General features: G+C 60.7%; 46 protein-coding genes, 1 tRNA gene, 1 other RNA gene and 2 pseudogenes (1 of these 50 cut by a window edge). 36 read left to right on the forward strand and 14 right to left on the reverse strand.

Annotated features, from left to right (window positions below):
- Positions 1-189 precede the first annotated feature (189 nt).
- On the reverse strand, positions 190-657 hold the full coding sequence (locus ACEXKH_RS03765; RefSeq protein ID WP_373573135.1) for a hypothetical protein: 468 nt from the start codon (positions 655-657) through the stop codon (positions 190-192).
- 277 nt (positions 658-934) lie between these two features.
- On the opposite strand from ACEXKH_RS03765, the gene ACEXKH_RS03770 reads away from it, so the two are divergent.
- On the forward strand, positions 935-1366 hold the full coding sequence (locus tag ACEXKH_RS03770) for an Hsp20/alpha crystallin family protein (protein WP_195192729.1): 432 nt from the start codon (positions 935-937) through the stop codon (positions 1364-1366).
- Between the two features lie 82 nt (positions 1367-1448).
- Here ACEXKH_RS03770 and ACEXKH_RS03775 read toward each other — a convergent pair whose 3' ends face one another.
- Complete coding sequence (locus ACEXKH_RS03775; RefSeq protein ID WP_373573136.1) at positions 1449-2258, reverse strand: MBL fold metallo-hydrolase; 810 nt, start codon at positions 2256-2258, stop codon at positions 1449-1451.
- A 48-nt stretch (positions 2259-2306) separates the two neighbouring features.
- On the opposite strand from ACEXKH_RS03775, the gene tilS reads away from it, so the two are divergent.
- The 5 genes from tilS to ACEXKH_RS03800 all read left to right on the forward strand — a co-directional run bounded on the left by tilS (position 2307) and on the right by ACEXKH_RS03800 (position 9030).
- Positions 2307-3848, forward strand: a complete 1542-nt coding sequence (gene tilS, locus ACEXKH_RS03780; protein WP_373573137.1) for a tRNA lysidine(34) synthetase TilS — start codon at positions 2307-2309, stop codon at positions 3846-3848.
- A 147-nt stretch (positions 3849-3995) separates the two neighbouring features.
- A complete protein-coding gene (hpt, locus tag ACEXKH_RS03785; protein ID WP_117774133.1) occupies positions 3996-4544 on the forward strand; it encodes a hypoxanthine phosphoribosyltransferase in 549 nt (182 codons plus the stop codon).
- Position 4545: 1 nt separating this feature from the next.
- A complete protein-coding gene (gene ftsH, locus ACEXKH_RS03790) occupies positions 4546-6669 on the forward strand; it encodes an ATP-dependent zinc metalloprotease FtsH (RefSeq protein WP_373573138.1) in 2124 nt (707 codons plus the stop codon).
- Between the two features lie 189 nt (positions 6670-6858).
- A complete protein-coding gene (locus tag ACEXKH_RS03795) occupies positions 6859-8049 on the forward strand; it encodes a pyridoxal phosphate-dependent aminotransferase (protein ID WP_373573139.1) in 1191 nt (396 codons plus the stop codon).
- 159 nt (positions 8050-8208) lie between these two features.
- Positions 8209-9030: a phosphatase gene (locus ACEXKH_RS03800; RefSeq protein WP_373573140.1), complete on the forward strand. Its 822-nt coding sequence runs from the start codon at positions 8209-8211 to the stop codon at positions 9028-9030.
- 65 nt (positions 9031-9095) lie between these two features.
- Here the strand turns inward: ACEXKH_RS03800 and rlmD are convergent, their stop codons facing one another.
- On the reverse strand, positions 9096-10544 hold the full coding sequence (gene rlmD / locus ACEXKH_RS03805) for a 23S rRNA (uracil(1939)-C(5))-methyltransferase RlmD (RefSeq protein WP_373573141.1): 1449 nt from the start codon (positions 10542-10544) through the stop codon (positions 9096-9098).
- A 340-nt stretch (positions 10545-10884) separates the two neighbouring features.
- Here rlmD and ACEXKH_RS03810 point away from each other — a divergent pair, with 340 nt between their 5' ends.
- From ACEXKH_RS03810 to ACEXKH_RS03825, 4 genes are all read left to right on the forward strand, one after another.
- Complete coding sequence (locus tag ACEXKH_RS03810) at positions 10885-11745, forward strand: transporter substrate-binding domain-containing protein (RefSeq protein ID WP_373573142.1); 861 nt, start codon at positions 10885-10887, stop codon at positions 11743-11745.
- A complete protein-coding gene (locus tag ACEXKH_RS03815; protein WP_117806870.1) occupies positions 11745-12398 on the forward strand; it encodes an amino acid ABC transporter permease in 654 nt (217 codons plus the stop codon). The genes ACEXKH_RS03810 and ACEXKH_RS03815 overlap by 1 nt, the downstream gene beginning before the upstream one ends.
- Positions 12391-13155: an amino acid ABC transporter ATP-binding protein gene (locus ACEXKH_RS03820; protein ID WP_118081730.1), complete on the forward strand. Its 765-nt coding sequence runs from the start codon at positions 12391-12393 to the stop codon at positions 13153-13155. Before ACEXKH_RS03815 ends, ACEXKH_RS03820 begins: the two co-directional genes overlap by 8 nt.
- 306 nt (positions 13156-13461) lie before the next feature.
- Positions 13462-15537: an elongation factor G gene (locus ACEXKH_RS03825; RefSeq protein WP_373573143.1), complete on the forward strand. Its 2076-nt coding sequence runs from the start codon at positions 13462-13464 to the stop codon at positions 15535-15537.
- Between the two features lie 130 nt (positions 15538-15667).
- Here the strand turns inward: ACEXKH_RS03825 and ACEXKH_RS03830 are convergent, their stop codons facing one another.
- Together ACEXKH_RS03830 and ACEXKH_RS03835 are read right to left on the reverse strand one after the other, a co-directional pair.
- Positions 15668-16651 (reverse strand): DNA/RNA non-specific endonuclease, encoded by a 984-nt coding sequence (locus tag ACEXKH_RS03830; RefSeq protein ID WP_373573144.1) that lies wholly within the window; start codon positions 16649-16651, stop codon positions 15668-15670.
- Positions 16652-17031: 380 nt separating this feature from the next.
- A complete protein-coding gene (locus ACEXKH_RS03835; protein WP_373573145.1) occupies positions 17032-17910 on the reverse strand; it encodes a hypothetical protein in 879 nt (292 codons plus the stop codon).
- A 173-nt stretch (positions 17911-18083) separates the two neighbouring features.
- Here ACEXKH_RS03835 and ACEXKH_RS03840 point away from each other — a divergent pair, with 173 nt between their 5' ends.
- Positions 18084-18734, forward strand: a complete 651-nt coding sequence (locus ACEXKH_RS03840) for an HAD family hydrolase (RefSeq protein WP_373573146.1) — start codon at positions 18084-18086, stop codon at positions 18732-18734.
- Between the two features lie 113 nt (positions 18735-18847).
- Here ACEXKH_RS03840 and ACEXKH_RS03845 read toward each other — a convergent pair whose 3' ends face one another.
- Positions 18848-19960 carry a LacI family DNA-binding transcriptional regulator gene (locus tag ACEXKH_RS03845; RefSeq protein WP_373573147.1) on the reverse strand — a complete coding sequence of 371 codons (1113 nt, stop codon included), beginning with the start codon at positions 19958-19960 and terminating at the stop codon, positions 18848-18850.
- A 549-nt stretch (positions 19961-20509) separates the two neighbouring features.
- Here ACEXKH_RS03845 and glmS point away from each other — a divergent pair.
- Positions 20510-22357, forward strand: a complete 1848-nt coding sequence (gene glmS / locus ACEXKH_RS03850; RefSeq protein WP_373573148.1) for a glutamine--fructose-6-phosphate transaminase (isomerizing) — start codon at positions 20510-20512, stop codon at positions 22355-22357.
- Between the two features lie 111 nt (positions 22358-22468).
- On the opposite strand, the gene ACEXKH_RS03855 is transcribed toward glmS, so the two are convergent.
- On the reverse strand, positions 22469-23170 hold the full coding sequence (locus ACEXKH_RS03855; RefSeq protein ID WP_343007642.1) for a GntR family transcriptional regulator: 702 nt from the start codon (positions 23168-23170) through the stop codon (positions 22469-22471).
- A gap of 193 nt (positions 23171-23363) precedes the next feature.
- On the opposite strand from ACEXKH_RS03855, the gene ACEXKH_RS03860 reads away from it, so the two are divergent.
- From ACEXKH_RS03860 to ACEXKH_RS03885, 6 genes are all read left to right on the forward strand, one after another.
- Positions 23364-24398 carry a YeiH family protein gene (locus ACEXKH_RS03860; RefSeq protein WP_373573149.1) on the forward strand — a complete coding sequence of 345 codons (1035 nt, stop codon included), beginning with the start codon at positions 23364-23366 and terminating at the stop codon, positions 24396-24398.
- 272 nt (positions 24399-24670) lie between these two features.
- Positions 24671-25888, forward strand: coding sequence for a helix-turn-helix domain-containing protein (locus ACEXKH_RS03865; RefSeq protein ID WP_373573150.1), 1218 nt, complete (start codon positions 24671-24673; stop codon positions 25886-25888).
- A 240-nt stretch (positions 25889-26128) separates the two neighbouring features.
- Entirely contained in the window at positions 26129-26548 is a 420-nt protein-coding gene (locus tag ACEXKH_RS03870) for a hypothetical protein (protein ID WP_373573151.1), read from the forward strand.
- 168 nt (positions 26549-26716) lie between these two features.
- Positions 26717-27280 carry a hypothetical protein gene (locus ACEXKH_RS03875; RefSeq protein ID WP_373573152.1) on the forward strand — a complete coding sequence of 188 codons (564 nt, stop codon included), beginning with the start codon at positions 26717-26719 and terminating at the stop codon, positions 27278-27280.
- 86 nt (positions 27281-27366) lie between these two features.
- Positions 27367-28185 (forward strand): class B sortase, encoded by an 819-nt coding sequence (locus ACEXKH_RS03880; RefSeq protein WP_373573153.1) that lies wholly within the window; start codon positions 27367-27369, stop codon positions 28183-28185.
- 2 nt (positions 28186-28187) lie between these two features.
- Positions 28188-29465, forward strand: coding sequence for an LCP family protein (locus ACEXKH_RS03885; RefSeq protein ID WP_373573154.1), 1278 nt, complete (start codon positions 28188-28190; stop codon positions 29463-29465).
- A gap of 34 nt (positions 29466-29499) precedes the next feature.
- On the opposite strand, the gene ACEXKH_RS03890 is transcribed toward ACEXKH_RS03885, so the two are convergent.
- Entirely contained in the window at positions 29500-30021 is a 522-nt protein-coding gene (locus ACEXKH_RS03890; RefSeq protein ID WP_373573155.1) for a nitroreductase family protein, read from the reverse strand.
- A 294-nt stretch (positions 30022-30315) separates the two neighbouring features.
- Here ACEXKH_RS03890 and ACEXKH_RS03895 point away from each other — a divergent pair, with 294 nt between their 5' ends.
- The 4 genes from ACEXKH_RS03895 to ACEXKH_RS03910 all read left to right on the forward strand — a co-directional run bounded on the left by ACEXKH_RS03895 (position 30316) and on the right by ACEXKH_RS03910 (position 35017).
- Positions 30316-30606 carry a CDP-alcohol phosphatidyltransferase gene (locus ACEXKH_RS03895; RefSeq protein ID WP_118260475.1) on the forward strand — a complete coding sequence of 97 codons (291 nt, stop codon included), beginning with the start codon at positions 30316-30318 and terminating at the stop codon, positions 30604-30606.
- A 178-nt stretch (positions 30607-30784) separates the two neighbouring features.
- Positions 30785-31285, forward strand: a complete 501-nt coding sequence (locus ACEXKH_RS03900; protein ID WP_373573156.1) for a MarR family winged helix-turn-helix transcriptional regulator — start codon at positions 30785-30787, stop codon at positions 31283-31285.
- Positions 31285-33009, forward strand: coding sequence for an ABC transporter ATP-binding protein (locus ACEXKH_RS03905; RefSeq protein ID WP_373573206.1), 1725 nt, complete (start codon positions 31285-31287; stop codon positions 33007-33009). The genes ACEXKH_RS03900 and ACEXKH_RS03905 overlap by 1 nt, the downstream gene beginning before the upstream one ends.
- A gap of 1 nt (position 33010) precedes the next feature.
- The gene (locus ACEXKH_RS03910) at positions 33011-35017 is read left to right on the forward strand and encodes an ABC transporter ATP-binding protein (protein ID WP_373573157.1); all 2007 of its coding nucleotides are present in this window, start codon (positions 33011-33013) and stop codon (positions 35015-35017) included.
- Positions 35018-35127: 110 nt separating this feature from the next.
- Here ACEXKH_RS03910 and cysE read toward each other — a convergent pair whose 3' ends face one another.
- Positions 35128-35832, reverse strand: coding sequence for a serine O-acetyltransferase (cysE, locus tag ACEXKH_RS03915; RefSeq protein WP_373573158.1), 705 nt, complete (start codon positions 35830-35832; stop codon positions 35128-35130).
- A 224-nt stretch (positions 35833-36056) separates the two neighbouring features.
- Between cysE and ACEXKH_RS03920 the strand changes: the two genes are divergently transcribed.
- A complete protein-coding gene (locus tag ACEXKH_RS03920) occupies positions 36057-36704 on the forward strand; it encodes a DedA family protein (protein WP_117746503.1) in 648 nt (215 codons plus the stop codon).
- Between the two features lie 290 nt (positions 36705-36994).
- A complete protein-coding gene (locus tag ACEXKH_RS03925; protein WP_373573159.1) occupies positions 36995-38047 on the forward strand; it encodes a branched-chain amino acid aminotransferase in 1053 nt (350 codons plus the stop codon).
- A 561-nt stretch (positions 38048-38608) separates the two neighbouring features.
- Here ACEXKH_RS03925 and ACEXKH_RS03930 read toward each other — a convergent pair.
- On the reverse strand, positions 38609-39160 hold the full coding sequence (locus ACEXKH_RS03930) for a LemA family protein (RefSeq protein WP_349090541.1): 552 nt from the start codon (positions 39158-39160) through the stop codon (positions 38609-38611).
- A 212-nt stretch (positions 39161-39372) separates the two neighbouring features.
- Here ACEXKH_RS03930 and ACEXKH_RS03935 point away from each other — a divergent pair, with 212 nt between their 5' ends.
- Complete coding sequence (locus ACEXKH_RS03935; RefSeq protein ID WP_117757518.1) at positions 39373-39957, forward strand: TetR/AcrR family transcriptional regulator; 585 nt, start codon at positions 39373-39375, stop codon at positions 39955-39957.
- A gap of 3 nt (positions 39958-39960) precedes the next feature.
- On the opposite strand, the gene ACEXKH_RS03940 is transcribed toward ACEXKH_RS03935, so the two are convergent.
- Positions 39961-40050: transfer RNA gene (locus ACEXKH_RS03940), tRNA-Ser, on the reverse strand.
- Positions 40051-40101: 51 nt separating this feature from the next.
- Between ACEXKH_RS03940 and tadA the strand changes: the two genes are divergently transcribed.
- The 6 genes from tadA (at position 40102) to ACEXKH_RS03970 (ending at position 48452) form a co-directional block, all read left to right on the forward strand.
- Positions 40102-41883: a tRNA adenosine(34) deaminase TadA gene (tadA, locus tag ACEXKH_RS03945; RefSeq protein ID WP_373573160.1), complete on the forward strand. Its 1782-nt coding sequence runs from the start codon at positions 40102-40104 to the stop codon at positions 41881-41883.
- 441 nt (positions 41884-42324) lie between these two features.
- An RNA gene (ffs, locus tag ACEXKH_RS03950) (signal recognition particle sRNA small type) lies at positions 42325-42420 on the forward strand.
- A 339-nt stretch (positions 42421-42759) separates the two neighbouring features.
- Positions 42760-44625: an ABC transporter ATP-binding protein gene (locus tag ACEXKH_RS03955; RefSeq protein WP_373573161.1), complete on the forward strand. Its 1866-nt coding sequence runs from the start codon at positions 42760-42762 to the stop codon at positions 44623-44625.
- Positions 44626-46485 (forward strand): ABC transporter ATP-binding protein, encoded by a 1860-nt coding sequence (locus ACEXKH_RS03960; RefSeq protein ID WP_373573162.1) that lies wholly within the window; start codon positions 44626-44628, stop codon positions 46483-46485.
- A gap of 127 nt (positions 46486-46612) precedes the next feature.
- The gene (gene bilS / locus ACEXKH_RS03965; protein WP_373573163.1) at positions 46613-47164 is read left to right on the forward strand and encodes a flavodoxin family protein BilS; all 552 of its coding nucleotides are present in this window, start codon (positions 46613-46615) and stop codon (positions 47162-47164) included.
- 319 nt (positions 47165-47483) lie between these two features.
- Positions 47484-48452, forward strand: coding sequence for an IS3 family transposase (locus ACEXKH_RS03970; RefSeq protein ID WP_373573164.1), 969 nt, complete (start codon positions 47484-47486; stop codon positions 48450-48452).
- A gap of 95 nt (positions 48453-48547) precedes the next feature.
- Here the strand turns inward: ACEXKH_RS03970 and istB are convergent, their stop codons facing one another.
- Together istB and ACEXKH_RS03980 are read right to left on the reverse strand one after the other, a co-directional pair.
- On the reverse strand, positions 48548-49321 hold the full coding sequence (istB, locus tag ACEXKH_RS03975; protein WP_373573165.1) for an IS21-like element helper ATPase IstB: 774 nt from the start codon (positions 49319-49321) through the stop codon (positions 48548-48550).
- On the reverse strand, positions 49321-50154 hold the full coding sequence (locus tag ACEXKH_RS03980; protein ID WP_373573166.1) for a Mu transposase domain-containing protein: 834 nt from the start codon (positions 50152-50154) through the stop codon (positions 49321-49323). The genes istB and ACEXKH_RS03980 overlap by 1 nt, the downstream gene beginning before the upstream one ends.
- Positions 50155-50687: 533 nt before the next feature.
- Between ACEXKH_RS03980 and ACEXKH_RS03985 the strand changes: the two are divergent.
- Positions 50688-50942 (forward strand): annotated as a pseudogene (locus tag ACEXKH_RS03985) (DDE-type integrase/transposase/recombinase); the annotation flags it as partial.
- A gap of 52 nt (positions 50943-50994) precedes the next feature.
- Positions 50995-51168 (forward strand): annotated as a pseudogene (locus tag ACEXKH_RS03990) (IS3 family transposase); the annotation flags it as partial.
- A gap of 275 nt (positions 51169-51443) precedes the next feature.
- Here the strand turns inward: ACEXKH_RS03990 and ACEXKH_RS03995 are convergent.
- Complete coding sequence (locus ACEXKH_RS03995) at positions 51444-53744, reverse strand: LTA synthase family protein (RefSeq protein ID WP_373573167.1); 2301 nt, start codon at positions 53742-53744, stop codon at positions 51444-51446.
- A 214-nt stretch (positions 53745-53958) separates the two neighbouring features.
- Here ACEXKH_RS03995 and ACEXKH_RS04000 point away from each other — a divergent pair, with 214 nt between their 5' ends.
- From ACEXKH_RS04000 to ACEXKH_RS04010, 3 genes are all read left to right on the forward strand, one after another.
- Positions 53959-54834 (forward strand): nitroreductase family protein, encoded by an 876-nt coding sequence (locus ACEXKH_RS04000; protein WP_373573168.1) that lies wholly within the window; start codon positions 53959-53961, stop codon positions 54832-54834.
- Positions 54835-54993: 159 nt separating this feature from the next.
- Positions 54994-57021, forward strand: a complete 2028-nt coding sequence (locus ACEXKH_RS04005) for a KUP/HAK/KT family potassium transporter (protein ID WP_373573169.1) — start codon at positions 54994-54996, stop codon at positions 57019-57021.
- A gap of 69 nt (positions 57022-57090) precedes the next feature.
- Positions 57091-57142, forward strand: partial view of a hypothetical protein gene (locus tag ACEXKH_RS04010; RefSeq protein WP_373573170.1) — the start only. Its footprint extends 143 nt past the window's final position; 52 of the gene's 195 nt are visible here — the first part of the coding sequence; its start codon is at positions 57091-57093; its stop codon lies beyond the right edge, outside the window.

The raw sequence follows: 57142 nt of genomic DNA on the forward strand, positions 1-57142 counted from the left end.
CCATCGCGCCGAGAGTACTGCGGGGTCAGCCCGTGGGAGGCCAGGGCGCCGCTGACCGGTGGACGGCACCGAGCCGTAGCATCGAACTTAGAAGGGGGAGGCCTCGCGGCCTCCCCCTTTTTTGCGTTAACACTTCACAATGTAGTTGCATTCACCTCTAGCCCGGTTGGGCTTATGGGTAATGAGCTTTTATTTTAAGACAATAAATCGAATCACAAGGGCAACTGCTATGACCACAATGATCAAAAGTAGCAATTGGAGTCGATGCTGCTTACGTCGTTTACTTGATGAAACGAAGATCGTTTTCCCTTGTTTTGGCGTCTCGAGATAACGAGCCGAATGCGTTAATGTTTGCTTAGGTCGAGGACCTCTTTGCTGCCGAGTTATGGGCGTTTTCGTCGTGTCGTCATTGATTGCGCTGTTTTTTGATAACGGTGCATCTTTCAGATATACGGGATCGCCCGATGCGACGCCCATATGCTTACGCCCCGTTTGGGCATCCTCGAGCGTTTGATATCGATTTCTCGTCACATACTCGGGCTCTGGATCATTAATGGGCTCTTGCGAGATGTGGGGGCGATGGAACCGTGGCGGCTGCGTGGAAGTATCTTCCCCCTGCGTCGGCATAAACATATTGTTCTGGTTTTGGTCGTCCATGATGCCCTTTAGCTCGTTACCAACAACGTGTATGCGCTCATTGTAAGCCCCTTGTTATTTGTAGCTATGGACATACTCGTTATTTAAACTCTGGTTCAAAGAACCTTAACCTTCCTAAAACCTGAGTCATACTCACTTAGATATGCTTATAGTACTTGACTCAAAAAACTTTATAGTCGATGTATATATAAGCACCGGGTGGGCATATATAAGAGCGTCAAAAGAAGTCCCAGTCACCTAGAAGATGACTCGGCAGTCCTATAAAGGAGTGGTAAACATGGCAAGCATGGTTCCTTATCGTTCGGTTTTTGGCGTTCGTCCCTCTGCAAGCTCGCTGTTCGATCTGTTTGATGATATGAGTGACCTAGCGAACGGCTCGATTGCCTCTAAGGCGTTCCCCGTTGACGTTGAGGATAAGGGCGATGGCTATGAGGTCAAGGCTTATCTTACCGGCGTCGCCAAGGACGATATCGATGTCGAGCTTAACGAGGGCCGTCTCTCCATTAGCGTGAATGTCGAGGAAGACGAGGAGAACGAGGGCAAGAACTTCCTGCAGAAGGAGTTCAGCTCGTACAGCGCGACGCGTGGCGTGTATCTCAAGGATGCTTCGAGCGAGGGTCTCTCGGCTAAGTACGCTGACGGCATCCTGACCGTTACGGTTCCCAAGATCGTTGAGAAGAAGAACGTCACGAAGATCTCCATCGACTAACTTTGTTGGTGTTCTGCGCTATTAAAAGACAACAGAAGGGGCTGGGAAGCGATTCCCGGCCCCTTTTGCTGTCTAGGACAGTCTATTGAATGGTTGCTGGCCGATACTGGCTTGCGGGGCGTATCGAGAGATTTCGCGATCCTTGGAGAAGGGTGGCGGAGCTGCCGACCTCGTCATCCAGGGTTGCGGCTAGAGCTTTGGCATAGCTTTTGACGGTAAGACTCGGGCGATTGTTATCTTGGCTGATATGCATGGCAATGAGCTGTTCGGTGCGATCGGTAACAAGTTCGCGCGCGGCTTCGGCGGCTTGGTCGTTGGAGAGGTGTCCCCTTGCAGACAGGATACGCTCCTGAAGAAAGCGGGGATATTCTCCCTCGCGCAGCATAGCCACATCGTGGTTGCTTTCGAGCGCGAGGACTCGACAATCTTTGAGGGTGTTCATGGCTTGGCTCGATAGCTCTCCGGTGTCGGTGGCAAAGCCGATGGAATCATCGAGAGCATTGAATCGATAGCCGACAGGATTGATGACATCGTGTGATGTTGAGTAGGTTTGCACGTGGATGCCGGCAATGGATAGGGTGTCACCGGGATCGAATTCCTCGACAGGCAGATGTGAAAGATTTTCTTTGTTCGAAAGTGTGCCCCTGCTGGCAAAGAGGGGGCCGTGCCAGTGCTTGCACCAGACATCGAGACCCTTGATGTGATCGCTATGCTCATGAGTAATGAGAAGAGCCGAGACGTTGTCTGCCGAGAGCCCCAGTTCTGCCATGCGCTTTAATGTCTCGCGGCGAGAAAGACCGTCGTCAATCATGATGAGCCCCCGGGGGCCTTCGATGAGCGCGCAGTTGCCTTTTGAGCCGCTGCCAAGGATATGAAGGTGCAGACGAGACATAAGATTCCAAAGGATACAATGGGTGCGAACGAATAGAGGAGGAAGCAAATGCCAACGGTATCTCAGCATTATGGACACCATGCTGCATCGCGGGCTGATGATAAAGCCCTGGCAACGCGGCAGACGGCTGCCCCCGTGGTGCTCATGGTATCAGGTGGTGCGGACTCGACGGCTTTGCTCCTTATGGCGTGCACATCAAAGTTGGATATTCTGGATGGGCGTGGTGTAGCCTCCATCGCGCGCGAGCGGCTGCACGTGCTGCATGTGAACCATCATCTACGCGGCGAGGCATCCGATGGCGACGAGGCCTTTGTACGCGGCCTATGCGCACAATATGGCTTGCCGCTGTGTGTTGAGCATGCCTATTTTGATGATGAATCGGGCAATATCGAGGCAGCTGCCCGCGAGGTGCGCTATGCCGCCGCGCGGAGGTATGTTCGCGAGCTCTGCGCCCAGACGGAGGCACCGCGAACGGCGGCTCGTATCTGCACCGCGCACACGTCTTCGGATCGCGCGGAAACGTTTTTGATGAACGCGATTAAGGGTTCGGGGCCCGCTGGTCTATCGAGCATTCCTCGCCGGAGGAATATCGTGGTGCGTCCCTTGCTCGATCTGACTCATGATGAGCTCGTGGGCTATCTGCAGGTGCATGGTCAGCCGTGGCGAGAGGACGAGAGCAACGAGGACGTGTCGTACTTGCGTAACTACGTGCGCCATCGGGTGATGCCGGTGGTGGCGCAGCGCAACGCGAGCGTCTGTAAGACGATTGGCGCCGCCTGCGAGATCTTAGGCGATGAGGACGCCTTTCTTTCCCAGCTTTCCGCGCAGGCGTTTCGAAGCTGCCTGCGTAAGGAGGCGGCGGGTGCACTGGTCCTTGACGCTCGCCGACTGGCCGCGGCCGAGGTGGTGATTGCTCGGCGCATGGTGCGACTGGCAATTAAGCGTATCGACCCCGACGCTCGCCCGGAGATGCGGCATGTGGAGCGCGTGCTCGCCTGTGTCGCCGAAGGCTCGGGTTCGGTCACGCTGCCGGCGGGAATCGATGCGCGCGTGGAGTTTGGCATACTGTCATTCAAGGCCCCGGCGGCGCGCGAGGGGTTGGTTGCCGATTGGGTCACCATTCCCGGTCGATTGCCGCTGGGGGCGGGCCGCATCCTGGTGGCAGAGACGATGGCCGTCGAGCCGGGGTGCGATATTGTGCGCCGTGCCCGTGAACTCGCGGGTGCCGGAGGGGTGGCCGCTATGGTGGATGCCGCGACGCTGGGCTTTGCCGATCGCGATAGCGAACGGATGCTCGCCGGCTCGCGCGGGGAGATTCCCGCCGAGGCGCGTTTGGCGCGTCTGTGGGTAGACGGTCCCGTGCCGGGGGATGTGATGTGTCCGTTGGGCATGAGTGGGCGAAGTAAGAAGATATCCGACCTGCTCAACGAGGCTCGTATTCCCGTTTCTGAGCGCGCAGGCGTTCCTGTGGTGAGAACGGCTCCGGGAGGTGCCGTGGTATGGGTCGCAGGCGTTCGCGCGGACGAGCGTTTTAAATGCACGGCCGCAACGCGCGTGGCGTATCTGCTTCGCGTGGTCGATGCGGAATAGCGTTCCACGTCAGCTATTCTGTGCGACGTTGACGGTATTCCCGCGCTGATGGCGTACGGGCTGGAAAATATACCCCGTGCGCTGCTAGAATGTGAAGTTCGCGTCCATACGGCGGTGTGTGGGCGATAAGCACAAGAAAGGGTTGTCATGGCTTCTCAACATCCGGATATCGAGAAGGTTCTGTTTACGCAGGAGGATATCGACGGTATCGTCTCTCGCCTAGGCGAGCAGATTACTCGCGACTACGCGGGTAAGGATCTGGTGCTGATTGCGGTCCTGCGCGGCGCCGTGGTCTTTATGGGCGACCTGATGCGCAAGATCGAGCTGCCGACCAACATCGATTTCATGGCTGTTTCGAGCTATGGCGACGGTGTGAAGTCCTCGGGTATCGTGCGTATCATTAAGGACCTGGATATCGACATCCGCGGTCGCGACGTGCTGATCGTCGAGGACATTCTGGACTCGGGCCTGACGCTCAAGTATCTGATGAAGAACCTCGAGAGCCGCAAGCCCGCTTCTCTGGAGGTCGCCGCCTTCCTGTGGAAGGACGTTGAGGACCGTACCTCGGCCATCACGCCCAAGTATGTTGGAACCCATTGCCCCGATGCCTTTGTGGTGGGCTACGGCCTCGACTATGCCGAGCGCTATCGTAACCTTCCGTATCTGGGCATTTTGAAACCGGAGGTTTATTCGTAAGATGCCCGACGACCGTAACGATAACAATTCCCAGACTCCCCGGGAGCCTAAGATCCCGGGGATGCCCGGAGGCAAGAAGCCCACGCGTACGGGCTGGCTGTATTTTATTTTGGCTTGCGCGCTCCTGGGCTACGCCTTCTTTAACATGGGCTCCGGCTTTGCCAATTCCAGCAATACCGTTAAGCTCGCGACGAGCGAGATGGTGAGTGCCATCAAGCAGGATCGCGTCGAAGATCTGACCTATACGGTTCAAGACGGAAGCGTGACGGGTCATTACTGGAAGACGAAGAAGGACAGGGGCGATACGAGCGAGCTCAAGAGCTTCTCCTCGACCTATGTCGGCTCCGATTCGCTTGCCGAGCTTATGGCGGAGCACCCCGATACCAAGTACATCGTCAACACCAACGATCCCGATTTTTGGGGCGACTTGGCGATGAGCGTGCTTCCGACGATCGCCCTGATCGCCATTATGTTCTACTTTATGCGCCAGATGATGGGCGCCAACAACAGGAACATGCAGTTTGGCAAGACCAACGCCAAGACCAACGAGGCCACGCGCCCCAAGGTCAAGTTTGAAGACGTTGCCGGCGTGGACGAGGCAGTCGAGGAGCTCGAGGAGATTCGTGACTTTTTGAGCGATCCGGACCGCTATCGCAAGCTGGGCGCCAAGATTCCGCGCGGCGTGTTGCTGGTGGGCCCTCCGGGCACCGGTAAAACGCTGCTGGCCAAGGCTGTAGCCGGCGAGGCGGGCGTGCCGTTCTTTAGCATCTCTGGTTCCGACTTTGTCGAGATGTTCGTGGGTGTCGGCGCCAGCCGTGTACGTGACCTCTTTAAGGAGGCCAAGTCCCAGGCTCCGTCGATCATCTTCATCGATGAGATCGATGCCGTGGGACGTCAGCGCGGAGCCGGCCTGGGCGGCGGCCACGACGAGCGCGAGCAGACGCTCAACCAGCTGCTGGTCGAGATGGACGGGTTTGAGGAGAGCGAGTCGGTCATTCTGATCGCTGCGACCAACCGTCCTGACATCCTGGATCCGGCATTGCTGCGTCCCGGTCGTTTTGACCGTCAGGTCACGGTCGACCGTCCGGATGTGAAGGGCCGCGAGCAGATCTTGCGCGTGCATGCCGAGAACAAGCCGATGGACGAGGACGTGAAGTTTGAGAAGCTCGCCCAGATGACCGTTGGCTTTACCGGCGCCGATCTGGCAAATCTGCTCAACGAGTCTGCGCTGCTGGCTGCCCGCCGCCATCGTTCCGTGATCTCGATGGACGAGGTCGAGGAATCGATGGAGCGCGTGATTGCCGGACCGCAACGCAAGGGTCGTGTGATGACCGAAGCCGAGCGCACCACGATTGCCTACCACGAGAGCGGCCATGCCCTGGTGGGTCACATCTTGGAGCATTCCGATCCGGTCCACAAGATCTCGATCGTCAGCCGCGGCCAGGCGCTGGGCTACACGCTGCAGCTTCCGCAGGAGGACCACTTCCTCAAGACCAAGAACGAGATGCTCGACGAGCTCGCCGTGTTCTTGGGCGGTCGCGTTGCCGAGGAACTCATGTGCGACGACATCACGTCGGGCGCAAGCAACGACCTGGAGCGCGCGACCAAGATGGCGCGCGAGATGGTCACGCGCCTGGGCATGAGCGAGGAACTCGGCACGCAAGTGTTTGGCGAGGCGCAGCATCAAGTGTTCCTTGGTCGCGATTACGCCGATCACCAGGATTACTCCGAGGAGACGGCGCGCCGCATCGATATCGAGGTCCAGCGCATTATGCGTGAGGCCCATCGCCGTGCGGTCGAGATTTTGGATGCCCGTCGCGATCAGCTCGACCTGATGGCCAAGGTGCTGCTTGAGCGCGAGACCGTCGAAGGCGACGCCGTGAACGCCCTGCTCGACAACGAGTGGGATGCCTACCTTGAGCGCGAGGGCGATGTCCTGGCAGCCAAGGAGGAGCGCAATGCCAAGGCGGCCGGCATGCCGACCAAGAAGCGTGCGCCTCGCATGAGCGAGGAGGAGCTGGCGGCTGATGCCGCAGCCTTTGCGCAGGCGGCCATGCAGGAGGATATCGAGGCCGAATCCGAGACTGCCGATGATGCCGGTGCCGACACCGACGCCGACAAATAGTCTTTGTGGTGAAAGCCTCCGCGGGGAAACCTGCGGAGGCTTTTTCTTTTGAGCGATATGGGGCCATCTGTTGATTGGGGACAGACTTAAATGAGTGTTTTCACGCATTTAAGTCTGTCCCCAATCAACATTGCTGCGGCACTTTGCTCAGCTAAAGCGTACAATAGCGCCTATGCGAAAGGGGTACAGATGATCAACGAAACCATGTATGCTCGCGGTGCAGAGAGCTCCATCATCCGCGAGATTTTTAGCTATGGCCTTGAGCGCAAGGCGCAGATTGGTGCGGAAAACGTATTCGATTTTTCGCTGGGTAACCCGAGCGTTCCGGCGCCCGCTGCCGTGGCGGAGTCCATTAAGAAGGCCTTGGAGCTTCCGAGTGACCAGCTGCACGGATACACGCCCGCACCGGGCCTGCCGCAGTGCCGTACCGCCGTGGCTGAGTCGCTCAACCGCCGCTTTGGTACGAGTTATGAGGACAAGGATGTCTTTATGACCGTGGGCGCCGCGGCTTCGCTCACCTGCACGCTCAACGCCGTTACGAACCCGGGCGATGAGGTTATCGTCATTGCACCATACTTCCCGGAGTATCGCGTGTGGATTGAGAAAGCCGGCTGTACGTGTGTCGAGGCGCTCGCCAATGAAGATACGTTCCAGCTGAGTGTGGACAACGTGCTCAAGGCGATTACCGATAAGACGACTGCCGTCATCATCGACTCGCCGAATAACCCGACCGGCGCCGTGTATACGCGCGACACGCTGACGCGACTGGCCAGTGTTTTACGCGAGGTCAACGCCAAGCGCGATTCCGAGAACCCGATTATGCTCATCTCGGATGAGCCGTATCGCGAGATTGTCTATGGCGCCGAGGTGCCTTGGGTGCCTTCGATCTACGAGCACACCATCGTGTGCTACTCGTATTCCAAGTCGCTGTCGCTACCGGGCGAGCGCGTGGGTTGGATTTTGGTTCCCAACACCAATCCGCAGGCTGCGCGTCTGATGCCGGCTGTTGCGGGTGCCGCCCGTACGCTGGGCTTCGTGTGCGCGCCGGCGCTCTTCCAGCGCGTAATTATCGACTGCATCGATGAGCCGAGTGACGTTGAGGCCTATGCGCGCAACCGCACCGCGCTTACCGATGCACTAGCGGAGTACGGCTACACGTATGTTGAGCCGGATGGTGCATTCTACCTGTGGGTGAAGGCGCTGGAGCCCGATGCGAACGCTTTCTGCGAGCGCGCGAAGAAGTATGAGCTGCTCGCGGTGCCCTCGGACAGTTTTGGCATGCCGGGCTGGTTCCGCTTGGGCTACTGTGTGAGCTACGAGACTATCGTCAACTCACTGCCCGCCTGGAAGCAGCTGGCCGACGAGTATCGTCAAAAGTAAAGCGCTCTGCTTACAATGTTTTACGTGAAACGGGGTTTGGTTTTAAGCCAGACCCCGTTGTCTATGCCGTTGTGTGATTGGGATGAAGCAGTTTTACGACTGCCGAAGGCTATGCGTACAATGAATATACGCGACGGCCATACCGGATAAGGAGACCCGATGCCCTACCTTCTTTCTTGTGATATTCATACTCATACGCTGTTCTCCGCGCATGCGTATTCGACCATCGAGGAGAATATATATTGGGCGGCCGAGCGTGGCCTTCAGGTGCTTGGTTCTGCCGACCATTTGAGCTCGATGGTTACACCTTGCCCTAATGACCTGCGCAGTTTCCAGTTCTTTATCAACCAGGATATCTGGCCGCGCATTTGGAGCGGCGTGCTGGTGCTCCGTGGCGCCGAGGCTGATATCGTCTCGCTGGACGGAAGCCTGTTTGGCGAGGATATTCCCGTTTCGCTCGATATTGCCGGCGATTCGTACAGCCGCCAGCATTCACTGTTCGATTTAGTTACGCGCAATTTGGATTATTTGGTGGCAAGTGTGCATAATCCGCAGTTTGCCGAGGGCGCGACGCTGGCTCAAACGACCCAGATGTATATCAATGCCTTGGAACATCCCAAGGTGTTCATGTTGGGGCATACGGGGCGCTCGGGCGTACCGTTCGATATCGACGAGGTGCTGTTGGCAGCCAAGGCCAAGCACAAGATTATCGAGATTAACAATCACAGTCTTGAGCATGGTACCGATACCGAGCATTGGGACGTGTGCCGCAAGATCGCCGAGCGTTGCGCCGAGCTGGGTGTGGGCATTGGCGTTTCGACCGACGCGCACATTGGTATGGCGATCGGCAAGCTCGACCATGCCCGCAAGATGCTCGACGAGATTCACTTCCCGCTTGATCTGATCGTGACACGCGACCGCGAGACGCTGCTGCGCGAGATGGCGGCAGCTGGGGTATGTGACCTGCGCAAGGGTATGTAGCGAGGCATATAGGCTCAACGAAAAGGGGCGGTCCAGACGGGCCGCCCCTTTCTTGTGCCGGTAGATTAGCGGCGCTCGAGGACCGCTACGGTTTCGGTGTGGTCGGTGTGGGGGAACATGTCGACCGGCGAGATCTTGAGTAGGCGATAGCCGCCGTCGAGGAGCTGGTGTAGGTCGCGCTCCTGGGTCACAGGGTTGCAGCTGATATAGGTGATGCGTCGCGGCTTGAGCGTGCAAGCGGCCTCGAGGAACTCGGGCGTAGAGCCGGCGCGCGGCGGGTCGATAGAGAGAACGTCGACGCGCTCGTTGTTATCGGCGGCATCCAGGATATAGTCGGTCGCGTCGTCGGCCATAAACCACGCGTTGCGGGTGAGGCCGTTGAGCTCGGCATTGCGACGTGCGTCGGCAATGCCGGCGGGATTGCGCTCAACGCCGAGCAGCATAATGCCGGCGCCCTTGTCTTGGGCATCCTTCGCGGCGCACAGACCAATGGTGCCGCTGCCGCAGTAGGCATCCATAAGCACGTCGCCCTGGTGTAGGTCCATACCGTCGATGGCGAGTTGGTAGAGCAGCTCGGTCTGCTGCGGATTGGTCTGATAGAACGCGGTGGGGGAGATGTCGAAACTGCAGCCGAGCAGCTGGTCGCGCATGCACTCGGCGCCATAGACGATACGAGTCTCTTCGCCCAAGATGGCGTTACCGGGTCGCCCGTTGATATTCTGCGCAACGGTGACGATATGCGGATCGAGCGCCGCGACGGCCTCAAAGAACTCCTGCGCATGCGGTAAGTCACGCTGGGCGGTCACGAGCGTAACCATGACCTGGTCGGTACGCCAACCGCAGCGGACGACGGCATAGCGAAGCAAACCAAGATGCTTGTCCTCATTAAAGGCGGGAATATGCAGCCGTTCAGCTTCGCGTGCGATGCCGTTGAGAATCTGACGGGCACCCGGCGCCTCGACAGGACACTCGGGTACGGCAACGATCTTGTGCGTGCCGCGCTCAAAGAAACCGCAACGGACAGCGCCCTCCTTACCGGGAGCAAAGGGAGTGGCAGCCTTATGGCGAAAGCCACGCGGCGCAGGATATTTACCCGGGTCGCCCAGGGTGACGCCCATACCGCGAATGGGATCAACAGCGATGCCCTCACGCTCACAAAGCGAAGCAAAAAGCTCCTCCATAGCAGCCTGCTTAGCTGCCAGCTGCTTTTTATAAGGACGATTGAGCGCCGTGCACCCACCGCAAGATTTCATGATCGAACAGGGAGACTTGGGGTCCACAGCCTTACGTGCAGACGAAACCGGATCATTATGCGGCCGCTTGGAGTGAGCCTGGGACGCCTTATCCCCGCTCCGACGAGAGCCGGGACGCTTGGCCTTAGCCTTGCCCTTGACCGACTTACCCTTCGCATCCTGAGACGACTTTGATTTCTTGGAAGATTTCTCCTCCTTCAACCCCTCAGCCGCCTCCACCAAAGCACGACGAGCCCTACGCTCCGCACGAGATTCTGCCATGAATTAACCCCACTAATTTATAAATTTAAAGCCACAAGCATTGTACCGTGCCAAGCCAACAAACGATATGCAAGCGGTTTATTGGTATCAGTGATAGGTACAACGATGATTGCCCGCTGGGCTCCGGGGCGGGGGTTAAGTTTATCGCGAGTTCCGCACGAACAGGAGGCCACTTAATGTGGTCTCCGTCGTGAGCAGGACTGTAGAGCAGGAAACTTAACCCCCGCCCCGGAGCCCAGCGGGCAAACCCTCCCTTGTACTCCATCTCACTAAAGTGTATGATTCTGAACGTTACATGACTCACTTTACCTAACTAAAGTGCCATCAAGGGGGGAATACCATGAATACCGATATGTCTCGTCGTCAGTTCGTTGGTCTAGCCGGCTCACTCGCCACGGTGCTTGGCCTTGGTCTTGTCGGCTGCGGCGGTGGTGCCGGCAAGGGCTCCGCTGCCGGTTCTGCCGCAGCCAAGGACGTGAAGGGCGCTGCGGAGTCCAAGAAGCTCGTGGTGGGCTTTGACAAGTCCTACCCTCCGTACGGCTTTGTAGGCGATGATGGCGAGTACACCGGTTTTGACCTCGACCTTGCCAAGGCCGTTGCCGACAAGCAGGGCTGGGACGTTGAGTATGAGGCTATCGACTGGGATGCCAAGGACACGCTGCTCAACTCGGGTGCCATCAACTGCATCTGGAACGGCTTTACCATGGAGGGCCGCGAGGACGACTACACGTTCTCCGAGCCGTACATGCTCAACGAGCAGGTGCTGGTGGTAAAGAAGGATGCGGGCATCAAGAGCTGGGACGATCTTGCCGGCAAGACCGTGATTACCCAGACCGATTCCGCTGCGCAGGATGTGCTCGAGGGCGACCAGAAGGATCTGGCGGCGACGTTTGCCACGCTCGACACGATCGGCGAGTACAACACGGCCTTTATGCAGCTCGAGAGCGGCGCGGTCGATGCCGTGGCTTGCGACCTTTCGATTGCCCAGTATCAGCTTGCCGCCAAGCCCGATGCTTATACGCAGCTTGATGAGCCGCTGTCCAGCGAGCACTACGCCGTCGGCTTTAAGAAGGGCGACGCCAAGTCGGCCGACGCCGTGACCGAGTCGCTCAAGGCGCTCTACGAGGACGGCACGGTTAAGGACCTGTGCGACAAGTATTCAAGCTATGGTCTATCTTTCGATAATTGGGTGCTCAAGTAATGTCTATTCAGGTCATGATGCAGATGCTTGGCCAGGGATTCTTGGTCAGTTTGCAGTTGTTTGTGCTGACACTGCTGGGGTCGATTCCGCTGGGAATCCCCGTGGCGTTTATGCGCATGAGCAAAATCGCGCCGCTTCGCTGGATTGCGCGCATCTATATCTCGGTCATGCGCGGCACGCCGCTCATGCTGCAGATGTTTGCCATCTACTTTGCCCCGTACTACGTGTTTGGCATTTCGCTCACGCCCGATTCCAAGTGGACGGCGTGCGTCGTAGCGTTCATCATCAACTACGCCGGTTACTTTGCCGAGATCTATCGCTCGGGCCTGCAGTCCATTCCGCGCGGTCAATACGAGGCAGCCGAGGTGCTGGGCTATTCGCGCATGCAGACGTTTCTGTATATCGTGATGCCGCAGGTCGCCAAGCGTATTCTGCCGGCGATGGGCAACGAGATCATCACGCTGGTCAAGGACACGTCGCTGGCGTTTGCCATTGGCGTGGGTGAGATGTTCTCGACGGCCAAGGCGCTGGTCGCCTCGCAGGTGAGCATGGTGCCGTTTGCGATCGCGGCGCTGATCTACTGGGTCTTTAACTTTGTGGTCGAGATGCTGCTGGGCGCTGCCGAGAAAAAATTGGATTACTACCATGATTAATTCGGTAATGAATATAGCGAACGCGCGCAAGGCGTTTGGTGGCAATGAGGTGCTCAAGGATATCTCGCTCGAGGTAAAGCGTGGCGAGGTTGTGGCGATTATCGGGCCTTCGGGCGGCGGTAAGTCCACGCTGCTGCGCTGTGCCACGCTGCTCGAGACGCTCGACGGCGGCTCGCTCTCGTTTGGTGACCTTGCCGTCGCGACGGATGCGGGTTCGGGCGCGGTGTACGCAAAGGGTGATGTTCCTAAACAGGCGCGCTCGCGGTTTGGTCTGGTGTTTCAGAACTACAATCTGTTCCCGCACTATACCGTGATGAAAAACATCACCGATGCGCCGATCCGCGTGCTTAAGCGCCCGCGCGAGCAGGCGGAGGCCCGCGCTCACGAGCTGATTGCGCAAATGGGGCTGACGGGCAACGAGAACAAGGTGCCCTGCGAGCTTTCGGGCGGTCAGCAGCAGCGCGTGAGTATTGCCCGCGCCCTGGCGCTCGACCCGGAAATCTTATTCTTTGACGAGCCGACCTCGGCGCTCGATCCCGAGCTGACGGCCGAGGTTCTGCGCGTCATCAAGGACCTGGCGGCGCAGAATATGACGATGGTGATCGTGACCCATGCGATGCAGTTTGCCCGCGACGTTGCCGACCGCGTGGTCTTTATGGATGGCGGGCGCATTGTCGAGGAGGGTCCGGCCGAGCAGGTTATCGATCATCCGCGCGAGCAGCGTACGCGCGAGTTCTTGAGCCGTATCGAGGGGTAGGCTCAGCTATTTACTCAACTGTTTATTGAGGTGAAGCCGCCGCAGGTCTTATGATCTGCGGCGGCTTTTTGCATCCGCGGGGTTCAATAATCGCCTTGCAAACTCGCCCCCTCCTCTCGCCGCCCGTATCCATACGCGTGCCGAAAGGTCTGCATGGACAGGCGACTGCAAGGGTAGGGTGGTGGCATAGGACATTTGGAGAGTGAGTCGGCTCGGCTGCCGACCGTGCTGCTCCCGGGACGGCACCGACTGCGAACTCTCCCCGTTGGCGTCGCGCATTGCGCGCGGCCCTGCAAGGAGGTCATCATGGGTGCTCCCAAGACCGGCAACGTAAGGAACGTGGTGCTCGTAGGCCAAGGCGGGGTGGGCAAGACTTCACTCGCCGAGGCCATGCTCCACCTTTCCGGTAAGACCGCCCGCCTGGGCGGCCACGACGGCACCAAGCCCACGCTCGACTATGACCCCGAAGAGGTCAAGCGTTCATTCTCCATCTCGACGACCATCGCGCCGATCGATTGGAAGGGCGCCCGCATCAACGTGCTCGATGCCCCGTGCTACCCCGATTTTATCGGCGACGCCTTTGCCGCGATGAGCGTCTGCGAGACGGCGCTGTTTGTGGTCGACGCCGAGGCCGGCCCGCAGCCGACGACGGTTAAGCTTTGGTACGCCGCCGAGGACCTGCGCCTGGCGCGCGCGGTGTTCGTAAACCGCCTGTCGCGTCCCGAGGCCAGCTTTACGACCACAATGAACCTGCTGCAGGAGCGCTTTGGCACGCGCCTAGGCGCCGTGACCCTCCCCTGGGGCGAGGGCGAGGACTTTGACGGCATTATCGACCTGGTGCGCATGAAGGCGCGCCATTGCAACGGCACCGAAGCCGTAGAGTCGGAGATTCCCGAGGAGTATCGTGCCCAGGCTGAGGAAGCCCATGACCATCTGTGCGAGCTGGTGGCCGAGGCCGACGATGAGCTGATGATGAAGTACTTGGAAGGCGAGGAGACGCTGACGCAGGAGGAGCTTGAAGGCCTGCTGTCGAAGGCGATCGCCGAGCGCATCTTTGTGCCGGTCTTTGCGGGCGATTGCATTAAGGAGCAGGGCGTCAACTCGCTGATGGACGACATTGCCACGTACTTCCCGGCGCCGACTGACTACGGCGAAATGCCGCTCATCGACGGCGACTCGCTCAAGATCTCGAGTGACGATGACCGACCGGTGGCATTTGTGTTTAAGACGCTGGCCGACCCGCAGCAGGGCCGCATCAGCTTTATCAAGGTGCTGGCGGGCACGCTTGAGCCGGGTCTTGAGCTGGTCAACGCCCGCACGCGCAAGGGCGACCGTCTGGCTCACCTGTATGTGATGTGCGGCCGCGACATGACCGAGGTCGGTCACGCCTATGCCGGCGACATTATCGTGGCGCCCAAGTTGGCGGCAGAGACGGGTGACACGCTCTCCATTACCGGTAAGGTCGAGGCTGCGGCGTTTAAGTTCCCCAACTCTCAGTATCGTATCGCCATCGAGGCCGAGAATCGCGGCGACGAAGAGAAGCTCTACACGTTTATTGAGAAAGCCTGCAAGGCCGATCCGACCATGAGCATCGACCGCGACGAGGAGACGGGCCAGACTATCATCTCCGCCGTGGGTGAGGCGCAGGTTTCGGTGCTGCTCAACCGTTTGGAGGACCGTACCAAGGTCGTGGCCAAGAGCGTGCCGATCCGCATTCCGTATCGCGAGACCATCCGCCGCACGGCGAGCGCCCAGGGCCGCCACAAGAAGCAGACCGGTGGTGCCGGTCAGTACGGCGACTGCTGGCTGCGCGTGGAGCCGCTTATTGGGCCCGACGGCACGAGCGACGGCTACGAGTTTGTGGATGAGGTCGTAGGCGGCCGCATTCCGCGCTCGCTGATTCCCGCCGTGGACAAGGGCGTCCAGGAGACCATGAAGGACGGCATCATTGCCGGCTACCCGCTCACGGGCATTCGCGTCGCGGTGTACGACGGCTCGTATCACAGCGTCGACTCCAACGAGATGGCGTTTCGCGCGGCGGCTCGCATCGGCCTGCGCAAGGCGTGTGCCGATGCCGACCCGGTGGTGCTGGAGCCCATCGAGGAGATCACCGTGACCATTCCCGAGAGTTACGCCGGCGCCGTGATGGGCGACATCTCGGCCTCGCGCGGTCGCGTGACGGGCATGGAGACCGATGAGCGCGGTGACACCGTGGTCATCGCCCAGGCTCCGCTCGCCGAGTTGACGGATTATTCGACGCGCCTACGTTCTATCACGCGCGGCACAGGCGACTTTACCATGAAGCCCGCCGGCTACGAGCAGGTTCCCTACGACGTTCAGGCCAAGCTGGTCGAGCGCTATGAGGAGGGCCGCGCCAAGTAGCGTGTGGCGTTGTCTGCGATGTAGGTGCTGACGAAAAGGCCGTCCTGGGTAACCGGGGCGGCCTTATTTGATCCGTATGCGACGGAAGGATTGCGGATCATTTTTTTGGTTACGGGCAGCGCAGTCGGCGCTAGTCTCCGGATGCCTGGTTGCGGCCGGTGGCGTAGTCGATTTGCACGTGCGGCTGCAGGTTGTAGCAGTACACGTGGAAGCACAGGGTCTTGCCGTGGTCCTCGACCGATTGTGCTTCCAGACGAACGCCACGACAGACGAGTTCCTCTTCGTTGTACATGGGCGTGACGCGGTAGAGCACATGGTTGCCCGTGTCGCGGATGTAGTCGAGGACCTGCTCTTCAAACGGCAGCATGCCCGTCTCGTTGAGATAGCGCGTGCCGGTGAGGAGATTCTTGCGGTTGGCGTTTTCGCCGCAGAGCGACCAGGCGATGAGGTGGCAGCGGTTGTAGAGGCTCTGGCTCGGAATAAAGTCGTAGCGCTGCTGGTGCCATCCGGCGGGGTGGATACGCGAGATGTCGCCGCGCTTGCCCTGGCCGAGCGATTCGGGGCCAACGCAGGCGAGTGCCTTGCGGGTGCGGCCCAGGCTATCGAGCTTGGAGAATTTCTTAAAGCAGCCCTCTTCGGTGGCGCGATCGTATTCATCGAGCGTGAACGACGGCATGCCCAACGGGTGCGTGCTGTCGGCGCGAAGGGCAACGTAGGGGTTGCCGGCGTAGTCGGGAATGCTGCTGAGATAAACACCGCGGGCGCGGTTGAGGTCAGGGTTTTCGACTTCGTCGATGGGGGTGGCGGCGCTATCCGCGGAGGCAGCGTCACCGGCGTCGGTTGCGGCGGATTCAGAGCCATCGCCAGAGTCTTGGCTATTTTGAGAGTCCGGGGAGCTCGCTGTTCCCGATTCGAGCCGGGCGACCAAGTCCGCCTCGTCGTCGGTGCGGCTGGGACTCTCGTTTTGCTTCTCGGCCAGAGCTGCCGCCTGTTCATCGCTTTGCGGCGACAGCAACTTGGGAGCTCCGTCGAGCGATCCCGTAAACAGCGCAAACCCCAACACCACGGCGGTGCCGATGGAAAGTGCTTGCTTGTAGGCGGACTTGCGCGACATTGAGGCTCCTGGATGGACGGTTGGGAATCTACCAGTCTAGCAGGAGCCGGCAGGGGCCGTTCTGTCGAACAAATACTTAAGATTTGGGACAAACGCTACTGATTCATTTACCTCATATGGAGCTGCGGCGGTTGTGAATATAAAGCTATTCGGCGTTTTCCCAGATAAAACTTGCTAGAACAAACCTGTCCCTTATTGGCGGGTCAGTTAACGCAGTCCAGGTTGAGCATATGCGAGCGAGCGGGCTTCGGGTGCGGTAAGGTGACGTGAAACAAGCGGGCGCTGACCTTTTGGTCGTGCCCGTGAAGTTGAACGTCAGATTGCCGCACCCGGAGCCCGCGCAGCGCCGAGCAGGTACGCCGTTTGTAAAACGGCGTAACCTAAAGGTTCATGTTGCCGTGGATGTAGGGGGTGACCTCGGGGGAGATGTGGCCGCAGCCCAGCTCGCGCAGCGCGGACTCGATAGCGGCGGGCAGTGGGGCCTTGCCCTCGGCATCGACGGCGCCGCCGCCGAGGGCGGCAATCTTGGCGACATCTGCGGGGGCGGCCTCGATGTGCATACAGCTGCCGACCAAGCGCGCGCGAACCTGCGCCAGACCAAGTTCGTGCAGGTAGTCCTCGCAGGCGCGGATTAAATCGACCTTCTCGCGCGTAAGCTCCTCGCCCGTGGGGACGCGCGTGGCAAGACAGGCTCCCGCCGGCAGGTTCCAAACGGGATAGCCCCATGCGCGCAGCAGCTCGCGCTCCTCGTCCTTGGTAAAGCCGACCTCCATAAGAGGGGAGCGTACGCCGAGCTCTTCTGCCGCGCGCATGCCGGGGCGGTAGTCGCCGCGATCGCTTGCATTGCTGCCATCGATGACGGTGGGAAAGCCGAGCGACTTGGCGTGGTTGACGATAGCGGTAAAGCCGGCGTGCTTACAGTGGTAGCAGCGATTAGCATCGTTGCAGGCTACTTGGGGGAGCTGCAACTGATCGACCGAAAGATTGAGCACAGGGAGCTTAAAATGTGGCTCCTCATTGGCTTGCCCGTCAACGGAGCGCTCAAACGAAGCCTGTTCGGGCGTGCCGATGAGCGGCGTGGTGAGGTGGACGAGAAGCGTGCTGGCAGGCATGATGCGGGCGCAGACCGCGGCCAAAAAGCTGCTGTCGACGCCGCCGGAAAAGCCGATGGCAACGCGTCCGTATGCCAAAAGCAGCTGCTCGAGCTCTGCGAGTTTATCCTGAAGCTCCTTTGCAGGTGCGGTGGTGTCTGAAAACATGAATCGATCCTTACCAATATGTACTCGGCCAAAAACTATAATCCTACCGGGCTGCTTGTCATAATACTTCTACCTATGTAACGAAAGTGCAATATGGCATATACGTTATATACAAGTTGCCAAATGCGGTAGAGTTGCGGTAATGCGATAGCGAGAGCCGATGGGGGACCGATATGATCAAGGCTGTTATTTTTGACATGGACGGAACGCTGGTCGATACCGAGCGTTTGGGCATTAAGGCATGGAGGGCGGGCGCTGCCGAGCTGGGGGTAGCGATTGATGATGCGCTGATCCATCAGTTTATCGGCCGCACGCTGCCCGATGTTATGGACATCCTCGATAAGCATTATGGCAGCCACGAAACCACCGAGGCGGTCTATGCCCGCCACAAGGAGATTCGCGACGAGATGGTCAAGACCGAACTGGAGCTTAAGGCCGGCGCCGCTGAGTGCCTCGACGAGCTGCTGGCTGCGGGCTATCACGTGGGTCTAGCGACGTCGTCGCGCCTCGTTACGGCCGAGCGCAACCTTAAGATGGTCGGTCTTTTTGACAAGTTTGAAACGGTGACCTGTGGCGAGGACGTCGTGCACGGCAAGCCCGACCCCGAGATGTATCTGCTTGCCTGCGAGCGCGCGGGCTTTGCCCCCGAGGAGTGCGCCGTGGTCGAGGATTCGCGCAACGGCTGCGTCTCGGGCATCACGGCGGGTTGCCATGTCTTTGCCGTGCCCGATATCGTGCCGCTGCCGCAGGATGTGGTGGATGGCTGCGAGGCCGTGCTCGATTCGCTGTTCGACCTGGCGGCGGCGGTCAAGGCCGTACGCTAGGCAATTGCGGCGTTGAAGCGAGAAATTGGCCGTCTTTGCACTTAAGCAAAAGAGGTCCGGCAATGGTCGGGCCTCTTTTGCTTAAACGGCATTTTGGCATACTGGCCGACGCGCTATAGATACGCGCCTAGGTTGATGGCGGTGGCTTCGGCGTGGCTGCTCGCCTGGGTGCTGGCTCGCTCGAGGAGGAACGGCCGCACGAGTTCTTGGCGGTTGATATCCTCCGCGGTGGTGACTGCGGCGACGGTGCGCGTTGCAGAGCCGACGCGGATATGCTTGGTCTTTGCCGGGGCTTTGTTCTCAATCTGCTCCATCAGCAACTGAACGCCCTTGCGGCCAATTTCGTAACCCGGCGGTGCCACGGTGGTGAGGGGAACCGACCCGCTCCAGGCGAGTGGGTTGCCGTCGCATCCGGCCACGCGAACCTGCTCGGGGACGGAGATGCCTTTGTCGACCAATGCCGAGATAACGCCCGAGGCTAACACGTCGGTCAGGCCGACGACAAAATCGGGGCGTTCGTCGGCAGGGCGCCCGGCAATCTGAGCGCCAATGCTGTAGCCGTCGGCTGCGGTATTCCACTCTCCGGCGTCAATGACTTCAATTTTGATATCGGGATGCAGGGCGAGGGCCTTGTGAATGCCAAGTACGCGCAGGGTGAGCTGCATGAATGCCGCTCTGCCCACAACGGTGATATGGCGTGCGCCGCGGGCGACGGCGAGCTCGGCGATAATGCGCCCCTGCGCCTCGTTGTCGGCGGCCACGTAGTAACCGGGCTCGGAGCAGTGGATGTCCAGATAGACGATCGGCACGGGCATCTTGGTCGTTGCGGGGCGCCAGTCGGGGGACGCCATGGGCTGAACCATGACGCCGGACATTTGCGTGCCCATAAAGTAGCGCAGGTAATGGTCCTGGAGAATATCGTCGTTATCGGCGTTGGCGATGAGCAGGTCGTAACCGTGCTTGCGGGCCTCGTTATGGGCGCCGCTGGCAATTTGGAGCGAAAAACCGTGGTCGAGACGGGGAAGGACCAGGCCAAAGGACTTGGTGGTGCCGCCCGCGAGCTGACGGGCGCTTTGGTTGGGCAGGTAGCCAAGGCGATTGATGGTCTCGTTGATGAGTTTGAGGGTCTCGGGGCGCAGCTTTTCGGGGTGGTTGAGTGCGTTGGAAACCGTGCCCAGCGAAACCCCTGCCTCGCGCGCGACGTCGCTGATTTTTACCTTTGCCATAGCGGCCCCTTTGATGCGTTTCAAGTACAAGCCAGATTGTAGCATCGCCCGCCTCTGAGGTGTCAAAACCTGCCAATTAGGGACAGGTTTATTTTGGCAGGTTTTATCTGGGCAAACGCCGTTGCCAGCGCGACCACCACGAAGGGGACAGGCACCTTTGTGGCGGTTTGAGCTGCCCGGACCTTCAATTGTCTCGATCTGTAACATCTGGACGGCAAAACCGGCTCTACCTGTTACAGATCGAGACATAGTGCAGGGGCCGAACCGTAATGTCTCGATCTGTAACACTAAGCCGGCTTCCGGAGCCCCAGATGTTACAGATCGAGATCTTTCGCCGGGACAGAGCGCCGCCTCGGTCCAAACCACCACAAAGGCGCCTGTCCCCATCGTGGTGGTTTGGGCATGTGTGTATCGAGTGGTATCCAAGTTGAGGTACCACTTCTGGTATATCAGCTTGCGTTTGCGTGAGTACAATACTCGAACGTTATACGTCTCAGCGCCCCTTGTGCGTGGACGTCTTGCAGTCACGCGAACGAAGGGATTTATCTTATGTGCGGAATCGTCGGCTACACCGGCTCTGATATTGCAAAGAACATCCTGGTCACGGGCCTCAAGCGTATGGAGTATCGTGGCTATGACTCCTCGGGTGTCGCGCTCGAGGTGGGCGAGGGCGCCGCGGCGCACCTCGATGTCATCCGCCGCGTGGGTAAGGTCGCGGGTCTGGAGAGCGAGCTTTCCAATATCGATAGCGACGCAACCTGCGGTATCGGTCACACCCGTTGGGCTACCCACGGCAAGCCTTCCGTCGTTAACGCTCATCCCCACACTAGCTGCGACGGTCGCATCGCCATCGTCCACAACGGCATTATCGAGAACTTCGCCGAACTGCGCGAGGAGCTGGAGGGCCGCGGCCATCACTTTAAGAGCGAGACCGATACGGAGGTCTTCGCGCATCTGATCGAAGAGGCCTATGCCGAGACGCACGACCTGATGGCCTCCGTGCGCGAGGCTTGCACCCACGTGGTAGGCGCCTATGGCTTGGCCGCCGTGTGCGCCGACGAGCCTGGCGTGATCGCCGTTGCCCGCAAGGACTCCCCGATTGTGGTCGGCGTGGGCGAGACCGGCTCCTACGTTGCTTCCGACGTCATCGCGCTCATCGACGCCACCCGCGATGTCGTGGTGCTCGAGGACGGTCAGTTTGCCAAGCTTACGCCTGCGGGCGTCGAGTACACCGACGAGGCCGGCAATGTCATCGAGCCCAAGGTCACCCACATCGATTGGGATCTGGACATGGCCGAAAAGGGCGGCTATCCCGACTTTATGCTCAAGGAGATTCACGAGCAGCCGCGCGTCGTGCGCGACACGCTGGTTGGCCGTATGACGCCTGCCGGCGAGCTCGATATCGATGAGCTGGGCCTGTCCCTCGAGGAGCTCAACGACATCGACCGTGTCTACGTGATCGCCTGCGGCACCAGCTATCACGCAGGACTCATCGCAAAGAACCTTATTGAGGGCTGGGCTCGCATTCCCACCGAGGTCGAGGCTGCCAGCGAGTTCCGCTATCGCAACCCCATCATCACGCCGACGACGCTTGTCGTTGCCGTGTCCCAGTCGGGCGAGACGGCCGATACCCTCGCCGCCATTCGCGACGCGCGTATCAAGGGCGCCAAGGTCTTTGGCATCACCAACGTGGTGGGCAGCCCCGTGGCGCGTGAGAGCGACGGCGTCATTTATACCAAGGCCAACAAGGAGATCGCGGTCGCCTCGACCAAGAGCTTCATCGGCCAGGTTGTGAGCCTCACGCTGCTGGCTCTGCTGCTGGCGCAGGTCAAGTACCGTCTGACCACCAAGCAAGCGCGCATGATGTTCCGCGAGCTTTCCGATACGGCCGAGCAGATCCAGTGGATTTTGGACACGCAGACCGAGGCCGTGCACGAGGCCGCCCTGCTGTGCAAGGACGCGCAGTCGGCGCTGTTCGTGGGACGCGGTATGGGCGCTGCCATCTCCTACGAGGGCGCACTCAAGCTCAAGGAGGTCAGCTACCTGCACGCCGAGGCCTATGCTGCCGGCGAGATGAAGCACGGCCCCATTGCCCTGATTGATCCGGGCTTCCCCGTCATCGCCGTGGCCACCAAGAGCGCCACCTACGACAAGACCGTGTCGAACCTTATGGAGTGCAAGGCGCGCGGTGCCAAGGTCATCGTCGTTGCCACCGAGGGTGACGAGGAGATCAACAAGATCGCCGACTGCATCATTCGCGTGCCGGCCGTCCGCGACGTGTTCAGCCCCATCACGGCGAGTGTCCCGCTGCAGCTGCTCGCCCGCGAGGTTGCCATCCTGCGCGACTGCGACGTCGACCAGCCCCGTAACCTGGCAAAGAGCGTTACTGTCGAGTAGTTGGTTCCGCCGTTCTAGCGACCAAGGCCCGGCTCCGTTGCAGCGGAGCCGGGCCTTGTTGCATTTGCCCAGATAAAACCTGCCAAAATAAACCTGTCCCTTTTTGGCAGGTTAGCGGAGCTTGCTGGTCTCGAAGTACTTGGGATATTGGTCCAGGACCTCGGTCTGGTTGCGGAACATCATATGCAGGTGCTTGCTGACCAAAAAGCTCGCCTCGATGGGGTCGCGGCCGGCGATGGCGCGGCGGATTTGCTTGTGCTCGTTAACAATCTCCTGATTGTCGAGCGTCTGCGTGGCGGCGCGCAGCCAGCGGAAGCGCTCCAGGTCGGCATTGGTCTCTTCGAGCCACGACCACACGGTGCTGCGGCACGCGATGCTAAAGATCATGCGGTGCATGAGGTTGTCGCTTAAAAAGAAGCCGATGCGATCCTCCTCGGCCATGGTCTTTTCCTGCAGCGCGATGGCTCGGTCGAGCTGCTCGATGCCTGCAGAGGTGGCACGGGCGCAGCACTCCACAATCACCTGCTTTTCCAGGTGCTCGCGAATGTAGCAGGCGCTCTCGGCAAGAGTGAGGTTGATGGGCGAGACATAGGTGCCGCTTTGGGGCACGGTGCGCACCAGGCCCTCTTGCGCCAGACGCACCAGCGCCTCGCGCACAGGGGTGCGCCCCATATCCAGGTCGTCGCAAAGCTGCTTGACGCCCAGCTTTTCGCCCGGCTTGTAGTCCAGGTAGACGATTTTGCGTCGAATGGTGTGGTAGGACTGATCCTGTAGGCTCGTTTCCTGCTCGCCGACGTGCATCGATTCTTCCATAGTGCCTCGCAACCGTTCTATCACACTCATATATCAGCTGTTAATTATGCCGCGAATCAGCTCTCCGTGGTGGGTAATTCGGCTGTTGCCCAAGAACTATTGCGGCATCTTAGTCTGTATTTGCGCAGGGCTGTGCTCAATGTTGCCGTATCATAGGCCGTCGCAAACGTGAAATAGAAAGAAGGAATCCCATATGCAACTGGCGAATATCGTACGCGAACGCTGGAAGGTCGTCTTGTTCTGCCTGATCGTCGCCATCCCCGCGACGTTACTCGGCAAACAGATTGAGGTGGTCGGCGGTCCGGTGTTTGCCATCCTCTTTGGCATGGTCCTGGCACTCGTCTTTCCCAAGAATCGTCGCGAACAGCTCGCCGCCGGTGTCTCCTATACGTCTAAAAAAGTCTTGCAGTACGCGGTAATCTTGCTTGGCTTTGGCATGAACCTCTCGCAGATTCTGTCCAAAGGCGCTCAGTCGCTGCCGATTATCGTGGCGACGATCTCGACCTCGCTTGTCATCGCCTTCGTGCTCTGCCGCGTCATGAACGTGCCGGGCAAGATCGCGACGCTTGTGGGTGTGGGTTCGTCGATTTGCGGCGGTTCTGCCATCGCCGCGACCGCGCCCGTCATCGATGCCGACGATCGTGAGATTGCCCAGGCTATTTCGGTCATCTTCCTGTTTAACGTTATCGCGGCGCTCGTGTTTCCGACGCTCGGCGGCATGCTCGGGCTGACTAACGAGGGCTTTGGCTTGTTTGCCGGCACCGCCATCAACGACACCTCGTCGGTAACGGCTGCGGCGAGCGCCTGGGACAGTATGCATCCCGGCGCCAATGTGCTCGAGAGCGCCACGGTGGTCAAGCTCACCAGAACGCTGGCCGTTATTCCCATTACGTTGGTTCTCGCATGCTGGCAGATGCATCTGGCGCGCAAGGCCGGCGGCGACGCCAAAAGCACGTTCTCGCTTAAACGCGCGTTTCCCATGTTCGTGCTGTTCTTTGTGCTGGCGAGCGTGATTACCACGGTGCTTCAGCTTCCTACATCCATTACGGCGCCCATCAAGGAGCTGTCGAAGTTCTTTATCGTGATGGCCATGGCGGCTATTGGCTTTAATACCGATATCGTTGAGCTGGTCAAAAAGGGCGGCAAGCCCATCGCATTGGGCTTTTGCTGCTGGATTGGCATTGCGTGCATGAGTTTGGGAATGCAGCACGTGCTGGGAATCTGGTAGAGAAGTGGCTTATTTGCGTGCTGCGTGCTGCGTGCTGGCGAGCGCATGTCCGCGGTGGAGCGATAGGAGCTCTTGCGGGTATGGCTTGTCCGCAGGTTGATAGGTCCCGAAGAGCTCTTATCGCCCCGCCAGGATGGCGATGCGGGGCAACTCATATACTCGCAGGACGGCGGCTTCTGCCCTATAGTGTTTGGTGAGCAATATCGTTCAATTATGAAACACTCGCCTGCGCGGCCGTCGGTGGCGGCGTGGCGCCGAGGACGGGGCGCAATATGAACAGTGACGCCAAGCTACAAATCTTGATCGAGGCCTTGGCTGCTGCCGGGGCCTCGGCGTTGGCAATCGATGGGCATGGACGCGTGGCGATTTCGACCATGGATGATGTCGCGCTCGAGCAAGACGTCGCGGCATTTGTCGCCGAGCGCGTGGGACGAGTGGGCGACGGCACGCGCCTGGTGATGGGGCATGCGGGAGGGCGCTTGAGCCTCACGGTGCGTCCGGTCGCCAAGGAATACGGCGCGCTTTGGGTGGTCGTGGTCCGCGAGGTGCACGGTGTGGCGGCACACGCGGGTATTGAGTGGCTTAACGCAGATGAGGTCGAGGCGCGCTACGAGGCAAGCGCGTACGGCATTGTCGAGGGCGCCGCTGCGGTCGCTGGCCCCGTCTGCGAAAGCTATGCCCGCGGCGTGCCCCTCATGTTGGAGGGTGAGCTGGGTGCTGGCCAGGCAGAGATTGCAAAGCGCCTCTATCTGGATGGGCCTTATGCCGACGAACCCTTTGTGTCCGTGGCACTTGACGAGCTCACAGATCGCGGCTGGCGCCATCTGCTCAAAAGCTCGGAATCGCCGCTGTTCCAGGCAAGGCTGACCCTTTGTATTGGTGGCTGGCATGCACTTTCGCCGCAGCGTCTGCGTGAGCTTGTCTCTACGATGACCGACACGGCGCTGGCCGCGCGTTGCCATGTGGTTCTGACGGCAAACGACATGCCGGGCGGTGGCGAAAGCGATCAGGCCGCTTTTGTAACCGAGCGCTTGGCGTGTGCAGTAAGTGTGGCGCCTGCGATTGCCGAGCAGGGTGGCGCATCGAAAAAGGTTGCGCGGTATTTGTCATATCTGTCAGATGCCTTTGGAACTGCCGCTCCGAGTATGTCCGAGGAGGCTGCCTCGACGCTCAACGGCTATCGCTGGCCACGCAACTATCTGCAGCTGCGCGAGGTCTCGGAACGACTCTATATATTAGTAGGGTCGGGTGTGGCGGAGCGCGAAGTGGCGGAGGAGGTGCTCGCCCAGGAGGACGTCATCAAAACCGCAACCTTTGGCGCTCCGACGCTCGACAGCGATCTGTATATCCTGCGTCCACTGGCCGATACCGAACGCGATATCGCGCGGCTGGTCGTAGGCCACCTTCAGGGCAACCGGACCCGCGCTGCCGAGGTGCTGGGAATAAGCCGCACGACCTTGTGGCGCTTGCTGAAGGACGACGACCGCTGAGCGAGGCGCCCGTGACCGCGTGCGGCGCGTGTGCTACAGTCCAAAGCAGTAATGTTTCGATTGTGTTACGGCGTGCGGGGGCGTATGGCGGAGACTTCAAAACCAAACCGGAATAGACGGAGCGCGGCTCCAGTTAACCGCCGCACGACGTCCCGGACGTGGGGCAAGCACGCGTCGGGGTTCGACGGTTCGTTCAAGCGCACCAAATACGGTTATCCTTCGGCAAGCGCTCGCTTGGCCATGCAGGCCGAGTCGACGCTGTGGGGGCGCAAGCGCGTGGTGGGCTCTAAGCTTAAGCACGACGGAACGCTGGGCTATATCAGCCGCGGTGCGGCTCGCCGCAGTGGGCTCAATCCTGCTGGCTGGCATCGTTATGTGCCGATTACAGTTGTTGTTGCGGTGATTGTGATCGCACTTGCCGCGCTCGGCTACGCTGGCGGCGGGGTCGACCTGAGTGCGATGTTCAAATCTGCTGAGCTCGCGCATGCCGGCACGGAGCTTGTCGAGGGCGCTCAGGCACAGACGGGCGTGGCGTCTCAGCGCGGTATTGTTGCCGCTGCCGCAACGATCACCGATGCCCAAAAGGGCGAGGATACGGACAGCGAGGTTAGCGAAACCAGTGCAAACGGCGCGGGTTCGCAGGTCACGCCCGTAACATAAGGCCAATAAGTCACAGAACCATCACACCAAGTCGCCGTTTGGGGCCAATGAGTGAGCAAAAAAGCAGCAATGTTGTTTCATATAGAACTCATTAGTCACAATTTGTAAAAAAAGCTATACTACTAGGCATTTAAAGGTCCGCAAGCTGCAAGTTGAGGAGTACCTAACATGAAGAAGAGATTCATGGCAGCACTGAGCGTTCTCGCTCTTGCCCTGGCTCTGCCCGTGGCTGCTTTCGCCGCCCCGAGCCCTGCCAACACCACCGCCACCGGCGCCAACAACGTGACCGCCAGCGTTAACAACGCCAACGTCAAGGTTGTTTCCACCACCAAGAACGCCGAGGGCACCCCTGCCGGTGCCAACGTGGTCGCTTCCTTCGAGATCACCGAGACCGTTGAGGGCACCGTTTCCGAGTCCAACCCGCTGACCGTCACCTTCACCCTTGGCAAGGCTTACGCCAACGCTAAGGTTACCGTCTATGTCCAGCACAACGACGGCACTACGGAGCAGCTGAACCTGACCGCCGACAACAACGGTAACGTTGTCTTTAAGGTCACCAAGCTCTCCACCTACACCATCGTGGCTGAGAAGACCGCTGCTGGCGCTGCTACCACCGACAACGGTGCTAAGTCCCCGGCTACCGGCGTGAACACCACCGCTGTTGCCGCTGTGGCTGCTGTTGCCGCTGCTGGCGCTGCCTGCGCTTTTGTTGCTCTTCGTAAGAACAACTAGCACACACACGGTTTCAACCGTAAGATTTGAGGACCCGTACTTGTGCGGGTCCTTTTTTCGGCCGATTTACAGGGTAAGGGAACACCATGGCACAGCAGCCGCAGGGCAAGCATATGGAAGTTAAGCATATGGGCGACTCGGACAAAAAGCGTCGCGCCATGATACTCAAGGGCGTTTTCGTAGTGTTGTTACTAGTCGCAGTCGGCTGCGGTGGCTACGTGCTCTATATGAATCATCTAGAGCAGCAGCGCGCCGAGGAGATGAGTGCAACAGGAAAGCCCGCCACGAAGGTCGAATCAAAGGGCAAGGAGCTGCCGGACAACCCCATCGACTTCGCTCCGCTCATTCAAGAGAACGCCGATATCTATGCGTGGCTCTACATTCCGGGTGCGGATATCAACACGCCCTTGCTGCAGAGCACGACGGACGACCTGTTTTATCTGGACCACGACAAGGACGGCAAGTACGACCCCTACGGCACAGCGTTTAGTCAGATGGCAAACGCGCGCGACTTTAGCGATCCCGTCACGGTGATCTACGGCCATGTGAACGGCGGCGTGTTCCACAACTTGCATAGCTTTGAGGACGCGGACTTCTTTAACGAGAACGGCGAGTTCTATATCTACACGCCGGGCCATATTCTGACGTACAAGATTGTCTCGGCCTATCAATATGACGACCGTCACATTCTCAATTCGTTTAACTTTGCCGACCCTGCCGTGCGCCAGGACTACTTTAATTCAGTCTGTAATCCGGACGCATTGCTCAAAAATGCACGTGACGGCGTGACACTTGATGCAGATAGTAAGATTGTGCAGTTGAGCACCTGCATGCTCGATAGCTCGCAGGGCAACTCGCGCTATATTGTCAGCGGTGTGTTAACAAGCGACCAGGAGACAAAATAGTCATGAACCCCCGTGGCAAGCACTTTATCGATGCGGTGGATCCCGACGAAAATCAAGTAAACAATCCCGAGCAGCAGGTTCAGGATGTGGCGGAGCCTGTCGAGCCTCAATGGGAGACCAAAGACACTCCGACGCCTCAGCCTGACGAAAAATCGCAGAGCAAGGCCGAGGCCTCGTCCGACGTATCGGCAAAGACCGATGAAGCTGCGGCGCAGCCTGTTGATGAGGCAGAGTGGCCTTCGCTTGATGAGACGGCACCTCAGCGTCGTCGACGCTCCAAAGAGTCGATTAAGCACATCAAGCGCCGCCGCCGTATCCGCACGCTGCTGATCGTGCTGCTCGTGATTGGTGCGGTTGCTGCTGCCGGCTGGGGCTTTGTGAATCACAGCGTGAACCAAGGCAAAAAGAAGATTGAGGAAAAGACCGAAAAGGTCATTAAGGCCAAGGGCGACACCATTACCTATAACGGCAAGAAGTATGCGCTCAACAAGCATATGGCCACGGTGGCGTTTATCGGTTTTGATGGCCGCAATAACGATGACGGCACCCAGAAGGGCCAGTCCGATACCGTAATGGTCGTAGCGCTTAATACCGACACGGGCGAGGCCCGCGGCATTATCATCCCGCGTGACAGCATGGTTGCCGTAGATACGTATTCCAATGGTTCGTTTGCCGGCCAGGTGACCGAGCAGCTGTGCTTGCAGTTTGCCTATGGCACCGATGGCGACAACTCATCGGCACTGACGGCCGCCGCCGCTTCGCGCGTGCTCGACAATATTCCAGTCGACTATTACTACACGCTCAATATCGAGGGCGTGGCTCCCATTAATGACTCCATCGGCGGCGTGACGCTGGTGCCTACGCAGACGGTGCCGGGCACGGAGGTGGTCGAGGGCCAGGAGACCACGCTGTTTGGTACAACGGCGGAAAAGTATGTGCAGTGGCGCGACACGACGAATCTGACGTCTTCGCTGGATCGTACAGCGCGCCAGGTGAGCTACGTGCAGGCGTTTGCATCGAAGGTGCTCAGCAGTGCCAAGAGTAACCCTGCCATGCTCATCAGCCTGTATCAGGCTATGGGCGACTATACGTGGACCAATTTGGGTCTCGATGAGTTCAGCTATCTGGCGACCACGATGCTCGAGCACGGCCTGACTTCGTTTGATGTCGTGACGCTGCAGGGCACCATGCAGCAGGGCGACACCTTCGCCGAGTTCTACCTGGACCAGGACAACGTAAAGCAAACGGTCGTCGATACCTTCTATCATCCAGTCGACTAGATTGTTCCGCCGTTCGTTAGAACGGCGGAACTAATTACCCGACATACACCACGTTGTCGCGGCGCGGCTTTGCCTCGGGGAGTGCGTCCGCGGCGTAGCCCAGAATGCAGTTGCCCACACCGCGCAGGCTTCCGTCGGCGGGCAGACCCCACTTGGCCAGCAGTTCCAGTCCCTCGGGTGAGTCAAAGACCTCGTGCGCGCGGTGGATCCAACACGAATCGACGCCCAGCGCATAGGCTGCGTTGAGCAGGTTGCCCATGGCGAGCGAGCCGTCTTCCAGGTGCGTGGGCACGCTGCGGTCGACGAGCACCACCACAACGGTCTTGGCGCCGTAGAAGGGATCTCCCTCGCTGCCCATAACTTGTGCGTTGAGCTGCGAGAGGCGCTCGACGGTCGCGGGGTCGGTAACGGCGACAAACGTGACCGGCTGGCGTCCCATGCCGCTCGGCGCGTACTGGCCGGCTTCGATAATGCGTGCGAGCTTTTCGGCTTCGACGGGGCGATCGCTATAATTACGGCAGCTGCGGCGGTGGATGAGCGCTTCGATGGTCTCCATGGGTCCTCCTAGCGATGACATTGCAGATGTTCCGTTCTTACCCGTCGTGCCGTAGCCGTAATCGCGCAGTCGGCCCCAAACAATGCAAGCTACCAAGTGGAAAAGTTGGTTTGCATAAAACTTCAGCCAGAATGTGACAAACCGGTGGGATGGTTAAACGTTTTATCCCGTCTACCCTGCGGTTTTTTACCACTTGCCTAAATGATGCGCGCATAAGCTCTGATAAAGGTTTTACTAAAGGAGTATCAACGTTTATCAACGCGCCATGGTGGCGCCGGGCCAGGAGGTAACATCATGTTCCAGGCTGGAGATGTCGTCGAGACCGACTTCGAAGGATTTCTGAAGCTGCTGCGTTCCAAGACGCGCGCTTTCGTGTCGATTAACGATCACGAGTACTACATCACGCACACCGATGGCTATTGGCGTGTTCAGGATTGCGAGGCCCTCAACGATAAGGGCCACTTTACTGACTGCTCCGAGCTGGTCAACACGGTCTGCGAGGTCGTCGAACTGCCGTGGATCTGCGGCAAGAGCCTGCACGACAGCTTCTCGGGTGCCACGGTCTACGAGGCCGTCGCTGCTTAACAGCCAACACTCGATATTCTCTCGCAACCGCCGGCGCCGCCCCCGCGCCGGCGGTCTTTTTGTCGATATGCTTATGTAGAGCCGACCATAAACAACAATCTTGTTGACGATAGTCAAAACTCGGACTAATGTAGAGATATTAATTGGTCAAAACTCGGACTATCGAATGGTGGGAGAGATGAATAGTGCAGTTAGCCCGGTCGATTTCGACCGGATGCTCAACGGGCTTGATCGTATCTATTCGGAGTTCGCGCGCACTTGCGGTCTTTCGGACTGCGCCTACTGGATGCTCGTCGACACGAGTGCAGCGGGCGGAAGCGTTGCCGTGAGTCGGCTGACGAGTGAATGGTTCTACAGCAAACAGACCATCAATTCGGCGATTAAGACGCTTAGGGCGCGAGGGCTTGCGACGTTGGAGTTTGCCGAGGGCAGTCGTAAGAACAAGGTTGTGCGACTGACCGAAGAAGGCGTGCAGTTTGCCAAGCGCTACGCGTTGCCGGCGCAAAAAGCCGAGCAACAGGCATTCGAGGCGCTCGAGCCGTGGGAACAGCGCGAGATCATGCGCTTGGTCGGTAAGTTCTCCCACGTTCTGAACGAAGAGTGCGAGGCATTTAAACGGCAAGTGGCCGCCGAGAACGAGGCTGACGATAAGGGCGAGGGGGACACATGCGACTCTTAATGAGGTTTATGAGGCCGTACCGCGGTCTGATTGCGGTGACGCTGTTTGCGGTGCTGATAGATAACGTCGGTACGCTGTTGGTTCCCACGATGCTGGCGAACATGGTCAACACCGGTATTACCACGGGCGATGTCGACTATATTTTACGCAACGGCCTGTACATGCTTATCGCAACCGGCATGGCCAGCGGCGGCACGGTGCTGGGCTGCTATCTTTCGGCCCGTCTGGCGGCCAATGTGGCCTGCGACATCCGCAATGCCGTGTACGACAAGTCGCTCGAACTCGCGGCCAGCGACTTTGAGCGCTTTGGCACGGGTTCGATGATCACGCGCTCACTCAACGACATCAACGTGATCCAGCAGGCTATCCTTCAGACGATTCAGTTGGTGCTGCCGGTGCCGTTCTTGGCCGTGGCGGGCATCATCTTTGCCTGGTTTATCGATCCTGCCATGGGCACGCTGCTGGGCGTGGTCGTTGCGATCGTGCTGGTGGCGGCGGTCTTTACCGTTGCCAACGCCGCGCCGATCTTTATGCGCCTGCAGAGCTTTATCGACCGCATGAACGTGGTGCTGCGCGAGAACATCGTGGGCGTGCGCGTCATCCGCGCATTTAACAAGGAGCGCCACGAGGAGCAGCGCCTGGACGAGGTGTTTAGCGATTACGCGGCCAATGCCATCAAGGTCAACCACCTGTTTGTGGGTCTCGACAGCTCCAGCTTCTTTTTGATGAACATCGCCGAAGTGGCGGTACTGTGGGTGGGCGGCAACCGCGTGGGCGTCCATGCCATGCAAATCGGCAGCATCTCGGCCGTGCTGGAGTACGCGATCTTGATCCTGTTCTTTGTGATGATGGCGCAGATGGTGATTCTGACGCTTCCGCGCGCTGCGGCGTGCCTCAACCGCGCGCAACAGGTGCTCGAAATCGAGCCGAGCATCGTGGACGGCAAGGCTACGCTGGGCGACGGGGCGCCTGAGTCCGCAGATGGGGCCGACGCGGTGGCCGTGTTCGACCATATGTCGTTCCGTTTTAACGATGCCGACGAGGACACCCTGTGCGACCTGAGCTTTGCCTGTCGCCGTGGCCAGACCACGGCGATTGTAGGCTCGACGGGATCGGGCAAATCGACGGTGGCCAAGCTCTTGTTGCGTTTCCACGATGCCACGAAGGGCACCATTCGCCTGAACGGCGTCGATCTGCGCGACCTTTCGCAAGGTGAGATTCGCGGGCATATCGCTTACGTGCCGCAGAAGGCATGGCTGTTCTCGGGTACGGTGGCGAGCAACCTGCGCTTTGGTAACGAGGAGGCGACCGAGGCTGACATGCTCCATGCGCTGGAGGTTGCCCAGAGCACCTTTGTGCTCGACCAGCCCCAGGGGCTCGATACGCCGGTGGCCCAGGGCGGTACGAACTTCTCGGGCGGTCAGCGTCAGCGCCTGGCGATCGCCCGCGCACTCATGAAGCATGCCGATCTATATATCTTCGATGACAGTTTTTCGGCCCTGGACTTTAAAACCGATGCCGCCCTGCGCCGTGCGCTGCAGGACGAGACATGCGATGCCGCGGTGCTCATCATCGCCCAGCGCATCTCGACGATCTTGCACGCCGACCAGATCGTCGTGCTCAAGGACGGCGAGGTTGTGGGCTTGGGCACGCATGGCGAGCTTATGGAAACCTGCGAGGTGTACCGCGCCATCGCGGAATCGCAGATGAAGGGAGGTGAGTAGCATGACCGAGGAGCTCAGGAAGCAGGCCAGCGTTGATGACGCCGTTGCCGCGGGACTGGTTGAGGAAACGGCTGCCGTAGCACCCGAGCTGGACGAGGCCGCCAAGGCTGCAGCCGAGCGCGAGGCTCGCCGCCAAGCGCTCTACGAGGAAAACGAACGCGCCGAGGATGAGCGCGCCCGCGCTGAGGCAGAGCGCATGCGCGATGTGGACGACGAGGACGAGGACGAGAAACCCCGCGACACCTGGGCGACGGTGCGCCGCCTGTGGAGCGAGGCTGCCGGTGACCATTGGCGCTTCTATATCGTGTTCGCGAGCATCGTGTTCTATGCCATCTTTAACACCGCTGCGCCGGCATATAGCGCCCGCGTGATCGATGAGCTGTGGGGCCACATTCAGGTGGCGTTTGCCAACGACACCACCTTCAACATCACCTGGGAGAACTGCGGCAGGACCATCTTCATCTACTTTATGATCTGGACGGCCGCTGCCTCGTTCTACGCGCTCCAGAGCTTTTTGATGTCGAGCGTGGCCGAACGCCTTAACCTGCACCTGCGTAACCGCATCGCTCAAAAGCTCAACCGTCTGCCGCTTGCCTTCTTTGATGCGCATCGTCCCGGCGAGGTCGTCAGCCGTGCGACCAACGACTTAGACAAGATGTCTGAGAGCATGCAGCGCGGCTTGCTGCAGCTTCTGGTGTCGATCGGTACCGTGGTGGGCGCCGTGAGCGTGATGTTCGTGTTTAGCGTGCCGCTCACGCTTGTCTTTTTGTTCTTTACGGCGCTTTCGCTGCTGGTGACGAAGGTCGTTTCGCGCCGCACGCACGATGTGACGGGCGAGCGCCAGGAGTGGGTGTCCAAGATTACGAGCGCGGTCGAGGAAGGCTACTCGGGCCGTCTGGTGATCCGTGCGTTTAACCGCGAGCGCCAGAGCTCTGCCGAGGTGCACGAGGCTTCGAAGGAGCTGGCGCGCGTGAGCACCAAGGCCGACTTTATGATTAACGCCGTCGGCCCCGCGGTGCGCTTTATCGGCCGCTTGGCGCAGATCGTGATTGCGCTTGTGGGCTGCAGCATGCTGGTTGCCGGGCATATGACCGTCGGCGTGTTCCAGGCGTTCTTCCAGTTTATCTATGAGGCATCCGAGCCCATGACGCAGCTGTCGTTTACCTTTAACTCGCTGCAGAGCGCGCTGGCGAGCGCCGAGCGCGTGTTCGACCTGCTCGACGAGTCCGAGATGGAAGCCGATCCGTTGCCGGCGGCCGCCGCCAAGCTGCCGGGCAAGGTTGAGGGCCGTGTTGCCTTTGAACACGTGCGCTTTGGTTATGCGCCCGACAAGCCGCTTATGCGCGACGTGTCGTTTACCGCCGAGCCGGGCCAAAAGATCGCGGTGGTGGGAACCACGGGTGCGGGTAAGACCACGCTCATCAACCTGCTCATGCGCTTTTACGAGATCGACGGCGGCCGCATTACGCTCGACGGCGTGGACACGAGCCGCATGGACCGCGGCGAGCTGCGCCAGCAGTTTGGCATGGTGTTGCAGGACGCCTGGCTGTTCGATGGCACCATTGCCGAGAACATCGCCTATGGCTGTCCCGAAGCGACGCGCGAGGAGATTGTCGCGGCCGCACGTGCCGCTCAGGTCGACTTCTTTGTGCGCACTATGCCGCAGGGCTACGACACGCGTGTGGCTAACGATGCCGAGAGCATCAGCCAGGGCCAACGTCAGCTGCTGACCATCGCGCGCGTGCTGCTCAACAACCCGGCGATCCTCATCCTGGACGAAGCGACGTCGAGTGTGGACACGCGCACCGAGCTCGCCATCGGCCGCGCCATGGACGCGCTCATGCGCGGGCGCACGAGCTTTGTGATCGCGCACCGTCTGTCGACGATCGTCGATGCCGACCTCATCCTGGTCATGGATCACGGCAATATCATCGAGCAGGGTACGCACCAGGAGCTGCTGGCTGCCGAGGGCGCTTATGCCGACCTCTACCTAAGCCAGTTCGCATAAGGTGACAAAGGGGCAGTCCCGCATGTCACATCGAAAAGAAGGCGCGCCGGGGGCGGATTCCCTGGCGCGCCTTTGCGTTGGCGTTAATGCTGTGGCGGCTGCCCGCGGCCCTAGCGCTCGTCCACAAGCTTGGCGACGAGGGCTTTGAGCTCGGCCACCTCTCGCTCGAGTTCCTTGACGCGACGGGCGTTTTCGGTGATGCCCTGACGGTTGAGGGCGCTCTGCTCGGCGGCATCGTCGGGCATGTACTCGCGATGCTGCTTGGCGTCGAAGCTCTCCTCGAACACGCGGCAGCCGTTGCGCTTGATGATGCGCCCGGGCACGCCCACGACGGTGCAGTTGTCGGGCACGTCCTTGACGACGACCGAGTTGCCGCCGATCTTGACGTTGTTGCCAATGTGGATGTTGCCAAGTACCTTGGCGCCCGTGCCCACCGTGACATTGTTGCCCAGGGTGGGGTGGCGTTTGCCGGTCTCGTTGCCGGTGCCGCCGAGCGTGACGCCCTGGTAGAGCACACAGTTGTCGCCCACGATGGCAGTCTCGCCAATAACGACGCCCATGGCGTGGTCGATAAAGAAGTGCTTGCCGATCTGCGCGGCGGGATGAATCTCGACGCCGGTGATGTGGCGGGTGATTTGCGAGAGCACACGGGCGAGCGAACGATGGCCGTGCTCCCACAGCCAGTGCTCGGGCACGTGGTTCCACTTGGCGTGCAGGCCAGGGTAGGAAAGGAAGATGACCAGGGCATTTTGCGCGGCAGGGTCTTGCGCCTGGACGGTCTTGATGTCCTCACGAATGGTATTGATAAAGCTCACCGGCCGCCCTCCCTTAGCGCCGTGACAATGCGATTCAATAAAGTATAGCGATTCGCTAGGGATTAGGAAGGGCGATCTTGCTTTGCTTTGGGCGACAAGTGTCAGTTATGCAAACTTGCTGGTAATGAAGTAAGACTTTTGAGGGGTTTGGCCCGTGCTCGCATCGCAACCGTATACTGGTCAACTTGGACGTGTCCGCGCCCACAACTGAGAGGTTTTACTTCATGGGTTTCATCAATTTTATCGCCGAGCTGCTTAAGGACCCGCGCACCGCGATCGCCAGCTGGATCGCCGCCGGCCCGCTTATGGCCTACGGCTGCGTGTTCCTAATCATCTTTATCGAGACGGGCGTGGTGTTCTTCCCGTTCCTTCCCGGCGACTCGCTGCTGTTTGCCTCGGGCTTCTTTGCCCATAATGGCGGCTTTAACATCGTGGCGCTTCTGGCCACCGCATGGGCTGCAGCCATCCTGGGCGATCAGTGCAACTTTATGATCGGCCACTTCTTTGGCCGCAAGATTATCGCCTCGGGCAAGGTAAAGGCCATGACGCCCGAGCGCATCAAAAAGTCCGAGGATTTCCTGGATAAGTGGGGCCATCTGGCCATCTTCCTCGGTCGCTTCTTCCCGTTCATTCGCACCTTTGTGCCTTTTATCGCCGGTATGGGCGGCATGCATTGGCGCAACTTTGTCGTCTTTAACGTGCTAGGTGGCATTACCTGGTCGACGGTCTTTACGCTGCTGGGTTACTTCTTTGGTGGCATTCCGTTTGTGCAGGAGCACTTTGAGCTGCTGATCATCGGCATTGTCGCCGTGTCGATCATCCCGACCGTGGTCGGTCTGGTTAAGGCTAAGCTCGGTAAAAAGAACGCCTAGTCCGAGCTTGTTTTCTGACGTTAATTCCAAGGCCCGTCATCGGATTCGATGGCGGGCCTTTTGTGTTGGAGGCAAATGAAAATACTTTACTTAGTTAAAGAAAAGCGTTTTATCCAAGGCGTGCGGGGAGTACAATCACCTGCATGCGAATCGACGCGCCATCGGCTTTGATGCTGCCCGCGTGTCCTGCCCGGCTCTACGCTTCCGGGTATGCGACGTTGCGACGCGGCCGGCTTCGGTCCTTGCGTGCGGGTTCGCGAGTATGCAACCGTGTATGTAAGGAGCGACATATGACTGTCGAGAAGAAGGATATCGATTGGGGTAGCCTCGGCTTTGGCTACATGAAGACCGATTACAGCTACGAGGCCCATTGGAAGGACGGCGAGTGGGACGAGGGCGGCCTGACCACCGACCACACCCTGCATGTCTCCGAGTGCGGTGGCATCTTCCATTACTGCCAGGAGGTCTTTGAGGGCCTGAAGGCCTACACCGCCGAGGACGGCAGCATCGTCTGCTTCCGTCCCGACATGAACGCCGAGCGTATGTACAACTCCGCCCAGCGCCTCGAGATGCCCCCGTTCCCCAAGGACAAGTTCGTTGAGGCCGTCAAGCAGGTCGTTTCTGCCAACGCCGCATGGGTTCCGCCCTTCGGCTCTGGCGCAACCCTGTATGTGCGTCCGTTTATGATCGGCTCCGGTGACGTGATCGGCGTGGCTCCCGCTCCTGAGTACACGTTCCGCATTCTCGTGACCCCGGTCGGTCCGTACTTTAAGGGTGGCCTCAAGCCCGTCAAGCTGCGCGTTTCCGAGTACGATCGCGCCGCACCGCACGGCACCGGCAACATCAAGGCCGGCCTCAACTACGCCATGTCCCTGAAGCCCACGATGGAGGCTCACCGCGAGGGTTATGCCGAGAACCTGTATCTCGACTCCGAGTCCCGCACCTATGTCGAGGAGACCGGTGGCGCCAACGTCCTGTTCGTGAAGGAGGACGGCACGCTTGTCGTCCCGCAGTCGCACACCGACTCCATCCTGCCCTCCATCACCCGCCGTTCGCTCGTTCAGGTCGCTGAGGACCTGGGCATGACCGTCGACCAGCGTCCCGTCGAGTGGGCCGAGGTCAAGGCCGGCACCTTTGTGGAGTGCGGCCTGTGCGGCACCGCTGCCGTCATCTCCCCGGTGGGCGAGATCGACAACAAGGTCTACGGTGCCGACGAGACTGTGACCTTCCCGGCTGGCTACACCGAGATCGGTCCCGTGATGAAGAAGCTCCGCGAGACCCTGACGGGCATCCAGTCTGGTGCTGTTGAGGATAAGCACAGCTGGGTTTACACCGTCGCGTAAGCTGTCTTAGCTGTCCGGCCCGAGGGCGACCTTCCTTTCCGGCGCGTCCTCGGACATGAAAGAACCCCCGCTGCGCACTACGTGCGGCGGGAGTTCTTTCGTCCTGCGGAGTGCGCCGGAAAGGAAGGTCGCCCTCGGGCCTGCGTTACCTCGGCGCTGCCGTTACGGGCAATATAGATCTGAATTAAAGATGGTGCGCGGCCTATTGACCGCGCTTTTGTTTTGGTTCGCGCCATGTGGGGGGTGGTGGCGACGTGCATTTTTGCGAGTATTCTGCAATCGAAGACCCCTGCATACCGGCCTCGGGCGAAAAATCGGGATTTCTCGATGTTTTCTACGAATGATGGGCGGGGTTATGGGCTGACAGCGTTTGATTTGTAGGGACATTCGCGGTCTTTGGCATTTATCGTGGCGCCCGAAACTCTTGGTTATGCTGAATACTCCCAAAAATGCACGGTGCTTAGAGGGGGACCTTCGCGACAAAGGAAACCGCCCCGTCGAAGTATGCATTCGACGAGGCGGTTTATGCATATACCCGATTAAGGATACGCTGCGGATCTGTTAGAACTTGACGGTCGGTGCCTGGCGGGCAGCTTCGGCGGCCTCGAAGCCCTGGCGCTCCTTAAACTGGAAGATGCCGGCAAAGATGACGGCCGGGAAGGTCTGGATGGCGTTGTTGTAGCTAAGCACGCAGTCGTTGTAGCTCTGGCGTGCGTAGCTCACCTTGTTCTCGGTGTCTTCGAGCGTGGCTTGGAGCTGCGTAAAGTTGGTGTTCGCCTTAAGATCGGGGTAAGCCTCGGCCACGGCGAAGAGCTGGCGCAGGGCGCCGGTCAGCACGTTGTCGGCTTCCATCTTGGCTTCGGGCGTGGTGGCGCTCACGGCGGCGTTGCGCGCGTTGACCACGGCTGCAAGCGTGTCCTGCTCGTGTTTGGCGTAGCCCTTGACGGTCTCGACCAGGTTAGGGATCAGGTCGTTGCGGCGCTGCAGCTGCGTGTCGATGTTCTGCCAGGCGTTATCAATGCGATTGCGCTTGGTGACCATGTTGTTGTAGATGCCGGCGATGGCGCAGACAATCACAATGACAACAACGATACCGATGATGACGGGAATCATGGTGTCTCCGTTTCGAATGGCCGCGGCGTCTTCCGCCGGCTGCCGTTGGTGTAACGCTACTAGTATACCCGCAACCTTTGGCGATACCGAACTTTCCGGTAAGCGTTATGTTTCCACCAAGGTAAGGCCATTCGCCAGGGGGCGGGCGATACAGGTGTAAGATATGCGACAGATTAGTGAGCGTTGTCTTCTCCTTGAGGAGGGCGATATATATGGACCTTCGTATCAAGAAAACCTATCGGGCCCTGTTCGAGGCCTTTACTGAGCTGCTCGAAGAGCATCGGTTTGAGGACGTGACGGTTGCCATGCTGTGCGACCGCGCTATGATTCGTCGGACGACGTTCTACAAGCACTTCCGCGACAAGAACGATTACTTTGCCTTCTATATCGATGAACTCATGTCGGGCCTGCCGCAAAAGCGGGCCGATGCGGATGGCGCGGAGGGCGCCGAGGACGTGCGCGCGCTTCGCCACGAGGTGTTCGCCGATGCCATGGATCTGATTCTGGCGCATGAGCAGCTCATGGATAACATTTTGGCGAGCAGCATGTCGGGTATGCTGACCAGCATGATTTGCGACCGCATCGCACGCTCCATACGCGGGCGCGTGATGAGCGCACTTGACGAGGACGCGCTCGCGCCCGTATCGCTCGAGACAACGTCTGAGTTTGTCGCCGGCGGCATTATTCGGCTTTTTACCATGTGGTGGGAATCGGGCCACGTACTAGAGCGTCGATCCGAAATCGCCGACGTGGTCGATGCGCTGTTCGAGCGGACCATGACGCCGGTGAGTCACTAAGAGTGGCGGAGAGAGGGGGATTCGAACCCCCGGAACGCTCTCGCGCTCAACGGTTTTCAAGACCGCCGCATTCAACCGCTCTGCCATCTCTCCGTGAGTCGTAATGATAGCATCGTTTTGGATTTGCAACAGGGAAGGCGAACGATGACGAGCACCGGAATCGATGAGAAGTTCATGAGCGAGGCGCTGGCGGAGGCGCGTGCCGCCGCGGCGGTGGGCGAGGTGCCGATCGGTGCCGTAGTGGTGCGCGCGGGTGAGATCGTCGCGAGGGCGCATAATCGCCGCGAGCTCGACCAGGATCCTTCGGCGCATGCCGAGTTTTCGGCCCTGTGCGCCGCCGCTCAGTCGCTCGGTCGCTGGCGCCTTTCCGATTGCACGGTCTACGTGACGCTCGAGCCCTGCTGCATGTGCGCGGGGCTTATGGTTAACGCGCGCGTGGGGCGCTGCGTGTACGGCGCGGCCGATGCTAAAGCGGGCGCTCTGGGATCGCTATACGACCTCAATGCCGATTCGCGCCTGAATCATCGGTTTAATGTGACCGCCGGCGTGCTGGCAGACGAGTGCCGCGCGGTGTTGAGCGGTTATTTTAGTGGGCTGCGTGGCACCGAAGGTGCTGGCTGCGGTTGTGGGGCCGATCTTGAGGCGCATACCGCTCATGCCGAGGCGCTCGCGTGTGTCGAAGATACTGCCGTTGAGGCGGTCGATTTTGGTGCCGCGTGCCGCCGGCCCCGCCGTGTGCTGCTGGCGATCGACTCCTTTAAGGGCAGCGTTTCGAGTGCACAGGCGGAGGCGGCGGTTGCCGAAGGTGTGCACCGTGTGTGGCCCGATGCCGAGGTGCGCGCATTGCCGCTGGCGGATGGTGGCGAGGGAACGCTCGACGCCATCGCCGTGCGCAGTGGCGAGCTCTCGACCTGCGAGGTTGCAGGCCCCTTGGGCGACCGGGTGTCTGCTCGGATGCTGGTGGACGGCGAGCGCGAATCTGCTGTTATTGAGATGGCCGAGGCGGCGGGTATTGGGTATTCGCCTTGCACGGAATCGGCGGCGCTTGCGGCTTCGACCTATGGCGTGGGCGAGCTCATGCTTCGCGCGGTCCGTGCTGGGGCAAAGACTATCTATATTGGTCTGGGCGGCAGCGCCACCAACGACGGCGGCGCCGGCATGCTGCAGGCGCTGGGCGCGCGTGTGGTCGATGAGTGTGGCTGTAATATCGCCCCCGGTCTCGCGGGCCTTGAACGCGTGGCGAGTATCGATTTGGCACCGGCGCTTCGGGCACTAAATGGCACGCGTGTCGTGGTGCTTTCCGATGTCGAGAATCCGCTCGTGGGGCGTCGAGGCGCACTGGCGGTGTTTGGTGGGCAGAAGGGTTTGCCGACGGGTGATGCCGAGGTGCTGCGCGGGTACGACAGCTGGATGGTCGGCTACGGTCGCCTGCTCGATACGGCGATTGCCGAGGCACGGGCTCAGGGGTTGTTGCGCGTGCCCGAGGGTGTGCGGACATTTGGCTCGGTGCTCGGTGTGCCCGGTGCCGGCGCCGCCGGCGGCCTGGGCGCCGCGCTGCTAGCACTCGGTGCGGAGCTGTGCTCGGGCGTGGAGACGGTGCTTGATCTGATTGGGTTTGACGAGCGCGTGCGCGATGCCGACCTGGTCATAACGGGCGAGGGCAATATGGACGAGCAATCCGCTGCCGGTAAGGCGCCGGTGGGCGTGGCCCGTCGTGCGAAGCGATATGGCAAGACAGTGGTCGCCGTCGTGGGCGGTCGCGCTGACAACCTGGATGCGGTGTATAGGCAGGGCGTCGACCTGGTTTTGCCGGTCTGCCGCAAGCCCATGGGCCTTGAGCAGGCACTCGATCCGCAAGAAGCCACAACCAACCTCATCTGCGCCGGTGAAGCAGCCGCCCAAGCCTACGACCTCGCCCGCCTCTAAAACCCAACTCCCTATAAGTTGCGGTGGAATAGTTCCTGTTTGGCGGCTCAGGCGGCAAAAACAGGAACTATTCCACCGCAACTTCGAGAATGGCTATCCGAGGCTGGTCGCCTTGGGCCTTGGGTCGGACCGTCCGCCATGAAATGCGGCCATCTACTACGTTTAGCCGAGCACCCTTGACCATCCCGGATTTTGTGAAATTAAAACCGCAGGTAGAAAGCTTGCCGATTTTCGAAAAAGCCGGCTATGGTTGACCCCTGCGGCCTAAACGTAGTAGATAGGCCCCTTTTGTGGCACGGCAGCAGACCAGTCTTTTTGGGACGGGGCTTATTTGACTACCTGTCGATCTGATTGCCCAAGTAGTCAAAAAGCCCCGTCCCAAATTAGCTACCTTGCCCCATCGGGCGGGAGCGGGTAATATATATCGAGCGCCTAGCGCGTTCGATGGGTTCGGATGACGATATGTTCCGAATCTGGTCAGGTCCGGAAGGAAGCAGCCATAAGGAGCCTCTGTCGGGCATCCGAATCCATCGAGTGCGCAGGCGTTTTTTGGTGCCGCGGCTACCCGCGAGTGCCGGCAGGGCGCTTGGTGTCTCGCTGGTCCTCGGCTTCACCTGCGGGATCGCTCGACTACCAAGCGCCCTGCCGGCACCCGCGGGTAGCCGACCAAAACCGCCTGAAGGGTCACATTTATCTGATAATTGAATCCCCGGCGTTATGCCGCTCGCTGGCGTTGCCAAAACATCGGCTGCTACGTGCCTTGGGCGCTAGTGACCGTTGCCCTTACATCTGTAACGAGTTGCTTACGCATCTCCAGGGTTCTCCGTACTATCATGAATCAGATTGAATTGAGATGATGATAGGGAGCGCCTTTTTATGATTGAGCTGCTCAGGCGTTTTGGTGGTAAGTTTCGCCGGTATATGGTGATTGGCCCTGCGTGCAAGTTGATTGAAGTGATCTTTGACCTGCTGACGCCGCTGGTGATTGCCCAGATGATTGATAAAGGTATCGGTGCGCACGACGTGAGTGCCGTCGTCCACTACGGCATGGTGCTCGCCGCCATGGCCGTGATCGGCATCTCGTTTACGCTCGTCTGCCAAAAGATGGCGGCGCTCACCTCGCAGGGCATGGGTACTGACATTCGCGGCGCACTCTACCAGCACATCAACAAGCTGAGCTACGCCGAGCTCGACCGCTTTGGTACGCCGTCGCTCATCACGCGCATTACCAACGACGTCAATCAGGTGCAGCTCGCCGTGGCGCTGGGCGTGCGTATGCTCATCCGCTGGCCTTTCTTGGCGGTGGGCTCCATGGTCGCGGCCCTTGCCATCGACCTTAAGCTCGGCATGATCTTTTTGATTTGCACGCCCGCCATCGGCCTGGTGTTTTGGTTTGTCATGGCGCACTGCATCCCGTACTACAAGCAGCTGCAGGCAAAGCTCGATCGCATCGCGCTTATTTGCCGCGAGGGACTTTCGGGCGCCCGCGTGGTCCGGGCGTTTGTGCGCGAGGACCACGAGCGCGAGCGTTTTGCCCAGGCGGCCGATGACCAGGCGCGTGTCGCAATCGCGGTGGGCAAGCTCTCGTCGATTCTCAACCCCGTCACGTTTTTGGTGATGAACCTGGGCGTGTGCGCCATCCTGTGGGTGGGCGGCATTCAGGTCAACGTGGGCGAGCTCACGCAGGGCCAGGTCATGGCGTTCGTCAACTACATGACGCAGACTCTGACCTCCATCGTGTATGTCGCCAACCTGGTCGTGGTCTTTACCAAGGCGAGCGCCAGTGCGTCGCGTCTCAACGAGGTGCTCAATTGCGTGCCGAGCATTACCGACGAGGGCAACCAGCCGGTTGCGCTGCCCGAGCCGGGCGAACTGGCGGGTGGCGCTGTTCCGGTCCCGGCGCTGAGCTTGAGCCATGCGAGCTTTTCTTTTGGCGCCGGCGCTGCCAACGCCGTCAACGATGTGACCCTGGAGCTCCCGCTGGGCAAAACGCTCGGCATTATCGGCGGCACGGGCAGCGGTAAGTCGACGCTCGTCTCGCTCATCCCGCGCCTGTACGATGCGAGCACCGGCCGCGTGAGCGTAATGGGTGCCGACGTGCGCGCCTGGCCGCTCGATCAGCTGCGCCATGTGGTCGCGACCGTACCGCAGCGCGCGTCGCTCGTGAGCGGCACCATCCGCAGCAACCTGACCTGGCGCGATGAAGACGCGACCGACGAGGAGCTCTGGGCGGCGCTCGAAATGGCACAGGCCAGCGAGTTCGTGCGCAACAAGCCGCAGGGGCTCGACGCCCCGGTCGAGGCGGGCGGCAAGAACTTCAGCGGCGGTCAGCGCCAGCGCCTGACCATTGCGCGCGCCTTAGTGGGCTCGCCGCAGATCCTGGTTATGGATGATTCCGCCTCGGCGCTCGACTTTAAGACCGACGCGGCGCTTCGCCACGCCATCCGCGAGCGCAGCGTGCGCGGTGCCGCCGCGGGCGGGCTCCCGCTGACCACGGTGATCGTGAGCCAGCGCGTCTCGACCGTGCGCGATGCCGACGTGATCTGCGTGCTCGACCACGGCTCGGTCGCGGGCCTGGGTACGCACGACGAGCTGTACGCAAGCTGCCAGCTCTACCGCGAGATTTGCCAGTCGCAGCTTCGTCGCGAGGAACTCGAGGGCCAGCAGGGGAGTACGGCGCCCGCGCCCGCCCCAGGCGCCCCGGCTGCCCCGGCATCCGTCTGCGCAAAGGGGGGCTGCTAGATGAATCCGTATACTTCTTCCGGTTCGGTTGCCACGATGACGGCCAACGTGTCCGGCAACGATAACCTCAACGACCTGGGAGACGGCCCGCGTCAGCCCGGCGATCCGGAGCGCTATCCCGTAGGTGCAGTGACCCGTCGCCTGATGGGCTACGTGCGTCCGCACCGCATTTCATTTACGGCATCGTTTGTGAGCGCCGCCATCTCGGTGATCTTGCAGCTCTATACGCCCATCCTCATCGGCGAGGGCATCGACCTCATCGTTGCCGCCGGGCAGGTGGACTTCGGGTCGCTGCTGCCGCTCGTTACCAAGCTCGCGATTGTCGTGGTGGGCGCGGCGGCCTTCCAGTGGCTGCAGGGCTACTGCGTCAACCGTCTGTCCTACGAGACGGTGCGCGACATGCGCGTGGAGGCGAGCGACAAGCTCAGCCGCATGCCGCTCAGCTTTATCGACGGCCATGCCCACGGCGACCTCATGAGCCGCGTGGTCAACGACGTCGATCAGGTGGGTGACGGCCTGCTGCAGGGCTTTACGCAGCTCTTTACCGGCGTCATCACCATCGTGGGCACGCTCGCGTTTATGCTCTCCATCAACCTGACCATGACGCTCGTTGTGGTGCTCGTCACGCCGCTTTCCATCTTTGCGGCCGGTGCTATCGCCAAGCTTTCCAATAAGAGCTTCACTGCTCAACAGCGCATCCAGGGCCAACTCGGCGGTCATATCGAGGAGTATGTGGGTGAGCAAAAGCTCGTTGACGCCTTCGCCTACGGCCTGCACGCTCAACAGCGCTTCGATGTCCTCAACGCCGAGCTCTATACGGCGGGCGAGCGCGCGCAGTTTATGGGTTCGCTTTCTAACCCCGGTACGCGCTTCATCAATAACATCATCTACGCCGTGGTCGCCGTGATTGGCTGCGCGGGCGTGATCACGGGCGTACCTGCGGCGCTCACGGTGGGCGGCGTGCAAATCTTTCTGTCCTATGCTAACCAGTACACCAAGCCATTCAACGAGGTCACCAACGTCATTACGCAAATCCAGACGGCGTATGCCTCGGCGCGCCGCATGTTCGCGTTGCTCGATGCACGCGAGCAGGAGCCCGACGCTGTGGATGCCATTGAGCTCGCCGCCCCGAAGGGCGAGGTTTCGTTTGAGCATGTGGACTTTAGCTATGTGCCCGACCGCAAGCTGCTGCAGGATATCTGCATCGAGGCCAAGCCCGGCATGCGTTTTGCCCTGGTCGGCCCCACGGGCTGCGGAAAGACAACGCTCATCAATTTGCTGCTGCGGTTTTACGATATCGATGCCGGACGCATCATGGTCGATGGCCGGTCTTCGCGTGACTACACGCGCGCAAGCCTGCGCCGCGCCTTTGGCATGGTGCTGCAGGATACGTGGCTGTTCGAGGGCACGGTGGCGGAAAATATCGCTTACGGTTGCCCGGATGCCACGCGTGAACAGGTTATCGAAGCCGCCAAGCGCGCGCACGCGCACAAGTTTATCGTGCAGCTGCCAAGCGGCTACGATACGGTCATCGGCGAGGACGGCGGCATGTTTAGCCAGGGTCAAAAACAGCTGCTGTGCATCGCACGCGTCATGCTCACCGACCCGGCGATTCTGCTGCTGGACGAGGCGACGTCGAGCATCGATACCCGCACCGAGCTGCAGGTGCAGGCGGCATTCGACGAGCTTATGGCCGGCCGTACGAGCTTTGTGGTGGCGCATCGCCTGAGCACCATCCGCAACGCCGACTGCATTCTGGTGATGCGCGACGGCGAGATTATCGAGCGCGGCACGCACGACGAGCTGCTAGCGACAGGCGGCTTCTACGCCGAACTCTACCGCAGCCAATTCGCCCAGTGAGCAAGCCTGTGGGGCAAATTAATCAATCGACAGACGGTGGTTTACATCTGTCACGTTAGTACTAAGATATTCATCTAATAAATTGCATTAGTGGCTTTAGTTTTGGGGGAAACGAGGCAACGTGACTATGACGTGCTCTTTGGTGGTTAACAGCAAGAGCGGTAATACCAGGATGGTTTCGGGCGCGATCAAGCGCGCTCTGCAGGCTGCGGGCGTTGAGTTTGTCCATGCCGCGGCGTTGAGCGACGATGCGGATGCAGATCAGGTTGCGCTCGAGGCGCAGGGCGCCTGCGCGGCCGACACGGTGCTCGTCGGTTTTTGGTGCGACAAGGGCGCGTGCACGCCTTCGGTTGCCGCGCTGCTCTCCGCTCTGCACGGTAAGCGCGTTTTCCTCTTTGGTACCTGCGGTTTTGGCGCCGACCAGAGCTATTATCAGCAGATTATCAATCGCGTGACCTCCAATTTGGCCGAGGATGCCGAGCTTGTGGGTTGGGCAATGTGCCAGGGCAAGATGGGTCCCGCGGTCAAGCAGCGCTACGAGGCCATGCTCGAGCAAGATCCCAACAACGCCCGCGCTAAGATGCTGCTCGACAACTGGGTTGCCGCAAAGGATCACCCCACCAAGGATGATCTGGACCATATGGCGGCGGCGGCCAAGAAGGCCGTGCTGGGCGAGTAGCTCCCATCGCTGACGGCGGTCGGTCCATCTTTCTAAATGTAACGTCCTCCCGGGCGTCGGGGCACGAAGTTCCCTGCTCTACAGTCCTGCGCAAGACGAAGGCCACATTAAGTGGCCTTCTTTGCGTGCGGAACTCGCGATGAACTTCGTGCCCCGCCGTCCGGGAGGACGCCTCTTTATTGATGGGAGGCCTGATAGGTCGATGGTTCCGTGCCCGGATGCGTCCAAAGTGGGACGGGCTTTCCGGATGGGCAGGCTTTCGAAAAATGGGGACCTCGGACAAAATCTCGGACCCAATTTGGGTCCAGGAGGGAGTCCGATGTATACGAAAGAGGAGCGCGAGGGGATTCTCTGGGAGTTCCACCGGAGCGGCCCGTCCGCCCCCGCCGCCTGCAGGAGCCTGCCGCTTTTCCCGAACAAGGACAACCTGTATGCTTGGCTCAAGCTGGAGGAGGCGGGCGAGCTGACCGCCCGCGAGATGCCCGGCCGGGCGGAGCGCATGCACTGCTCGCACGGCGAGGGCAGCCCCGCGTTCGCCGCGAGGCGCGCGGGCGCCGCGCCCGCCTCCCCGCGGAAGCGTCGAGCCGAAGGGGGCGCGGGCAGGATGAAGGGAACCGGGCGCGGAGGGGCCGGCGGCGAGCCGCCCATGCAGACGGACTGGCGGGACTGGGGCCTGGAGGGGCTTCCGGACGACCCCGCCGAGCGCGCCCGCGAGGCCGAGGTCAGGCTCGCCGAGGCCCTGGCGGTGTTGGACGTCCTAAAAGCACCAGGCCCTGGCTCTTTGACGAACGAGGAGAAGCACAGGGCGGGAGAGGCGGCGAGGAGGCTCTCGCCGGCGGTGAGGCTCGCGGACGTGACCAGGACCCTGTCGATCCCGAAGAGCACCTATCTTGACCAGGCGTCCAGGATCTCGAGGCCCGACCCCAAGGCCGCGCTCAGGGAGCGCGTGCGCGCGTCGTTCGAGGCGAGCGGCGGCGCCTACGGGCCCGAGTCCGTGACCGCCGACCTCAGGAGGGGGCCCGGCGAGCCCGTCTCGTGGCGCGCGCTCGCGCCCGGGGACGCCGAGACCCCCGTCGTCGCGTCCGAGAAGGTCGTGCGCCGGATCATGCGCGAGGAGGGCCTGGTCGCCCGAAAGGCGGCGCAGATGCGCAGGAGGGCGAGGTACTGCAGCTACAGGGGCGAGCTCGCGGAGCGCCCGGCCAACGTCCCCCTGCGCGGGGACGGGACGCACGACTTCCGCGCCGCCGCGCCCGGCCTGCTCGTGGTCACCGACGTCACGGAGTGTTAGCGTCAATCTATTTTTCACCAGTTTCGCTAAACAGGCGCACCGTTCGCGCAAAGGCGGTTTCACCGGTTGCGCTAACGTATTTTCACCGATTCCGGTCACGGCTTGACGGGGCCGTCCCTCGGCAGGTCCTTCAGCCTGTAGGACCTGCCGGTTATCTTGACCAGGTGGCAGTGGTGGCACACCCTGTCCGCGATCGCGCTCGCCGCCACGTCGTCCCCGAACACCCTGCCCCAGCCGCTGATCCCCACGTTGGTGGTGATGATCGTCGAGCGCTGCTCGTAGCGCGTCGATATCAGCTGGAACAGCAGGTCAGCGCCCGCGCTGCCGACGTCGAGGTAGCCGAGCTCATCGATGATCAGCAGCCTCGAGTGGGCGTAGTACTTGAGCCTCTTCTTGAGGATGCCGCGCGACGAGGCGTCCTCCAGGTCCTCGACGAGCCGGGCGCAGTCCACGAACCTGACCTCGCGCCCCGCCCTGACGGCCTCGATGCCCAGCGCGACGGCGAGGTGCGTCTTGCCCACGCCGGGGCTCCCCACGAACAGGACGTTCTCGGCCCGCTCGACGAACCTCAGGGTCGCGAGCTCCTCGATCTCGGCGCGCGGGACCGACGGCTGGAAGTCCCAGTCGAAGTCCGCCAGCCCCTTGACGTAGGGGAACCCCGACGACCGTATGCGCTGGCTGGTGATCCTGACCTCCCGGGCGGCGACCTCGACGCGCGTCATCTCCTCGAGGGCGGAGGCGAAGCCCCGCTCGCCCGCGGCGACCATCCTCACGTAGTCGGGCAGGGACGCCGCCATCTCGTGCAGCCCGAGCGCGGAGAGGTTCGCCTGCGCCCTGATCGAGGGGTTGCCCTCCGCGACGGCGCCCATCACGCCCCTCCGAGCGAGTCGAGCAGCGCGAGGTTGGCGCGCGCGGCCTCGGCGATGTCAGCGTCGGCCAGGCCCCGCTTCCCCTCGAGGGCCTGCCCGTAGTGGTCGGGGTCGTAGTTGATGGGCCTCGACGGCCCGGACGCGGCGTCGTGGACGGCGACCTCCTCGCCGGCCATCCTCACCACGACCTGGCCGCCGGGCATCGCCACGACGCTCACGCGCCGGCCGATGCAGCGCCTGGGCACGGACCACTCCCTGCCGGCGGCCCTGACGAGCATGGTCGGCGGGACGGTCTGGACGCTCACGTCGCCCACCATCGACTCGAGGAGCCGGAGGTTCCCGATGGGCCGCAGGCTCTCCTTCTCCCGCATGAACAGCGCGTCGGGCGGCAGGCCGGTGGTGCGGTTCGGCTCCGAGTTGGCCTGGGCCTCGACCCGGGCCACCGCCTCGGCGAGGCCGCCCCACCCGGTGAACTCGCCGCCGTAGGCGAGCAGGCGGTTCAGGAAGCGGTTGGCCGACTCGTCCTTGCCCTTGGTCTGCGGCGAGCGCGGCGCGCAGAGCCTGAGCTCGAAGCCGGCCTCCCGCGCGAACCGCCACGCCCTCTCCTGCCTGGTCCTCCTGCGGCCCGAGACGGTCACCAGGCACGACATGTTGTCCGTGATACACTCCTCCGGGACGCCGCCGAGGCGGGTGAAGGTGGCGAGCAGGCAGGACAGCAGGTCGTCGAGCGTGCGGCTCCTGACCGGTATGAAGCGGTGCTTCCGGGAGTAGCCGAGTGTCGCGGTGAACACGCTGAACTCGAAGACCTCGCCCTCCGAGTCGACGAGCCTCATGCCCTCCTTCCAGTCGAACTGCAGCTGCCTGCCCGGGGGCGTCTCGAACCGCGGGTGCGGCTCGCGGCCGCCCGCGCCCCCGAAGGGCACGTCGCGGGCCCGGCACCATGCGGTGAAGGCGCCGTACCCGGAGCCCCTCCCCACGGCCCTCGCGCAGGAACGCGTACACGGCCATCTTGGTCATGCCGGGCAGCTGGGCCTTCGCGCGGATCACCTCCTCGAGCGGGTCGAAGGCGCTGCCCCTCGCGGACCTCCCGTCGGCGGCGGACTCGCCATCCCGCCAGTACTTGGCGACCGTGTGCCGGTCCATGCCGTGCCTCCTCGCGATCTCGCTGAAGTTCGGTTTCGCGCCGGACCCCCTGTAGACGTTCAACTCTCCCATTACGTTTCGCTCCATATCCCGCTCCTCCCGGGTCGGATACCCGATCGGAGCATAGTTCCGTTAGCGCAGTTGGTGAAAGTACGTTAGCGGGTTCGGCGAAAGCACGTTAGCGCATTCGGCGAGATGCGTTTGCGAAAGTGGTCAATTTTAGATTAGCGCTAACACGGAGTTCAGGCTCGACGGGTACAGGGCGTACCTGTCGCCGGCGATCGACTGCTTCGACGGCTGGCCGATCTGCTGGAGGGTCTCGGTCCACGCCGACTCGGACCTGATGGTCGGCATGCTCAGGGACCTGGTGGGGATAGTCGGCCCGACGGAGGGGCGGCCTCTCACGGTGCACACCGACGGCGACGCCGTCTACATGGGGCGCGAGTGGCGCGAGGCGTGCGGCCCCGGGGTGGTGCGCTCGATGTCGAGGAGGGCCCGGAGCCCCGACAACGCGCGCCGAGGGGTTCTTCGGCACGCTCAAGTGCGACTTCTTCGAGGGCAGGGACTGGACCGGCGTGCCGTTCGACGAGTTCTCCCGGCTGCTCGGCGAATATATCGAGTGGTACAGGGACGGCAAGCTCAAGAAGGATCTAGGATGGAAGACCATTAGGGAGTATCGCGAGGAGAGGGGCTATGCGGCATAGCGCCGGGGCATGGTCCGGAAAAACGTCCGAGGTCCCAACTTTCCCAACGAGCCTCAACCGGAAAATACATCCCGGAATCCAGCTGAATAGTGGGACACACTTTCCCAATCGGGTCCCAAGCGGAAACTGCATCCCATTCCAGACAAGAATTCCGGGACACACTTTCCGCAAACAAAGAAGGCCACATAACGTGGCCTCCGTCTTGCGCAGGACTGTCCGAGCAGGGAACCTTACATACCTCCGCCCGGACAGATGTTTCAGTTATGGGCGACTCGTTACTTGATCTTGGTCGTGCCCGGCGCCAGGTTGGGGTCGGTCTCGTTGGCCTCGGTCTGGAAGTGCTCGGTATACACGTTCTTGCCGTCGCGGAACATCTCGTAGTACTGCATCTTGGCGTAATCCTCGCGTGCCTTGGTGGCGGCTGCTGCGGCGGCGTCGTCACCGGTGACGTTGGAGGAGAGCGCCCAGCGCAGGCTGGAGTTCTCGTAGCCCACGGAGTTGATAGCGGGCAGCGACTCGCGCAGCGTCATGTGCGCTTTCTGGTAGTCGGTCAGCGGTGCGCCAATCAGCTGCATCAGCTGGGTGGACAGATAGTTGGTGGACAGGTCGTCGACCTCACTCGTCTGGTTGCAACCGGCAACGTCGTAGTTGGCCCAGATGATGTAGTCGGTCTGCCACAGACGCTCCTGATGCGTGGCGTCGTCCTCGCCGGTAAACCACTTATCGTTGAACTTGGACGGGAAGAACGGCTGGTGATCGCCCCAGAACACCACGACCACCTTGCGGTCGAGCTTGCTCAAGGCGTTGAGGAAGTAGCGCAGCGCCTGGTCGGACTGCTCGATGCACGAGACGTACTCGTCGACATCGGACAGCGTGCCGTCCTCGATGGTCTTGGCGTCCAGATCGGTCGTGTCGATGTTCAGGTGCATCTGCTTGTCGGCCGGCAGCAGGCCCGTGTCGTAGCCCGAGTGGTTCTGCATGGTCACGTCGAAGATAAACTGCGGATCGGCGTTCTGGTCGAGCAGCTCAAGAATCTTGTCGTAGGTCGCCTGGTCGGTCACCATGCCGCGCAGGGTATCGGCGCCTTGGAAATCGTTGATGGACAGGAACTGGTCAAAGCCAAAGTCCTTGTAGACGTTCTCGCGGTTCCAGTTGGTCGCGTGGTTGGGGTGCATGGCCGTGGTGGAATAGCCGAGCGATTTGAACTGCTCTGCCAGATTCCCGGTCGTTTCCATGTTGTAGATGGTGTAGGGGTACACGCCCGAGCCCAGGTTGGCCATGGAGTTGCCGGTCATAAACTCAAACTCGGTATTGGCCGTGCCGCCGCCGTAGGCGCTCACGTAGAGTTTTCCGCGGCTGAGGCAGTTGGACAGGTTCTTAAAGTACTGCGGACCTTCGTAGCCGGCGCGCATGTTCTGGTAGATCGACAAATCCGAGAACGTCTCGTTCATGATAGCGATGACCGTGGGCTTCTCGCTGTCGAACTGCTCCTTTGCGGCGGCGCGCTCGTCGCTCTTGGCCGCGTCGGACTTGTCGTAGGCCTTGGCGTACTTTTTGAGCGTGGCCTTGGCGTCATCGACAGAATAGTCGGCGGGTTTGGGCGGCTTGATGGACTGTGCCGCGCTAATAAAGGCAGGCAGGTAGCCCTCGCGCCAGTAGCTCTCGAGCGGACGCCAGGTGTAGACGGTGATGCCGAGGGTGTTGTAGTAGTCGATGAGCGTGACATGCGCGGTCACGCCGCCCAGGCACAGCACCGCCACGAGCAGGTTGGTGAGCAGCATGCGCTTGGCGTTGGCGGCGCCCTTCTGGCGATGCGGCGCGACCAGGCCGGCGTACTCGCACAGCAGCATGGCGATGGCGGTAAAGCCCATGGACAGCACGCAGAACAGTGAGATCGAGAAGGTGTAGCCGGTGCCGGCGACTGCGGCGGCGGTGGAGATGGCCGAAAGGTCGCCCGGCTGGATGGGCATGGATTTAAACGTGATGACGAAGAACTCGGCAATGCCCAGGACAAAGAGGGCAAAGGCCAGGACCGCGGGAGCTGCGCCGTGGCGCTGGAACAGGAAGAACAGGCCGACCATGAGCGTGGTGATGATGGCCCACTCGAGCAGGATGCACAGGGGGTAGACCCAGGTAAAGTCGTGGTTGGACGATACCTCCATGCCCAGCAGCGCAAAGACGCCGGCGAGCAACAGGCACAAGACGGCGGCGACGAGCGGTTTGCCCACAAAGGCGCCGCGCAGGCGGGCGAGCTTGCCGGTGGGGGCGGGGGCGTCGGGCCCGGCGAACGCAAAGACACGCGGGGCGATGCGGTCGCGGGCGATGCTGGCCCAAGCGCAGCCGGTGAGGATGGCGTTGGTCAGGATGAGCATCACGAAGGCGAGCGGCTCGTTCTGCGCGACGAGGCCAATAGCGCCCCAAATGGTCAAAAAGAGCTGGAACAGGCCGAAGGCGACGCTCCACCCAAGAGCGCTTTTGGCAACGGTGCCCGACTGAGCGCGAATGGCCTTGGCCTCGCGCAAAACAAGGTAGACGGTCGCCGCAAGACCGACGAGCGAGATGGCGGCAGCGAACATGCTGAGACTCCTCACAAACTTAAAACCTACGAAAGCGGGGGTTTACCCGATTGTTACCTAAATATGCACTGCATTTGCGGGCTGCGCACAACAACCAGCCATATTAACGCGCGCGTGTGGCGGTGTGGCGCAATGTGGTGGCGACCTGCGCGATAATGGACGGGAATTACACGGAAACGTAAAGGCTTCTTAAAGAATTGGCGAGGATAGAGCTATGGGCGAGCAGGTTTGTATGACGGGTGCCGAGTACTGCGGCGGAGCTGCGGGCGTGGATACGTGCGGCTATCCGGTCGAGACGACGGGCAATGCGGTGCTGGACACGTTGGAGCACCGTTCCTCCACGCGTGCCTTCGCGCGTGATGACGACGACCGCCCCGTGGCGGTGACCGACGAGCAGCGGGCGGCGATTCTGCATGCGGCGAGCCGTGCGCCGTCGGCAGGCGCCATGATGATGTATTCCATCGTGAGCATTCGCGAGCAGGCTACGCTGGACCGTCTGGCCGACCTGTGCGACCACCAACCCATGATTGCCAAGGCGCCCTGGGCACTCATATTTGTGGTCGATTATGCAAAGTGGATCGATCTGTTTGAGCACGTGGGCTGCTTTGAGCCCGAGTTTGTCGAGCGCACGGGCAAGGCGCCCCGCCGCGCGCCGGGTTTGGGCGACTTTGCCATCGCGGCCCAGGACGCCGTGATCGCCGCGCAAAACGCCGTGGTTGCCGCCGAGGCCCTGGGGCTGGGAAGCTGCTACATTGGCGACATCGTGGAGAACGCCGAGGAAGTTGCCGAGCTGCTCGATCTGCCGCCCTATACCATGCCGCTGTCGATGCTCATCATCGGCACGCCCCGTAAGGAGCGTCCGGCCATTGCGCACCCCGTGGTGAACCTGGTGCACGAGGAGCGCTACTGCCGTGCGGACGCCGCGACCATGGACGCGCAGGTGACCGAGATGGATGAGATGTTCCGCCCGCACGCCCGCGAGGTGGGCGAGCGCGTGGTGGACATCTACACCCGCAAGCACACCAGTCCCTTTATGGCCGAGATGAGCCGCTCCATGGAGTGGTGGTTCAAAAACTGGCTCGGAAAATGACGAATGTGACAAGGGGACAGTCTCTTTGTCGCATTTCATATCGCCGCGGTGGCCTAAAGACTGTATAAATCTTTATCTAGCTGGGAAAACAGTGCATTAAAGCATAGGCCGATTACCTATAATCCCTTCGAACATTAAAGTTGGGAAGGAAACCGGCTTATGGAACAAAAGGCCAAGGAGGCAGCCTCGCACGCTGCGATTCCTGTGAGCATCTCGGCGATGCTCGTCACGCTGGGCGTGGTGTACGGCGATATCGGCACCAGCCCCATGTATGTAACCAAGGCGCTCGTTGCCGGCAACGGCGGCATCGGAAGCGTCACGGAGGAGTTCGTGCTCGGCGCGCTCTCCCTTGTCGTGTGGACGGTCACACTGCTGACCACCATCAAGTATGTGCTCATCTCGCTGCGCGCCGATAACCATGGTGAGGGCGGCATCTTTGCCCTGTACAGCCTGGTCAAGCGCTGCGGCAAGTGGCTTATCATCCCCGCCATGCTGGGTGGCGCCGCGCTGCTCGCCGACGGCATCCTGACGCCGGCCGTTACCGTCACCACGGCCATCGAGGGCCTGCGCACCATCCCGGCGGTCCATGCCGTGCTCGGTGACGACCAGGGCCGCGTCGTCGCCATTACGCTCGCCATCATCATCGTGCTCTTCTTGGTACAGCGCATCGGTACGGCCAAGATCGGTCACGCCTTTGGTCCCATCATGACGCTGTGGTTCCTGTTCCTGGGCGGCACGGGTCTGTTCTTTGTCTTTCAGTACCCCGCCGTGCTGCTGTGCCTCAACCCGGTGCGCGGCATCGCCTTTTTGCTGAGCCCCAACAACCACGCGGGCATCATGATTCTGGGCAGCTGCTTCCTCGCCACCACCGGTGCCGAGGCGCTCTACTCCGACATGGGCCACGTCGGCCGCGGCAACATCTACGCCACCTGGCCGTTCGTTAAGTGCTGCCTGCTGCTGTCCTACATGGGCCAGGGCGCTTGGCTTATCAACAACGCTGCCAACCCCGAGCTCATGGGCATCGCCGACCTCAACCCCTTCTACCAGATGCTCGCCCCGGGCCTGCGTCCGTTTGCCGTCGGCCTTTCCACCGTCGCGGCCATCATTGCCTCGCAGGCGCTCATTACCGGCGCATTCTCGCTGGTGTCCGAGGCCAGCCGTCTGGACCTCATGCCGCACATGCAGGTCTTCTACCCTGCCGAGACCAAGGGCCAGCTCTATATTCCCATGGTCAACAACGTCATGCTCGTGGGCTGCGTCATCGTGGTGCTGTTGTTCCAGAACTCGGCGCATATGGAAGCCGCCTACGGCCTTGCCATTACGCTGACTATGATGTGCACCACGCTGCTGCTCTTCTTCTACCTGCACGAGGAGCGCAAGCTCAAGGTTGCTCCGTGGATCTTCGCGGCCTTCTTCCTTTTGCTCGAAGGCTTCTTCTTCGTGAGCTCGCTCACCAAGTTCTTCCACGGCGGCTACTTCACCATCCTCATGGCTGCACTCATCATGGGCATTATGGTGTGCTGGTACAACGGCACGGCGGTCGAGCAGCGCCAGTTTACGCTGCTGCCGCTGCGCAGCTACCTGCCGCAGCTCAAGCGCCTGCGCGATGACGATCGCTACGAGCGTCTGAGCGACAACATCGTGTACCTGACCAAGGACACCCATACCGATTACATCGACCGTGATATCGTCTACTCGATTTTGGACAAGCATCCCAAGCGCGCTCGCGCCTGGTGGTTCGTGAATGTCGAGACCATGGACGAGCCGCATACCTTTGCCTATTCGGTCGAGACGTTCGGCACCGACTACGTGTTCCGCGTGCATCTGTACCTGGGCTACAAGATCAACCAGCGCGTCAACGCCTACCTGCGCCAAGTTGTTCAGGACCTGGCTGCCACCGGCGAGCTGCCGTCGCAGACGCACGACTACTCGGTCTATAAGGATCCGGGCAACATTGGCACGTTCAAGTTCGTCATGATCCGTAAGCTTCTGGCGCCCGAAAGCGATGTGGAGCCCAGCGAGCGTACGGCCATCACGCTCAAGTACATCATCCGCCGCGCCGCCGGTACGCCCGCGCGTTGGTATGGTCTGGAGAACTCCAACGTGAGCTTTGAGTACGTGCCGCTGTTCACCAAGTTCAAGGCTGTGAGCAAGATGCAGCGCCTGGCCCCCAACGAGCGCCCGTAGTCGACGCTCGAAGTTTGTCTGCGAACGGGCGGGCTTGTAATGACGGGGATTGAGTCCTGGGAGGAAACCATGGATGCAAAGGTGCTTGACGGTCGCGATCTTGCGACCGAGCTGGTGCGTG

The organism is Collinsella aerofaciens ATCC 25986 (assembly GCF_964259375.1).
GTDB classification, from domain to species: Bacteria; Actinomycetota; Coriobacteriia; order Coriobacteriales; family Coriobacteriaceae; genus Collinsella; species Collinsella aerofaciens_BO.

Bases quoted from the DNA above. Each gene is read 5' to 3' on its own strand.
- ACEXKH_RS03870 (WP_373573151.1), top strand. From the start codon at position 26,129: ATGCAGGCCGAGTCGACGCTGTGGGGGCGCAAGCGCGTGGTGGGCTCT.
- ACEXKH_RS03795 (WP_373573139.1), top strand. From the start codon at position 6,859: ATGATCAACGAAACCATGTATGCTCGCGGTGCAGAGAGCTCCATCATC.
- rlmD (WP_373573141.1), bottom strand. From the start codon at position 10,544: ATGGCAGAATCTCGTGCGGAGCGTAGGGCTCGTCGTGCTTTGGTGGAG.
- ACEXKH_RS03840 (WP_373573146.1), top strand. From the start codon at position 18,084: ATGATCAAGGCTGTTATTTTTGACATGGACGGAACGCTGGTCGATACC.
- ACEXKH_RS03980 (WP_373573166.1), bottom strand. From the start codon at position 50,154: ATGAGGCTCGTCGACTCGGAGGGCGAGGTCTTCGAGTTCAGCGTGTTC.
- istB (WP_373573165.1), bottom strand. From the start codon at position 49,321: ATGGGCGCCGTCGCGGAGGGCAACCCCTCGATCAGGGCGCAGGCGAAC.
- ACEXKH_RS03865 (WP_373573150.1), top strand. From the start codon at position 24,671: ATGAACAGTGACGCCAAGCTACAAATCTTGATCGAGGCCTTGGCTGCT.
- ACEXKH_RS03815 (WP_117806870.1), top strand. From the start codon at position 11,745: ATGTCTATTCAGGTCATGATGCAGATGCTTGGCCAGGGATTCTTGGTC.
- ACEXKH_RS03925 (WP_373573159.1), top strand. From the start codon at position 36,995: ATGACTGTCGAGAAGAAGGATATCGATTGGGGTAGCCTCGGCTTTGGC.
- ACEXKH_RS03920 (WP_117746503.1), top strand. From the start codon at position 36,057: ATGGGTTTCATCAATTTTATCGCCGAGCTGCTTAAGGACCCGCGCACC.
- ACEXKH_RS03775 (WP_373573136.1), bottom strand. From the start codon at position 2,258: ATGTCTCGTCTGCACCTTCATATCCTTGGCAGCGGCTCAAAAGGCAAC.
- ftsH (WP_373573138.1), top strand. From the start codon at position 4,546: ATGCCCGACGACCGTAACGATAACAATTCCCAGACTCCCCGGGAGCCT.
- ACEXKH_RS03970 (WP_373573164.1), top strand. From the start codon at position 47,484: ATGTATACGAAAGAGGAGCGCGAGGGGATTCTCTGGGAGTTCCACCGG.
- ACEXKH_RS03960 (WP_373573162.1), top strand. From the start codon at position 44,626: ATGAATCCGTATACTTCTTCCGGTTCGGTTGCCACGATGACGGCCAAC.
- ACEXKH_RS03930 (WP_349090541.1), bottom strand. From the start codon at position 39,160: ATGATTCCCGTCATCATCGGTATCGTTGTTGTCATTGTGATTGTCTGC.
- ACEXKH_RS03830 (WP_373573144.1), bottom strand. From the start codon at position 16,651: ATGTCGCGCAAGTCCGCCTACAAGCAAGCACTTTCCATCGGCACCGCC.
- hpt (WP_117774133.1), top strand. From the start codon at position 3,996: ATGGCTTCTCAACATCCGGATATCGAGAAGGTTCTGTTTACGCAGGAG.
- ACEXKH_RS03835 (WP_373573145.1), bottom strand. From the start codon at position 17,910: ATGTTTTCAGACACCACCGCACCTGCAAAGGAGCTTCAGGATAAACTC.
- ACEXKH_RS03825 (WP_373573143.1), top strand. From the start codon at position 13,462: ATGGGTGCTCCCAAGACCGGCAACGTAAGGAACGTGGTGCTCGTAGGC.
- ACEXKH_RS03810 (WP_373573142.1), top strand. From the start codon at position 10,885: ATGAATACCGATATGTCTCGTCGTCAGTTCGTTGGTCTAGCCGGCTCA.
- ACEXKH_RS03890 (WP_373573155.1), bottom strand. From the start codon at position 30,021: ATGGAGACCATCGAAGCGCTCATCCACCGCCGCAGCTGCCGTAATTAT.
- ACEXKH_RS04005 (WP_373573169.1), top strand. From the start codon at position 54,994: ATGGAACAAAAGGCCAAGGAGGCAGCCTCGCACGCTGCGATTCCTGTG.
- ACEXKH_RS03905 (WP_373573206.1), top strand. From the start codon at position 31,285: ATGAGGTTTATGAGGCCGTACCGCGGTCTGATTGCGGTGACGCTGTTT.
- ACEXKH_RS03955 (WP_373573161.1), top strand. From the start codon at position 42,760: ATGATTGAGCTGCTCAGGCGTTTTGGTGGTAAGTTTCGCCGGTATATG.
- bilS (WP_373573163.1), top strand. From the start codon at position 46,613: ATGACGTGCTCTTTGGTGGTTAACAGCAAGAGCGGTAATACCAGGATG.
- ACEXKH_RS03860 (WP_373573149.1), top strand. From the start codon at position 23,364: ATGCAACTGGCGAATATCGTACGCGAACGCTGGAAGGTCGTCTTGTTC.
- ACEXKH_RS03875 (WP_373573152.1), top strand. From the start codon at position 26,717: ATGAAGAAGAGATTCATGGCAGCACTGAGCGTTCTCGCTCTTGCCCTG.
- ACEXKH_RS03845 (WP_373573147.1), bottom strand. From the start codon at position 19,960: ATGGCAAAGGTAAAAATCAGCGACGTCGCGCGCGAGGCAGGGGTTTCG.
- tilS (WP_373573137.1), top strand. From the start codon at position 2,307: ATGCCAACGGTATCTCAGCATTATGGACACCATGCTGCATCGCGGGCT.
- ACEXKH_RS03880 (WP_373573153.1), top strand. From the start codon at position 27,367: ATGGCACAGCAGCCGCAGGGCAAGCATATGGAAGTTAAGCATATGGGC.
- ACEXKH_RS03770 (WP_195192729.1), top strand. From the start codon at position 935: ATGGCAAGCATGGTTCCTTATCGTTCGGTTTTTGGCGTTCGTCCCTCT.
- ACEXKH_RS03800 (WP_373573140.1), top strand. From the start codon at position 8,209: ATGCCCTACCTTCTTTCTTGTGATATTCATACTCATACGCTGTTCTCC.
- ACEXKH_RS03855 (WP_343007642.1), bottom strand. From the start codon at position 23,170: ATGGAAGAATCGATGCACGTCGGCGAGCAGGAAACGAGCCTACAGGAT.
- ACEXKH_RS03910 (WP_373573157.1), top strand. From the start codon at position 33,011: ATGACCGAGGAGCTCAGGAAGCAGGCCAGCGTTGATGACGCCGTTGCC.
- tadA (WP_373573160.1), top strand. From the start codon at position 40,102: ATGACGAGCACCGGAATCGATGAGAAGTTCATGAGCGAGGCGCTGGCG.
- ACEXKH_RS03935 (WP_117757518.1), top strand. From the start codon at position 39,373: ATGGACCTTCGTATCAAGAAAACCTATCGGGCCCTGTTCGAGGCCTTT.
- ACEXKH_RS03765 (WP_373573135.1), bottom strand. From the start codon at position 657: ATGGACGACCAAAACCAGAACAATATGTTTATGCCGACGCAGGGGGAA.
- ACEXKH_RS03900 (WP_373573156.1), top strand. From the start codon at position 30,785: ATGAATAGTGCAGTTAGCCCGGTCGATTTCGACCGGATGCTCAACGGG.
- ACEXKH_RS03895 (WP_118260475.1), top strand. From the start codon at position 30,316: ATGTTCCAGGCTGGAGATGTCGTCGAGACCGACTTCGAAGGATTTCTG.
- ACEXKH_RS04000 (WP_373573168.1), top strand. From the start codon at position 53,959: ATGGGCGAGCAGGTTTGTATGACGGGTGCCGAGTACTGCGGCGGAGCT.
- ACEXKH_RS03820 (WP_118081730.1), top strand. From the start codon at position 12,391: ATGATTAATTCGGTAATGAATATAGCGAACGCGCGCAAGGCGTTTGGT.
- glmS (WP_373573148.1), top strand. From the start codon at position 20,510: ATGTGCGGAATCGTCGGCTACACCGGCTCTGATATTGCAAAGAACATC.
- ACEXKH_RS03885 (WP_373573154.1), top strand. From the start codon at position 28,188: ATGAACCCCCGTGGCAAGCACTTTATCGATGCGGTGGATCCCGACGAA.
- ACEXKH_RS03995 (WP_373573167.1), bottom strand. From the start codon at position 53,744: ATGTTCGCTGCCGCCATCTCGCTCGTCGGTCTTGCGGCGACCGTCTAC.